This window comes from Streptomyces acidicola, assembly GCF_009377235.1.
GTDB lineage: Bacteria > Actinomycetota > Actinomycetes > Streptomycetales > Streptomycetaceae > Streptomyces > Streptomyces acidicola.
In genome coordinates this window covers 1-57671 of record NZ_VMNX01000017.1, presented here as the reverse complement: position 1 = coordinate 57671, position 57671 = coordinate 1, and the positions used below count along the sequence as shown (strand labels likewise).

Below are 57671 nucleotides of genomic sequence, written 5' to 3'. Positions count from 1 at the left end.
CGCCGCGTCCACCATGGGCACTCTCCCTCGCCGGTCTCACGTCATGCTGCTCGACCGATCATTCGGTCGCTCGGCCGGTGATCAGTAATCCAGCCCACCGGCCCTCAGGCAAGGCACCTGCCCGTACTTTCTTCCCGTGCCGCCCCGCCCCCTCTCGTCGGAGGAGAACTCCGTTGCGATGATCGCCCCCGGGCCGTCAGGCTCTGTGGCATGCCGACCTTCACCGCGCCCGACGGGACCGAACTCGCCTACCACCTCAAGGGGCACGGGGGGCCGCTCGTCGTGCTGCCGGGTGGGCCGATGCGGGCTTCCGAGTACCTCGGTGATCTGGGAGGGCTGGACGCCCATCGGCAGCTCGTGCTGCTCGATCTGCGCGGCACCGGGCAGTCGGCGGTGCCACGGGACCCGGCGACGTACCGGTGCGACCGGCTCGTGGACGACGTGGAGGCGCTGCGGGTGCGGCTGGGCCTGGAGCGGATGGACGTGCTCGCGCACTCGGCGGGCGGGAGCCTTGCCATGCGCTATGCGGCCCGGTATCCGGAGCGGGTGCGGCGACTCGCCCTGATCACGGCCACGCCTTGGGCGGTCGGGATGCCGGCGACCGTCGAGGACAGGCTGGAGGCGGCCCGGCTGCGCAAGGACGAGCCCTGGTACGAGGACGCGTACCCGGCGTTCGAGGCGGCCTGGACCGGACAGGGACCCGAGGGCGACGACATGATGACGTACGCGCCCTTCTTCTACGGCCGCTGGGACGCCGCCGCCAGGGCCCACATGGCCGCCGACGAGCATCAGGTCAACGAGGAGGCCTACGAGCTGTACGGCTCCGAGGGCGCCTACGATCCGCCGGCGACCCGGGCGGCCCTCGCCCAACTCGACGCGCCGGTGCTCGTGTACGCCGGCGAACTCGACGGCGGCCCCCGTCCGGCACTCGCTCGCCGGGCCGTCGACCTGTTCCCGAGAGGGGAGTTCGCGGTCCAGCCAGGCGCGGGGCACTATCCGTGGCTCGACGACCCCGAGCGGTTCGTGGGGTGCGTCGCGGAGTTCTTCGGCCGACGCCGACCGGCTCAGCGATCCGCCGCCGCTGCCACCGACCGCGCCCACCGGTAGTCCGCCTTGCCGCTGGGGGAGCGCTGGATCGTGTCCGTGACGACCAGCTGGCGGGGGATCTTGTACCCGGCGAGACGGGTCCGGCAGTGCGACTGGATGTCCTCCAGGGACAACAGGGCGGCTCCAGCGCGCAGTTGGACCACGGCCGCCACATGGTTGCCCCACTTCGCGTCCGGCACCCCGGCGACCAGCGCGTCGTACACGTCCGAATGGGCCTTGAGGGCCTGTTCGACCTCTTCCGGATAGACCTTCTCGCCACCGGTGTTGATGCACTGGGAACCACGGCCGAGGACGGTGACGACACCCTCCTCGTCGACGGTCGCCATGTCCCCGAGGAGGACCCAGCGCTCGCCGTCCTTCTGGAAGAAGGTCTCGGCTGTTTTCCTCACGTCGTTGTAGTAGCCCAGCGGTACGTGCCCGCGCTGCGCGATGCGGCCCGGCACACCGGCCGGCACCGGCTCGTACGTCGCCGGGTCGACCACCTGCGTACGGGAGTTGACACGGATCCGGAAGCCGCGCTCCGGGCCCGAGTCCGCCGTCGCCGTGCCGTTGAAGCCGGACTCCGAGGAGCCGAAGTTGTTGAGCAGCATCACGTTCGGCACGAGTGCCTGGAACTGCTCCCGCACGGTGTCCGACATGATCGCGCCGGACGACGAGACGCTGAACAGCGAGGAGCAGTCCGTGCCCTTCAAAGGCCCGCCCAGCGCGTCGATCAGCGGCCGGAGCATCGCGTCGCCCACCAGCGACATGCTGGTGACCTTCTCCTTCTCGATCGTCCGCAGGACCTCCTCGGGAACGAACTTCCGGTGCAGGACGACCCGTTGGCCGAAGTTGAAGCCGATGAAGGCCGTGAGCGTCGACGTGCCGTGCATCAGGGGCGGAGTGGGGAAGAAGGTGATCCCGTCACCGCCGGCCGCCACCCGCTCGGCGAGCTCCTCCGGCTTCTTCACCGGCTCACCCGTCGGCGCGCCCCCGCCAAGGCCCGAGAAGAACAGATCCTCCTGACGCCACATCACCCCCTTGGGCATGCCCGTCGTGCCGCCCGTGCAGATGATGAACTGGTCGTCCGCCGAGCGTGCCGGAAACCCCCGCTCGGGGGATCCGGAGGCCTCGGCGTCGGCGAAGTCCATCGCCGTGAGCGACGGCGCGTCCGGCCCGGGCGTACCGACCCGTAACAGGTGCCGCACCTTGGCAGCCTGCGGCAGCGCCGCCGCCACCCGCTCCGTGAACTCCGCGTCGAAGACCAGCCCCACCAGGTCCGCGTCCCGGTAGAGGTAGACCAACTCCTCTTCCACGTATCGGTAGTTGACGTTCACCGGGACGACTCGTGCCTTCAGGCAGCCCAGTGCTGTCTGCAGGTACTCGATGCCGTTGTAGAGGTGGAGCCCGACGTGCTCACCGGGGCGTATCCCGCTGTCGATCAGATGGTGGCCGATGCGGTTCGCCGCCGCGTCCAGTTCCGTGAAGGTGAGGCGGCGCTCCGCGCCGGTACCGGGGTGGTCGATGTACACGAGGGCCTCGCGGTCGGGGACCACGTCGACGACCGACTCGAACAGGTCGGCAAGGTTGTACTCCACCGCTCCTCCTCACCCCGAACGTCCACGGCTGCCGTACGACTCGCCGGTCATCAGAGCAAAGGGCGCCACAACTGTGAAGGGCCCGCGCACAACAAATCTGACTGCCTGTCAGAAAACCCTTGAAGTGACTCCGCGCCTCCTGCAACCTGTTCTCGTTCTGACACAGGGAGGTCGGCGATGGGTGGGACGGAACACCTCACCGTGCGGCGCGAGGGCGCCACACTGGTGCTCACGCTCAACAGGCCGGAAGCGAAGAACGCACTCTCACTGCCCATGCTCGTCGGCCTGTACGACGGATGGGCCGAGGCCGACGCGGACGACTCGATCCGCTCGATCGTGTTCACCGGCGCGGGCGGCACGTTCTGCGCGGGAATGGACCTCAAGGCCCTCGCCGGCAACGGCATGGAGGGACAGCAGTACCGCGAACGGCTCAAGGCCGACCCCGACCTGCACTGGAAGGCGATGCTGCGCCACCACCGCCCCCGCAAGCCGGTGATCGCCGCCGTCGAGGGGCACTGCGTCGCGGGCGGTACGGAGATGCTCCAGGGCACCGACATCCGGGTCGCGGGCGAGTCCGCCACCTTCGGCCTCTTCGAGGTCGGACGCGGTCTGTTCCCCATCGGCGGCTCCACGGTCCGCCTCCAGCGCCAGATCCCGCGCACCCACGCCCTGGAGATGCTGCTCACCGGCCGCCCGTACAGCGCCCGTGAGGCCGTCGGCATCGGGCTGATCGGGCACGCCGTGCCCGACGGGACGGCGCTCGCCAGGGCGCTGGAGATCGCCGAGCGGATCAACGCCTGCGGCCCGCTCGCCGTCGAGGCGGTCAAGGCCTCCGTGTACGAGACCGCCGAGATGACCGAGACCGACGGTCTCGCCGCCGAACTCAAGCGCGGCTGGCCGATCTTCGACACCGCCGACGCCAAGGAAGGCGCCCGCGCCTTCGCGGAGAAACGACCGCCCGTCTACAAGCGTGCGTAGGCGCTCCGCTGGAGGCCGGTTCACAGCCGCGGGTTCGTTGTGGCCGGCCAGTTCTCCGCGCCCCTGTCCCGTGAGGAGATGCCGTGCCTGAAGTTCTCAAAGCCCCCCTCGTCGTCGAGTTCCCCTTCACCCGCTCTCTCGGACCCGTGCAGAGCGCCTTCCTCACCGGGCTGCGCGAACGCGTCGTCCTCGGTGTGCGGACCGGTGACGGCCGTGTCCTCGTCCCACCCGTCGAGTACGACCCGGTCACCGCCGAGGAGATCCGCGACCTCACAGAAGTCGCCCCCACCGGCACCGTCACCACCTGGGCCTGGAACCACTCCCCGCGTCGCGGCCAGCCCCTCGACACCCCCTTCGCCTGGGTCCTGGTACGGCTCGACGGCGCCGACACGGCCCTCCTGCACGCCCTCGACGCCCCCGGCCCGGACACCGTGCACACCGGTATGCGCGTCCGTGTCCGCTGGGCCGCCGAACGTACCGGCGCCATCACGGACATCGCCTGCTTCGAGCCGTACGACGGTGATCCCACCTCTCCGGGCGACCACACGGGCGAGTTCGAGGAACCGGTCACCGGCATCGTCGCCCCCGCCCGCCTCGACTACACCTACTCGCCCGGCCGCGCCCAGTCCGACTACATCGCCGCGCTCTCCGGCCGGCGGACCGTGGGCGAACGCTGCCCGTCCTGCCGCAAGGTGTACGTCCCGCCGAGAGGCGCCTGCCCCACCTGCGGCGTCGCCACGTCAGAACAGGTCGAGGTCGGTCCCCGAGGTACCGTCACCACCTTCTGCATCGTCAACATCAAGGCGAGGAACCTCGACATCGAAGTGCCGTACGTCTACGGGCACATCGCCCTCGACGGTGCCGATCTCGCCCTGCACGGCCGTATCGCCGGCATCCCCAACGACGAGGTGCGCATGGGCCTGCGCGTCGAACCGGTGTGGACCGAGGGCGCCCGCTACCCCGACCACTACCGGCCCACCGGCGAACCCGACGCGGACTACGACACGTACAAGGAGCTGCTGTGACGCGTGAGGGAGTAGAAGACGTACGGGACATCGCCGTGGTCGCCTTCGCACAGACCGACCACCGGCGCACCAGTGGGGAGCTCTCCGAGGTGGAGATGCTCATGCCCGTCCTGCACGAGGTGCTTCAGGCCACCGGCCTGAAGACCGCCGACATCGGGTTCACCTGCTCGGGCTCCTCCGACTACCTCGCGGGCCGTGCCTTCTCCTTCACCATGGCCCTCGACGGCGTCGGCGCCTGGCCGCCGATCTCGGAGTCGCACGTGGAGATGGACGGCGCGTGGGCGCTGTACGAGGCGTGGACCAAGCTGCTCACCGGGGACGCGGACACCGCGCTGGTCTACTCCTACGGCAAGTCCTCGCCCGGCTCCGTACGCGATGTGCTGACCCGGCAACTGGACCCGTACTACGTGGCGCCGCTGTGGCCCGACTCCGTGGCGCTGGCCGCGCTCCAGGCGCAGGCGCTCATCGACGCGGGGGAGACGGACGAGCCCGCGCTGGCCGGTGTCGCGGCGCGCAGCCGGGCCTCCGCGAGCGCCAACTCCCATGCCCAGCTCAGCGGCGCCGTGCCACACGGCGACTACCTGGTGCGCCCGTTGCGCCGAGGGGACTGCCCGCCCATCGGCGACGGAGCCGCCGCCGTGATCCTCGCGGCGGGGGAACGGGCCCGCGAACTGTGCCCGCGGCCCGCCTGGATCCGGGGAATCGACCACCGCATCGAGGCGCACGGGCTGGGCCTACGCGACCTGACCGACTCGCCGTCCGCGCGGCTGGCCGCCGAGAAGGCCGGAGCTCTCGAACGACCTGTGGACACCGCCGAGTTGCACGCACCCTTCACCTCCCAGGAAGTGATCCTGCGCAAGGCGCTCCGGCTCGACGACGAGGTCACCGTCAACCCCTCCGGGGGAGCCCTCGCCGCCAACCCGGTCATGGCCGCAGGCCTGATCCGCATCGGCGAGGCAGCCGCCCGCATCCACCGCGGCGAGTCCGATCGCGCCCTCGCGCACGCCACCTCGGGCCCCTGTCTGCAACAGAACCTCGTCGCCGTCCTGGAAGGGGAGTCGTGAGCGCCATGAGCAAGGAGCCCGTGGCCGTCGTAGGAATCGGCCAGACCAAGCATGTGGCGGCGCGCCGGGACGTGTCGATCGCGGGGCTGGTGCGCGAGGCCGCCCGACGCGCGCTCGACGACGCCGAGTTGACCTGGGCCGACATCGACGCCGTCGTGATCGGCAAGGCGCCCGACTTCTTCGAGGGCGTCATGATGCCCGAGCTGTACCTGGCCGACGCGCTCGGCGCGGTGGGCAAGCCCATGCTGCGCGTGCACACGGCCGGCTCGGTCGGTGGCTCGACCGCGCTCGTCGCCGCGGGCCTCGTCGCCGCCCGTGTCCACGGCACCGTCCTGACCCTGGCCTTCGAGAAGCAGTCCGAGTCGAACGCGATGTGGGGGCTCTCCCTGCCGATCCCCTTCCAGCAGCCCCTGCTGGCGGGCGCGGGGGGCTTCTTCGCCCCGCACGTCCGCGCGTACATGCGGCGCAGCGGCGCACCGGACACGGTCGGCTCGCTCGTCGCGTACAAAGACCGGCGCAACGCCCTCAAGAACCCCTACGCGCACCTTCACGAACACGACATCACCCTGGAGAAGGTCCAGGCCTCGCCCATGCTCTGGGACCCGATCCGTTACTCCGAGACCTGCCCTTCCTCGGACGGCGCCTGCGCAATGGTGCTCACCGACCGTGCGGGCGCGGCCCGTTCGCCGAGGCCGCCCGCCTGGATGCTCGGCGGGGCGATGCGCAGCGAACCGACGCTCTTCGCGGGCAAGGACTGCGTGTCGCCACGGGCGGGCAAGGACTGCGCGGCCGACGTGTACCGGCAGGCGGGCATCGCCGATCCGCGCCGCGAGATCGACGCGGTCGAGATGTACGTGCCGTTCTCCTGGTACGAGCCCATGTGGCTGGAGAACCTCGGGTTCGCCGACGAGGGCGAGGGCTGGAAACTCACCGAGTCGGGGGTGACCGAACTCGACGGTGACCTCCCGGTCAACATGTCGGGCGGCGTGCTGTCCACGAACCCCATCGGCGCCTCCGGGATGATCCGGTTCGCCGAGGCCGCGCTCCAGGTGCGCGGACAGGCGGGAGAACACCAGGTGGACGGGGCCCGTCGCGTGCTCGGGCACGCCTACGGCGGGGGATCGCAGTTCTTCTCGATGTGGCTGGTCGGAGACGCGTCACCGGCCTCCTGAACCTTCCCCTCACGTGGCCTGTTGGCGGCCGTGACCGATCGCTAGTCTGGCGGCGGACGACGAACCGGGAGGAGCACGGACGTGGCCGAGACCACCATGGAGCAGCAGTCGCTCGCGGGCTGGCACAAGCCGGACCTGGACCTCAGCAACGCCGATTGGCGGTCCAGCAGCCGGGGACGGGGCGACGTCCAGATCGCCTTCGTCGAGGGCTTCATCGCGATGCGCAACAGCGGCCGGCCGGAGAGCCCCTCCCTGATCTTCACGCCCGCGGAGTGGGGCGCGTTCATGTCGAACGCACGCGAAGGGGAGTTCGACCTGACCTGAGGCACGAAGGGCGCCGAGCTCGTCGCAGGCGCGGTTCCCGATCCCTATGACGGGCGTGGCCGTCGCGCCGGCCGGTGGTAGTGAGCCCGCCCCGCCGCGCGTCCTGCGGGCGGGCCCACCAGGTCGGCATATGCCGAGGTGAGACGGTCACGGCGGGCAAGCGCGGTTCCTGGTAGGGGACCGGGCGCGGAGCCGGTTTCACCGCCGGGCACGTACCATGGCGGCATGTCCTTCCTCCGCCGCCGCAGCGCCACCCCCGCCGGGCCCGACTTCGACGTACTGGCCATGGACCCGGGTGACTGGCCGGGCAATCTCGGCGCGGGCCTGCTGCCCGCTCCCGACGGCAGCTGTCAGGGTGTCTTCCTGCGTTACGACCTGTTCGGCGGCCGGGGTCCCGCGATGATCATCGGCAACCTCCCGGAGGGCTCACCGGCGCGGGACACCGCCGAGGGCGAGATCCCGTTCGAGGTGGCCCAGCTGCTGCTCGCGTTGGAGAACGACGAGGAGGTCACCGTCGTCGGCTCCGAGGACATGCCGGTGATGCAGGGCGACAACCTTCTGATCGTGCGGCGCCTCAAGCTCTCCGAGGGCCGTATCTCCTGCGTCCAGTTCGACCGCAGCGACAACGTCCTGGTGACCATCGCCGCCTGGGACCGGCCCATCACGGACGACCTGTACGCACTCCTGAAGCCGCTGCCCGCCGAGCTCTTCCAGCAGGGCTGACCCTCGGGCGTACGAGAACGCACCGGTCAAGAACGCACCGGTCCGTGCCCTTCGCGGCGCGGAGGTCGGCTTTCGGTGCGTTCTTGTCATGACCCTTGTTACCTCAGTCATCCGACCATTACGGTCCGGGCATGTCGCCTGAGATGTCCCGGAGAGCAACACTGAAGAGTGCACTTGGTGGCGCCGGCGCCCTGACCTTGAGAGAGGGAGTCCTTTCGCCCTCTGCGGAAGCCGCTGATTCGTCCCATGTATCCGAAGAGCTGAAGGCGCCCCTGGTGCTGTGGTACGCCGCTCCCGCCTCCGACTGGGAGCGCGAGGCCCTGCCCGTCGGAGGCGGTGCGCTCGGCGCCATGGTGTTCGGCACGCTCGCCTCCGAGCGGCTTCAGCTCAACGAGAAGACCCTGTGGACCGGCGGCCCCGGCTCCGTCCAGGGCTACCACCACGGCAACTGGACCGAGTCCCGCCCCGGTGCGATCGAGGACATCCAGGAGCGGATCGACGCCGAGACGAAGCTCGACCCCGACTCGGTCACCGCCCGCCTGGGTCAGTCACGCGTCGGCTACGGCGCCCACCAGACGTTCGGCGACCTTCACCTCGACCTGCCCGGCGCGCCCACGGACACCCCCACCGACTACCGCCGCGCCCTGGACCTGCGCGACGCGGTGGCGACCGTGACGTACACGCACCAACAGGGGCGCCACTCAAGGGAGTTCTTCGTCTCCCACCCGGACGAGGTCATCGTCGGCCGCCTGACCGGAGGCGTCACCCTCACCCTGCGCTACACCTCGCCCCGCACCGACTTCACGACGACGGCCACCGGCGACCGGATCACCGTACGCGGTGAACTCGCCGACAACAGCCTGAAGTTCGAGGCGCAGATCCGGGTCCACCAGGAAGGCGGCGCCCTCACCGCGAACGCGGACGGCACCCTCACGGTCACGGACGCCGACAGCATGTGGTTCGTCCTCTCGGCGGGCACCGACTACGCCGACACCTACCCCGACTACCGGGGCGACGACCCGCACACGGCGGTGACGAGAGCCGTCGACGAGGCGTTCCGCAAGGGGTACGGCAAGCTCCGGTCACGCCACGTCCGCGACCACAAAGCCCTCTTCGAGCGGGTCGCTCTCGACATCCGCGCCCAGGCCCCGCACGTCCCCACGAACGAACTGCTGGCGAACTACACCGGCGGAACGACCCCCGCCGACCGGGCGCTGGAGGCGCTGTACTTCCAGTACGGCCGCTACCTCCTCATCGCCTCCTCCCGCCCCGGCTCACTGCCCGCGAACCTCCAGGGCGTCTGGAACCACAGCACCACACCCCCCTGGTCGGCCGACTACCACGTCAACATCAACCTCCAGATGAACTACTGGCCGGCCGAGGCCGCCAACCTCGCCGAGACCACAGCCCCGTACGACCGCTTCGTCGAAGCCCTGCGCGCCCCCGGCCGGCGTACGGCCGAGGAGATGTTCGGCTCACGCGGCTGGGTCGTCCACAACGAGACCAACCCGTACGGCTTCACCGGGGTGCACGACTGGGCGACCGCGTTCTGGTTCCCGGAGGCGGCCGCGTGGGTGACGGGGCAGCTGTACGAGCACTACCGGTTCGGCGGCTCCACGGCGTACCTGCGCTCCACCGCCTACCCCGTGATGAAGGAGGCCGCCGAGTTCTGGCTCGACAACCTGCGCACCGACCCGCGCGACGGCACCCTCGTCGTGACGCCCAGCTACTCGCCGGAGCACGGGGACTTCACGGCAGGCGCGGCCATGTCCCAGCAGATCGTGTACGACCTGTTCACCAGCACCCTTGAGGCGGCCCGGACCCTGGGGGATGCCCCCGACTTCCGTGAGCAGCTCGCCGCCGCGCTCGACGGGTTGGACCCGGGGCTCAGGATCGGCTCCTGGGGGCAGCTCCAGGAGTGGAAGGCCGACCTGGACGACCCGGACGACGACCACCGCCATGTCTCCCACCTGTTCGCCCTGCATCCGGGCCGCCAGATCGAGCCGGGCAGCAAGTGGGCCGAGGCGGCGAAGGTCTCGCTCACCGCGCGCGGCGACGGCGGGACCGGCTGGTCCAAGGCCTGGAAGATCAATTTCTGGGCGCGGCTCCGCGACGGCGACCACGCGCACAGGATGCTCGCCGAGCAGCTCAGGTCCTCGACCCTGCCCAACCTCTGGGACACCCACCCGCCGTTCCAGATCGACGGCAACTTCGGCGCCACCGCGGGAGTCGTCGAGATGCTCCTGCAGAGCCAGCACGACGTGATCGAGATCCTTCCCGCCCTCCCCGCCGCCTGGTCCGACGGCTCGGTCCGCGGCCTGCGCGCCCGGGGCGGCGCCACCATCGACATCGACTGGGCCGACGGCAGGGCCACCCGTGTCGCACTCACCGCGTCCCGGACCCGGCAACTCACCGTGCGCAGCGGGCTGTTGCGCGGGGGTGAAGCCACCTTCAAGGCGGTCGCCGGGCAGCGGTACGTGTGGGGAACCGGAAGCTGAGACGGTGCCGGGGTCCGGGCCGGTGCCCGGACCCCGGCACACCCGGTTCCCTCATGCACCCGCCGGCAACACCAGCACGTCGGCGGCCCGTACGTACGCCACCCTGTGGCCGAACTGGATCTCGAAGTACTTGTCCTTGCCGACCACGACCCGGTGCGGAGCCGTGTCGAAGGTCGGCGAGTAGAAGTACTCGCCGGGCACCTTGTCCCCGGCCACGTACCGCTGGCCCTGCAGCAGCTTGTACGGCAGCGGCGACACCGACTGGACCGGGACGCCTTCCGGATAGGCCCCCGCCTCCGGGTACGCGCGGCCGTACACCGGGATCTCGGTCAGGCCCTTCCTCGGTGTCACGACCGTACCGGACGCACTGACGGCCGTCGGCTGCGCCTTCGGGTTCCTGAACCAGGCCTTCTGGCCCAGGTACCAGATCGCCGTCCAGTCACCCTCGCGGCCCGCCACGGCGTACTGCTGCCCGGTGGAGACGCGCGAGCCGATGTCGTTCACGTCGATGGTCGAGGCGCCGCCGTCCGGCCGAAGCCCGATGTCCTGGACCAGCGGAGCGCTCTCGTCCGGCTGTGTGTGGAGGCGTACGGCGCTGGAGCCGTGGACGGCGCACGGCTCGCCCTTCTGGACGCAGCCCGTGAACGCCGGCCGGTTCTTCGCGAAGTCGGGGGCGATCGTCACAACGCCGCTCCTGGAGTCCGCCGTGGGCTTGAACGGCCTGCCCAGCAGCGTGAAGTAGTGCTGCCAGTCCCAGTACGGGCCGGGGTCCGTGTGCATGCCCGGGATCGTCCCGCTGGTCGTACCCGGCACGGTGTCGTGGCCGAGGATGTGCTGGCGGTCCAGCGGGATGCGGTACTTCGTGGCGAGGTACGTCACCAGGCGTGCCGACGTCCGGTACATCGCCTCCGTGTACCAGGCGTCGGGCGAGGCGAGGAAACCCTCGTGCTCCAGGCCGATCGACTTGGCGTTGATGTACCAGTTGCCCGCGTGCCAGGCCACGTCCTTCGTCTTCACATGCTGGGCGATGTGACCGTCGGTCGAGCGCAGGGAGTAGTGCCACGAGACGTAGGTCGGGTCCTGGACCAGCTTGAGCGTGGTGTCCCAGGTGGCCTCGGTGTCGTGGATGACGATGTACTTGACGCTCTGCGACGCGGGGCGGTCGGCCAGGTCGTGGTTGCCGTAGTCCCCGTCGCCGAACTCCTCGTACGGCGCCGGGATCCACTCGCAGCCCACGGTCCCCGGACATTCCGTGCCGTCGGCCGACGCGGTGCGCAGCCCGGCCCGGCTCAGTTGCCCGGTGGCGGGGCTCACGCCGGGCTCGGCGGTGAGGGTCATCCGCTGACCGGCGTCCGTGGTGCGCTGCTCGCCACCTCGGATCACCTCGAAGACGTCGTTCGCGTACGCCGTGGCCGTCGCGTTGTCGTCCGCGCCGGAGAACCTCGCCACCGCCCCGTACCAGTCGGCCGGGTCGTCGCTGAGTGGCGCGCCGAGGTCGCGCTGGGCGGCGGCGAGGAGCGCGGCGCCGCCCGCCACGTTGGCCGCCGCGTCGGTGCGCAGTTCCTCGGCCGGGAGGCCGGTCAGCTCGGCCGCCCGCGTCAGGGTCCGGAGGCGTGCCGGAAGCTCGGACTCCTCCGGGAGACCGGCCTCGCGCGCCGGCGCCGCACGGGAGCCGTCGCCGCGGGCGTCCTCCGTTCCCCCGCTGTGGTGCGGGGCCTCGGCGAGGGCCGTCCGGGCGTCGGTGAGGTGCATCGGCCCGTATCCGCCCGAGACGCTGGGCGCCCCGCCGTGCCCGTCCCAGCGGGACTGGAGGTACGACACGCCGAGCAGAACGCTCTGCGGGACGTCGTACTCGACGGCCGCGGACGCGAAGGCGCTCTGCAGCCGGGTGACGGAGGACTGCTCCGCGCTGTTGGACGGGGCCGCGCCGAGCAGCGGCAGCAGCAGCGCCGCCGAGGCGGCGGAGAGCGCCGCCCGCCGGACGCGTCTGCGCCCAGCGGCGGGCGTGCGGTCGGTGAGGGATCCTCGCAATGCAACCTCCTGGGACGGGCGAGCATGACGGGGTGTGCGGTGCCGAGCGTGGGTCAGTGGTACCGGCTGTCCGACGATCCGTCAATCATGCCCAGGAAAGGGTGATTCCCCATGTCAGTCGGGGGTGCGAGAGATGTCGTGGCGCCGCCCCCGGGCCTGCGGGGCGTCAGTGGGATGGACCAATCGGATGGCGTGCCCCGGATACGACGAAGGTCCGCGGCGCGCCACCCTCTCGGGCGCACCGCGGACCGACATCCCCCGTCAGCGCGTGCCGACCGCCGCTCGGACTGCCTTGCGGGCGAGCTGGCAGTCGTCGTGCAGCCGCCTCAGCAGCAGCCGCTGTTCCTCGCCGGACGGCACGGTGCCCGGATGGGCCCCTCCCGGTGTGGCCGCGGTGGTGTCGTGCATCGAACGCTGCACGGCCGTCTCGTAGGTACGGATCTCACGGGTGAGCACGAGCATCAGGTTCACCAGGAACGCGTCGCGCGACGCCGGGCCGGCGGACTGTGCCATCTGGCTGATCTGACGGCGTGCGACCGGAGCGTCCCCGAGCACCGCCCACAATGTCGCCAGGTCGTAGCCCGGCAGGTACCAGCCCGCGTGCTCCCAGTCCAGCAGCACAGGACCAGTCGGTGAGAGGAGGATGTTCGACAGCAGGGCGTCGCCGTGACAGAACTGGCCCAGACCCTGTCGGCTCGCCGTGTGCGCCAGACCGTGCACCAGCTTCTGCAGATCACCCATGTCCCGGTCCGTCAGTAGACCCAGCTCATGGAAACGTGAGATCCGCTCCGCGTAGTCCAGCGGCGCGTCAAACGTGCCCGCCGGCGGCCGCCACGCATTGAGCCGGCAGATCGCGCCCAGCACCGCCCGGATGTCCGCGCGCGGCGGTGCCTCGGTCGGATGCCGCTGCAGCGCGGCCGCCCGGCCCGGCATCCGCTCGACCACCAGCGTGCAGTTGTCCGGGTCCGCCGCGATCAGCCGCGGCACCCGCACCGGCGGCCGATGCCGCACGAACGAGCGATACGCGGCTATCTCGTGCCGGATGCGCTCGGTCCACATGGGGGAGTGGTCAAGTAAGACCTTCGCGACGGCCGTGCTGCGCCCCGTCGCGCCGACGAGGAGCACGGAGCGTCCGCTTCGGCGCAGCACCTGAACCGGCGTGAACTCCGGACAGATGCGATGCACCGAAGCGATCACCGTGCGCAGCTGCGCGCCCTGAGGGCCGGACAAGTCGAGTCTCCCGCTGAGCGGTTGGGTGCCGAGCCCCGGTGCGCGCCGCGTCCTGCCGGCACCGAGTACGGGAGCCGCCGGGCGCACGGGGTCGAGGTAGGGGCCGCCGCCTCCCGGACGGGGACGCAGCGACCGGGACGGGGCGGACACGGAGGATGATGCTGCGTACATAGGGGAGACAGATCCCTTCGTGTGCCTGAGAGTTCGTCGCGCTGCCCGGCCCGGTAGCCCCTTTGCACCCTGGGGAGTGCTCCGACGGCTACCGGGTCGGGGTGGCGCGTTCCTACCCGACACCAGGTGTCCCGTGGCACACCATCTGGCGCACCCTGGCGAACCCTGGCGAATAGTCCCGGAGCAACTGACAGGGGGCTACTGTCAACTCAGCCGAGACCCTGGGGGCTTGACGTGAGCGGACAACCCAACACCCGTCTGGCGGACCTGTTCGGCCTGGCCGGCTGGTCGAAGGGCGAGCTCGCGAGGCTGGTCAACCGGCAGGCGGCGGCCATGGGCCACCCGCAGCTGGCGACCGACACCTCGCGGGTGCGGCGGTGGATCGACATGGGAGAGATCCCGCGCGATCCGGTGCCGAGGGTGCTGGCGGCCCTGTTCACCGAGCGTCTCGGCCGTGTCGTGACCATCGAGGACCTCGGTCTGGTCCGGCACGGGCGTGTGGGAAAACGGCAGGGCGGCGGGAGTGTGGAACATCCCGACGGAGTGCCGTGGGCGCCCGAACGGACCGCCGCGGTCCTCACCGAATTCACGGGAATGGACCTCATGCTCAACCGACGCGGTTTGGTGGGCGCGGGTGCCGCGCTCGCCGCGGGATCCGCACTCAGCAGCGCCATGCACGACTGGCTCCACACCGATCCGGCCCTCGCGGCCGACGCTCCCCGAATCGACCATCCCCTGCGTGCCGACCCCGCCGGGTTCGACCGGTACGAGGCCGCCCCCATCGGGTGGCAGGAGATCGAGGAACTGGAGCGCTCGGTCGAGGTGTTCCGGGCCTGGGACGCGACCCGTGGCGGCGGGCTGCAGCGCAAGGCTGTCGTGGGACAGCTCAACGAGGTGGGAGGCATGCTCTCCTACCGCCACCCCGAACATCTCCAGCGGCGCCTGTGGGGCGTCGCCGCCAACCTCGCCGTCCTCGCGGGCTGGATGTCCCACGACATCGGTCTGGAACCCACGGCCCAGAAGTACTTCGTCATCGCCGCACACGCGGCCAGGGAAGGCGGTGACCGGCCCCGCGCCGGCGAGGCGCTCTCCCGGGCGGCCCGCCAGATGGTGCACCTGGGCCGGCCCGACGACGCACTCGACCTCATGAAGCTCGCCAAGTCCGGCTCCGGCGACGAGGTGCTGCCGCGCACCAAGGCCATGCTCTCCACCATCGAGGCCTGGGCACAGGCGTCCCTGGGCAAAGGTCAGGCCATGCGGCGCACCCTGGGCGAGGCGGAGGAGCTGTTCGTCTCCGACAAGGGGGACGTGCCGCCGCCGAGTTGGATGCAGATGTTCGACGAGGCGGATCTGCACGGCATGCAGGCCCTCGCGTACCGCACCCTCGCCGAGCACGAGCCGGCCGCGGCCGTCATCGCACAGCGTCACGCCAAGCAGGCGCTCGAACTGCGCGAGGCGGGCCGGGACCGGTCGAAGATCTTCGACCACATCTCGCTGGCGTCGGCCTGCTTCATCGCCGACGACCCCGAACAGGCGGACACCTACGCACGTCTGGCCCTGACGTCGATGGGGACGAACTCATCCCACCGCACCTGGGACCGGCTGCGCGAGATGTACCGGCTCACCGGGCAGTACTCCAGTTATCCGAGGATCCAGGACCTGCGTGAGGAGATCAAACTGGCGCTGCCCAGGGGCTCGCTGAAGTCCGCGGGCGGCAACAGCGCTCGGGCGTAAGGAGGGCCCGTGTCGCCCTAGCAGTCAGGGCGAGTCCAAGCGGAAACCAGTGGGCGGCCCGCATCTTCGGGCTGCCGAAGCAGGGCGTTTGTCAGGAGAGGGCCAGGGTCCTCGGACGGCCTGGGTTCTCAGGAGACAACCCTGGCCACGAGCACGCAGGCGTCGTCCTCGCGCTCGGTCTCGCCGAACTCCTCGACCACCGTCCGTACACAGTCCTGGGCCGTGCCGGCCACGTCGAAGCGCGGGGCCAGACCGAGCAGACTCCGGGTGCGCGCCGCGCCTCCCCGCCGGGGGACCAGTCCGTCGGTATGGAGGAGCAGCAGGTCGCCCTGTTCGAGGGTCACATCGGCCTGCCCGTAGGCGGCCCCCGAGGTCGCTCCCAGCAGCACGCCGTCCGGGGCTGTCAGCGCGCACCCCGTCCCGTCGCGGAACAGCAGCGGGGCGGGGTGTCCTGCCTGTGCCCAGGTGAGGGTGCGGGTGTCCGGTCGGTAGCGGCAGCAGACGGCGCTGCCGAGGGCCGGCTGGACGGTGGCGTCGAGTAACTGGTTGAGCCAGGTCATGATGTGGCTCGGCTCGGAGCCCGTCACGGCCATGCCGCGCAGGGCGCCGATCAGCATCGCCATGCCCGAGGTCACGGTGACACCGTGACCCGTGAGGTCGCCTACGCTCAACAGGGTCTGTCCGCCGGGCAGTTCGAGGGCGTCGTACCAGTCGCCTCCGATCAGGGTGCTGGTCGAGGACGGCAGGTAGTGGGCGGCCAGGTCGAGCGTCTGCGGGCCCTGGTGCGGGAGCCGCAGGGAGCCGCGCCACGGCGGCAGCACGGCTTCCTGCAACTCGACCGCGAGCCGGTGCTCGGTCTGGGCGATGTGCCGCTGACGTTGCAGCGAGTCACGGGTCTCGCTCACCGTCCGCTGGCTGCGCCGCAGTTCGCTGACGTCCCGCAGCACGGCCCACATCGAGGCGGTGCTGCCGCCGGCGTCGAGCACGGGTTCGCCCATCATGTGCACGGTACGGGCACTGCCGTCGGAGAGGACGATCCGGAACTCCCCGTCGATGCGCTTCCCGTCGACGAGACAGTCGGTGACCATCGAGGTCAGCCGGGGCCGGTCCTCGTCCAGGACCAGGGACGGCAGTTCGTCGAGGGTGAGCGGCGCGGCGGCAGGGTCACGGCCGAGGATCCCGTAAAGCTCACCGGACCAGCTCACCTCGTCCGTCAGCAGGTTCCACTCGGCGCTGCCGACGCGGCTGAGCAGTGAGCCGCTCCGGGGCGCGGGCGAAGCGACCGGCAGGGGTGAGCCGGTCGCCGGCTCGGCGGACACCGGCGGCGGGCCGTCCCGCAACTGCGCCAAGTGCTCGTCCAGATCGTTGAGTTGATGCAGCGCCAGGTCGTACAGAGCGCGCTGCCAGCGTCCCTCGGCGTCCGAACCCTCGTCCTGCGCGTCCCGCCGTACCGCGTCCACGTCGCCCCGTAGCCGTCTCGTCTGCGAGATGAGTGCCTCGACCGTGCCGCGCCCGGGGGGCTGGGCGGACGGGCGATCCGCAGAGAGATGGGGCGGCATGGGGGACTCCGATACGGGGATGGTTCGACCAGGAGTGACGGAAGGACCGTTACGACTCTTGCACAGCCTGCCACGCCCTGTAAGGGATTTGGCGACACACGATACGGTGGTGCTTCTGGCATATGCCGCAGTCCTTATGGAGAGGTCATGTGGCATCACTGCGGTACGCGTTCGAGGTGGTCAAGTCGTAGAAAGCCTACGTGACTTGATGGGTTGTCAAATGCGCGATCACCGCTCTCGCGCTCGCGTTCGACGGTCGTTTGTTCAGTCCTCTCCGGCCGGCTCTCGCCGAGTGCCTCCCGTGCCGCCACGCTGGGTGACACGGGGCGCAGTGGGCACTCGGAGGCATCCGGGGAAACCCCATCGCCTGTCTGGTCACCGACAGCGACCGGGATCCCCTGGCCGTGAACCCGGCCGGCACCGCTCAGTAGCGCAGGACCCCGGCGATCCCCCGGGCGTCCCCGAGCGTGTCGTCCGGTACGAAGCGGACCTCCGCGCCGGTCTCCAGGCACTGTTCGACGATCTGGTCCACGATGTCCTCGCGGGCGTCGAGGTCGCCGCTCTCGGCCGGGACGAGGTGCTCGCCCTGGTCGTCGCGGACCGTCACGCGGTAGTTCTCCTCGACGGCGAGGAGCCGGACCCGACCCGCCTCGGCGTGCTGCCAGACCTCGTCGACCCCGGCGGCGAACTCCTTGCGGCCACGGGCCAGTTCGAGCTCCCGGGCCACGGAGTCGACGTTCTCGCGGTCCTCGGCGGCGATCAGCGGACGCACCGCCTGCCACACGGCCTCGTGCGAAGCGTGTGCCAGTCCGCCGCGCGGGATGTGCGCGGCCTCCCTGGCGACCGTGCCGACCTCGTCCAGGGCGGACAGGGCGGCCTGCTCGCCCGTGACGTACAACGGGCGGGGGTTCTCGCGGAGCACGGCGGCCATCGCCGTGTCGGCGTCGCGCAGGAAGCGGCGGGTCCCCTCGTCCCGGAACGTGCTGGGCACGTCGCCGATGCGTTCCTGGCGCTCCGTGTCCGGGTTCTCCACGAGATCGCGCGTCAGCGGGAAGCCCCCGGTGCGCTCCGCCGCCACGTGATCACCGCCGCCGTTCCACAGGGTTGCCCGGTCGGTGGAGACCGACAGCACCCAGAACGGCCGCTCGGCGGACTGTGCGGCCACCAGGTTGCGGGTCAGGAAGGTGTCCGAGAGCACCACGCGCTCGGGCACGGTGCGGGCGAGCGACCACACCTGGTGCTCGCCCGGGGCCGCGAAGATCACCAGACCGTCCTCGGCATGCGTCAGGTCGACCTCCGCCAGGGCCTGGTCGAGTTGGGCGGCGACGTCGTTGCGTCGCTCCCTGGTGACCGCCGGATCGGTCTCCAGCTGCTTCTTGGCCTCGGCCAGCACGTTGCGCAGCCGCACCGGGTCCTGTGCGCTGTCGGGTTCGCGGCGGTGCGTGGGCGTCAGTACGGACACCGCCGGATACGGCCGCGGGCGGCGCAGCTCGGTCAGGGTCGCGGGACTGAGGGTGTGCTCCATATCAGCACCATAGGACTGATTCGCGATTCGGGCATTTGGGGTAGTCGGTGATCAAGTGGAAGGTGGGTGCTGCCGGACCGGCTCGGCCGGGGCCGGGGGAGCGACAGGTCGGCCGGAGGGGTGGCCGACCTGCCTGGTCCCCTGCGGGTGCGTGCGAGAGTGCGGCACCTGCCCTGTGAGACGCGCGGGGTGCCCGAGAGGTTGTGGTGGGCGCGTCCGCACGCTCACCGGGGAGGCCTCGGTCGCTCTCAGTCGTTGTCGTTGTCCGATCCGCACGAACTCCCGTCGGCCGGCAGCGATCCGTACATCAGGAAGTCGTCGACCTTGTCGTGCACGCACTTCGAGGACCCGTACCCCGTGTGCCCCTCCCCCTTGTTGTCGAGGACGACGGCCGAGGAACCGAGCCGCTCGGCTGTCTCCACGGTCCAGCGGTACGGGGTTGCCGGGTCTCCCCGGGTGCCGACGAGCAGCATCTTCGGTGTGTCGACGTCCCTCACCTTCTCGCGGACGAAGCTGGTGCCCTTGGGCCGGCCGTAGCACATCAGCACCTGGGTCAGCCGGTACTGCCCGAAGACCGGCGACGCCTCCTCGTACTGGGCGCGCAGCCGGGCGACGCGCTCGGTCATGCGTGCCGCGGAGGGCCGGTCGGGGTCGTCCGCGCAGTTGATCGCCATCAGCGCGGCCGGGAGGTTGTCGGCCGGGACGTCCTCCGCGCTGACGAGTCCACCGTCTCCGGTTTCGTCGGGGCGCGGCTCGTCCGGTGCCGCGATACCGCCGCCCGCGAGCTGCATGAGAGCCTGCGGGTCGCCGTCCCGGACCAGCGCGGTGAGCGCCTGGGTGAGCACCGGCCACATCTGCTCGGTGTACAGCGCCTGGCCGATGGCGCCCGCCAGGTCCTGGCCGGTGAACTTGCGGCCGAAGGCCGTCAAGGGGTGCTCGTCGAGCGTGTTGACCAGTTCGATGACCTGTTCCCTGGCCGAGCGGCGGTCCTGGCCGAACGGGCATGTCCACTGCTTCGTGCAGGCGTCGAGGTAGCCCTCCAGAGCGGTCTGCTGGCCCTCGGCGCCCACCATGCCCTGCTCGGCGAGAGGTTCCGTGAGCGTGTCCACGCCGTCGAACGCCATCCGCCCGACCTTGTCGGGGAACTGGGCCGCGTACACCGCGCCCAGTCGGCTTCCGTAGGAGAAACCCAGGTAGTTGAGCTTCTTGTCGCCGAGCGCCGCGCGCATGACGTCCATGTCCTTGGCGGCGTTGACCGTGCCGATGTGCGGCAGCACCGGGCCGGAGTGCTTGGTGCACGTGTCGGCGGCCCGCTTCAACTGCCTGAGCGCGGCACCCGGGTTGTTCGCCTGGTCCTCGTTGTCCGCTGCCTCGATGGCCTTGTCGGCGCCTTCGCCGCAGCTGACGGGTGAGGAGCGGCCGACGCCGCGCGGGTCGAAGGTCACCACGTCGTAGGCGTTCGTGAGACCCATGAAGTCCTTGCCGCCGTAGGCCAGTGCGGGAACGCCCGCGCCGCCGGGCCCACCGAAGTTCAGCAGGACGGAACCGCGTTTCTCCCTGCCTGTGGCTTGGTAACGCGCCATCGCCAGTTCGAGCGTGCCGGCCCCGGGCCGCTCGTAGTCCAGAGGTACGGTCACCTTCCCGCACCGCAGATCCTTTGGTATCTCCATGCCTTCGCACGTGGACCATTTGATCCGCTGCTCGTAGAAACGGGACAGGTCGGGCTTGTCGGCCTTCACCGACGCCACCGACGCGACCGACGGAAGGCAGGCCCCGTGCAGGACCAGTGCCACGGCCGCGGCTCCGGTAGCGCAGCATCTGTGCGTAAAACGCATGCATGCCTCCAGGGACGCCCGGCCGTGGGCCGGGGGGTACCCCCCGGATCACGATAAGCGGGCCCGTCCCGCTGCGCCTCTGGGCGAGCGGGACCGCCGGACGTGCCGTACCCTGCGATTCCTCGCCGTACTACCGTCGAAGGCATGGCTGACGAAGGCTTCACGCATCCACGGCTCGCCGCGATCTACGACCCGCTCGATCCCGACCGCAGCGACCTGGACGCCTACCACGACCTGGCCGAGCGGTTCTGTGCCCGGCGGGTGCTGGACATCGGCTGCGGTACTGGGGTGTTCGCACTCCAGCTGGCCGAGCGCGGCATCGAGGTCGTCGGTGTGGATCCCGCGCGGGCGTCCGTCGACGTGGCCCGCGCCAAACCGGGCGCCGACCGGGTGCGCTGGATCTGTGGCGATGCCACGGCCCTTCCGCCGCTGAGGGTCGACCTGGCCACGATGACGGCCAACGTCGCCCAGCAGATCGTCGACCCGAACGCCTGGCGGCAGACGCTCCAGGGCGCCTTCGAGGCACTCCGGCCGGGCGGGCGGCTGGTGTTCGAGACCCGGGATCCGGCCAGGCGGGCCTGGGAGACCTGGAATCGCGAGGTTTCCCACGGCGTCATGGAGATCCCGGGCGTCGGTGCCGTCGAGACCTGGCTGGAACTGACCGACGTCACCGGACCGCTCGTGACCTTCCGCGCGACGTACGTCTTCGCCGCGGACTGCCAGGTGCTGACCTCCGACTCCACCCTGAGGTTCCGTGAGCGGGAGGAAGTCGAGGCGGACCTGACCGGCCAGGGCTACACGGTGGAAGAAGTGCGCGACGCACCCGACCGTCCGGGGAAGGAGTTCGTCTTCGTCGCGCTCCGGCCGGCCCCCACGGGTACCGCGAACAGCCGGGCGTGAAACCGAAGTCTTCACGCCCACTGGACAGTTGAGGGCCGCTTCCACACTCTCGAAAGGCAGGGCACAGCCCGTCCGCACCACGGACCAGTCCCTCAACGGAAGGTGTCACCGGTGAAGTTCAGCTACGCCATGCTCCCGGACTACCCCCTCCAGGAGTCGCTCGCCTCAATCAAACTCGCCGACGAACTCGGCTTCCACGCCTGCTACGCCGCCGACGAGACCTGGCACAAGGACATGTGGCTGCTGTTCGCCGCGGCCGCGGGCCAGACCAGCCGGATCCGGCTGGGACCCAGCGTCTCCCCGGTCACGCTGCGAGAGCCCACCCTGATCGCCCAGGCACTGGCCACGCTCGACGAACTGTCCGGCGGGCGCGCGGAGGGCGTGCTGTCCAGCGGGAACTTCGGGCTCCTGGCGCAGTACGGGATCGACTGGGCCCGTACGCGGCCGCTGTCCCGGGTCAAGGAGGCGCTCCATGTGGTGCGCACCCTGCTCGACGAGGGAGCCATCTCCTACGACGGCGAGTTCTTCACCTACCAGGGGCTGTTCACCTTCGCCCGGCCGGTCCAGGAGCGGGTCCCGCTGAAACTGGGGGCGATGCGCGGCCCCAAGTCCTTCGAGGCGGCGGGAGAGTTGTCCGACGGCTGCCACCACGCGCTGAGCTACACCCGCGAGGCGTACGACTACGCCGTGCGGCACATCCAGGCCGGAGCAGAGCGGGCGGGCAAGGACTGGCGTTCGCTCGACATCGGTGCCTGGGTCGTCTTCGCCACGGGACCCGACTCCGCGGCCGCCAAGGACGCCGCCCGCAGCATGGTCGGCATCTACGCCTCCTCGATGCCCGAGGAACAGCTGCGCCGCAACGGAGTGGACGCCGGCGAACTCAAACCGGTCATCGACGCCATCGCCGCCGGTGACCTCGCCCGCGGCATCGAGCTGACCACCCCTGAGATCGCCGAACGCCTCTCCATCGCCGGCACCCCCGAGGAGTGCCGGGACAAGATCCAGCGGGAGATCGCTCCGAGCGGCGTCAACCACATGATCTGCGCCCTCACCGACCGCACCCTCGTCAAGGCCTTCACCGGCCGTGACCTCGCGGAGGTGGCCGATGTGAACACCCAGCTCCGCCTCATCCACGACACGGTCATGCCCGCCTTCAACTGACGTCCCGCGAAGGCGGGATCCGGAGCGCGTCGTGCCGGTCGACGCCTACGGCCGCTGCCCGCTCGCCGCGGGCGGCGCCGTCGTCCCCCGCACCTCGAGCGCCGGTGTCGCGAGGACGGTTTCCGACGGGCGGTCCGGGTCGGTGATGCGGTCGAGGAGGCGCTGGGCGGCGCGGCGGCCGACGTCGTGGCTGGCGTTGTCCACCGTCGTGAGCCACAGGTGCCGCAGGCGCGAGAGGTACGTGTTGTCGTAACCGACGAGGGACAGGTCGCGCGGTACCCGGAGACCGAGTTCCTCGGCGGCCGACAGGGCGCCCACACCGGCGATGTCGTTGAACGCGAAGACGGCCGTGGGGCGCCCGGCGGCGCCGAGGAGGCGGACGGTGGCCCGGTAGCCGCCTTCCTCGGTCAGGTCGCCCTGCTCCACGATCGCCGTGTCCGACAGCCCGTGCTCGCGCATGACCGCCTCGAAGCTTCGGCGGCGCAGCTCACCCACCACGCCCTGTCCGGCGATGTGGGCGATGCGCCGGTGGCCGAGGCCGATGAGGTGCTCGGTGGCCAGACGCGCGCCGTGCTCGTCGTCGCCCGCGACGATGTCCACATGTGGCAGAACGGGCTCGCGGGCGCCCGCGACCACGGTGGGGATCTGCCCAGCCGCGGTGCGCAGTGCCGCGGAGGGCGGGAGCGTACCGACGGCGATGAGGCCGTCGACCCGGAGGTCGGTGAACGTGTGGGTCAGGTCCTCGCCGAGGCGCCGGTTGAGGCGGCCGTCGGCGAGCAGCATGTGCAGACCACTGTCGTGGAGACGGGAGCCCAGGCCGTCGAGCAGTTCGACGAACCAGGGGTTGCGCATGTCGTTCAGCAGCACGCCCACCGTCCGGGTGCGGCGCTCGCTGAGGCTGCGCGCGGCGGCGTTCGGGCGGTAGCCGAGCTCCTCGACAGCGGCGAGGACCGCCTCGCGCTTCTCGGGGCGCACCTGGTCGGAGCCGCGCAGCACGAGGGAGACCAGGGACTTCGACACGCCGGCCCGTTCGGCGACATCGCGGATCGTCGGGGGTCTCATGTTGTGGACCGTTCCACAAGGTGAGAGGGGTTGTCAAAGGGCTTGACAGGTGCTGTTACTGAGCTCAGGGTGAGGTGGAAACGTTCTGGACCGGTCCAAAGAGGGGCAGTCATGGTGAGTACGCTCGGCGTCGGCGTCGTGGGGTTCGGCTGGATGGGACGGGTGCATACCCAGGCGTACGCGCGGGTCCTGCACCACTTCCCGCACCTGGCCGTGCGCCCTGAGCTGGTGACCGTCGCCGAGGAGGTGCCGGGCCGGGCCGAGGAGGCCGCCGCGCAGTTCGGCTTCACCACGACGGCCCGCGACTGGCGCGAGGTGGCCGCCGACCCCCGCGTCCAGGCGGTCAGCATCACCGCCCCGAACTTCCTGCACCGCGAGATCGGCGTCGCGATGGCCGAGGCGGGCAAGCACATCTGGATCGAGAAGCCGGTCGGCCTCACCGCCGAGGACGCCCGCGCGGTGGCCGACGCCGTGTCCAAGGCCGGGGTTCAGGGCACCGTCGGCTTCAACTACCGCAACGCGCCCGCCGTCGCCGCCGCCCGCGAGATCGTCGCCTCCGGTGAGATCGGTACCGTCACCCACGTCCGCATCCGCCTGTTCAGCGACTACGCGGCCCACCCCGAGTCCGCCCTGACCTGGCGGTACGAGCGGGAGCGCGGCGGCAGCGGAGTGCTGGGCGACCTGGCGTCGCACGGTGCGGACCTGGCGCGCTTCCTGCTGGGGGACATCACCGCGCTGACCGCCGACACCGCCGTCTTCATCCCCGAACGGGCCCGCCCCACCGGTGCCACCGCCGGCCACACCCGCGCCACGGGCGGCGAGCTGGGACCGGTCGAGAACGAGGACTACGTGGGCTGCCTGCTCCGCTTCGCCTCGGGCGCCCGCGGTGTCCTGGAGGCCTGCCGGGTCTCCGTCGGCGAGCAGAACAACTACGGCTTCGAGGTGCACGGCACCAAGGGCGCCGTCTTCTGGGACTTCCGCCGCATGGGCGAGCTCGGCATCAGCCGCGGCACCGCCTACCAGGACCAGGCCGTCACCACGCTCTACGTCGGCCCGGGCCACGGCGAGTACGCCGCCTTCCAGCCCGGCTCGGCGAACAGCATGGGCTACGACGACCTCAAGGTCATCGAGGCGCACAACTTCCTGCGCTCCATCGCCGAGGACACACCGCACGGCGCGACCCTGGAGGACGCCGTGCACAGTGCGACGGCCCTCGACGCGATGAGCCGGTCGGTCGAGTCGGGGGCCTGGGTGAAGCTCTGACCCGGGGACGCCTCAGCCCCGCACCAGCAACTGGAACTCGAACGAGTACCGCGAGGCCCGGTAGATGTGGGTGCCGAACTCGACGGCGCGGCCCGTGTCGTCGTACGCCGTGCGCTGCATGGTGAGGAGTGCGGCGCCCTCCGGCTCGCCCAGGGCCTCTGCCTCCTCGGGGGTGGCGCGGCGGGCGCCGACGGACTGGCGGGCGCTGTGCAGGGTGATGCCGGCGGCCCGCATCATCCGGTAGAGGCCGGTTGTCTCCAGCGTCGCCGTGTCGAGGGTCAGCAGCCCCTCGGGCACGTAGTTCGACAGGCGCGCCACCGGCTCGCCCTGGGCGCGGCGGAGCCGCTGCACATGGTGCACCGCGGTGCCGTCGGCGATGCCCAGGGCACCCGCGACCTCGGCGGAGGCAGGCACGACCTCGTTGCCGAGCACCCGGGTCGTGGGGTTCTGGCCGGCCGCCTCCAGATCGTCGTAGAGGCTGCTGAGCTCCAGCGGGCGCTTGACCTGGCTGTGGACCACCTGTGTGCCCACGCCCCGGCGGCGTACGAGGAGGCCCTTCTCCACGAGGGACTGGATGGCCTGGCGTACCGTCGGGCGGGACAGGCCGAGCCGCCCGGCGAGCTCGATCTCGTTGCCGAGCAGGCTGCCGGGGCCCAGCTCGCCGTGCTCGATCGCGGACTCCAGCTGCCGGGCGAGCTGGTAGTACAGCGGCACGGGGCTGTTGCGGTCGACGGCGAAGTCGAGCTTCGCGGGAGCGGTGCTGGTCACGGGATGAGCGTATCCGTCCGTCCGGATGACAGGAACCCTTGTCATCGTGTTGTCCTGACAAGGACGGCCGGTGCGGGGACGGCCACGCGTCCGTCCCCGCACCGGCCGCAGTCGAGCTCAGGAGTTGCTGGGGAAGCCCAGGTTGATGCCGCCGTCGGCCGGGTCGGGCCAGCGGGTCGTGATCACCTTGCCCTGCGTGTAGAAGGCGATGCCGTCATTGCCGTAGATGTGCAGGTCGCCGAAGAGCGAGTCCTTCCAGCCACCGAAGGAGTGGTAGCCCACGGGCACCGGAATCGGCACGTTGACACCCACCATGCCCGCCTGGACCTCCATCTGGAAGCGCCGGGCGGCGCCGCCGTCACGGGTGAAGATCGCGGTGCCGTTGCCCCAGCGGGAGCCGTTGATCAGCTTGATGGCGTCCTCGTACGTCTCGGCGCGCACCACGCACAGCACGGGACCGAAGATCTCGTCCTTGTACGCGTCGGCCGTCACCGGCACCCTGTCCAGGAGGGAGACGCCCAGGAAGAAGCCGTCCTCGTGGCCCTCCACGGTGTAGCCGGTGCCGTCCACGACGACCTCGGCGCCCTGCTCGGCGGCGCCCGCCACGTACGACGCCACCTTGTCGCGGTGCTCGCGGGTGATCAGCGGGCCCATCTCGGAGGCGGGGTCGTCGCCGGGGCCGATCCGCAGGTTCTTCGCCCGCTCGCTGATCTTGCCGACGAGCTCGTCGCCCGTGTCGCCGACCGCGACCACGACGGACACCGCCATGCAGCGCTCGCCCGCCGAACCGTAGGCGGCGTTGATCGCCTGGTCGGCGGCGAAGTCCAGGTCGGCGTCCGGCAGGACCAGCATGTGGTTCTTGGCGCCGCCCAGCGCCTGCACGCGCTTGTCGTGCTCGACGGCCTTGAGCTGGATGTACTTGGCGATCGGCGTCGAGCCCACGAAGGAGACCGCGGCGACGTCCGGGTGCTCCAGCAGGCGGTCCACCGCCACCTTGTCACCCTGGACGATGTTGAACACACCGTCCGGCAGACCGGCCTCGGACAGGAGCTCGGCCAGGCGGTACGAGGCCGACGGGTCCTTCTCGCTCGGCTTGAGGACGAAGGTGTTGCCGCAGGCGATCGCCAGCGGGAACATCCACATCGGCACCATGGCGGGGAAGTTGAACGGCGTGATGCCGGCGACCACACCGAGCGGCTGCCGGATCGAGGCGACGTCCACCCGGGTCGACACCTGCGTCGACAGCTCACCCTTCAGCTGGGTGCTGATCCCGCAGGCCAGCTCCACGATCTCCATGCCGCGCGCGACCTCGCCGAGCGCGTCGGAGTGGACCTTGCCGTGCTCGGCGCTGATCAGCGCGGCGACCTCGTCGCGGTGCGCGTCGAGCAGCTCACGGAACTTGAACAGGACCGCCGTGCGCTTGGCGAGCGAGGACTGGCCCCAGCTCTCGAAGGCGGCCTTCGCGGTCGCGACGGCGGCGTCGACCTCACCGACCGCGGCGAGCGCGAGCTGCTTCTCCTGGGCGCCGGTGGCCGGGTTGTAGACCGGGCTGAAACGCCCGGAGGTGCCCTCGACGGGCTTGCCGCCGATCCAGTGGTTGATGGTCTTCATGGTGCGAGGGGCCTTTCCTGAGGGCTTTCCTGAGAGGGAGGAGGGGGCGGCGGACGGCTCAGAGGTGGCGGCGGCGGCCCGCGACGTGGCGGTCGTACCGCTCGCGGGCGGCCACGGCGGCCTCGCGGGAGGCGACCTCGGCCACGGGCACGTCCCACCATGCCTCGGCCGGGGGAGCGGTGGGCGCCGGGTCGGTCTCGACGTACACACACGTCGGCCGGTCCGAGGCACGCGCCGCGGCGAGCGCGTCACGCAGTTCGCCGACGGTCTTGGCGCGGATCACGTCCATCCCGAGGCTGGCGGCGTTGGCGGCGAGGTCCACCGGCAGCGGCGCCCCGGTGAAGGTGCCGTCCGCGGCACGGTAGCGGTAGGCGGTGCCGAAGCGCTCGCCGCCGGTCTCCTCGGACAGGCCGCCGATGGAGGCGTACCCGTGGTTCTGGATCAGCAGCAGGTTGACCGGCAGGCCCTCCTGGACGGCGGTGACGATCTCCGTCGGCATCATCAGGTACGTGCCGTCGCCGACGAGCGACCACACCGGAGTACCGGGCGCGGCCTGCTGGACACCGATGCCCGCTGGGATCTCGTAGCCCATGCAGGAGTAGCCGTACTCCAGGTGGTACTGACGCGGGGAGCGGGCCCGCCACAGCTTGTGCAGGTCGCCGGGGAGCGAGCCGGCCGCGTTGATCACCACGTCGTCGTCGCCCACGACCGAGTCCAGGGCGCCCAGCACCTGCGTCTGGGTGGGCACGGCGTGCGCGTCGTCCGCGTTGTAGGCCGCGTCCACGACCTGCTCCCAGTGCTCCTTGCCGGCGCGGTACTCGGCCTCGTACGCCTCGGCGACACGGTGCCCGGAGAGCGCGTCCGTGAGCGCCTCCAGGCCCGTGCGTGCGTCCGCGACCAGGGTGCGGGCGGCCAGCTTGTGGGCGTCGAAGGCGGTGATGTTGAGGTTGACGAACCGGACGTCCGGGTTCTGGAACAGGGTGTTGGAGGCGGTGGTGAAGTCGGAGTACCGGGTTCCGACGCCGATGACCAGGTCCGCGGTGCGCGCGATGTCGTCGCAGACGGCGGTGCCGGTGTGGCCGATGCCGCCGAGGTCCGCCGGGTGGTCGTACCGCAGGGAGCCCTTGCCCGCCTGGGTGGAGGCGACCGGGATGCCGGTGGCCTCCGCGAACACCTTGAGCGCTTCCTCGGCCTCGCTGTGGTGAACGCCGCCACCGGCGACGATCAGCGGCCGCTCGGCGGCACGGATGGCGGTTGCGGCCTCGGCGAGTTCCAGCGGGTCCGGCGCGGGACGGCGCACGTGCCAGACGCGCTCGGCGAAGAACTCCACCGGCCAGTCGAAGGCCTCCGCCTGCACGTCCTGCGGCATGGCGAGGGTCACCGCGCCGGTCTCGGCCGGGTCGGTCAGCACCCGCATCGCGTTCAGCGCGGACGGGATCAGCATCTCCGGGCGCGTGATGCGGTCGAAGTAGCGGGAGACCGGGCGCAGGGTGTCGTTGACCGACACATCGGCCTCCACCGGATGCTCCAGCTGCTGGAGCAGCGGGTCGGCGGGGCGCGTCGCGAAGTAGTCGCCGGGCAGGAGCAGCACCGGCAGCCGGTTGACCGTGGCCAGGGCGGCGCCGGTGACCAGATTGGTGGCGCCGGGGCCGATGGACGTGGTGACCGCCTGCGCGGAGAGCCGGTTCAGCTGGCGGGCGTAGCCCACGGCGGCGTGCACCATGGCCTGTTCGTTGCGGCCCTGGTGGAACGGCATCGTGTCCTCGCCGGCCTCCAGCAGCGCCTGGCCGAGACCGGCGACGTTCCCGTGGCCGAAGATCCCCCAGGTACCGGCGATCAGCCGGTGCCGTACGCCGTCGCGCTCGGTGTACTGCGCGGACAGGAACTGCACCAGCGCCTGGGCGACGGTCAGGCTGACCCTCGACTGGTTCGACTGATTCGGCTGGCTCATCGGGACCTCACTGCTACGGGTTCTCTCGCGGGGGCCGCGGGAAGCTTCACTGGGCGGGGGCGGTGTAGAGGGGCAGGCGCGGGTCCACCGGCTGCTCGGGCCATGTGCCACGGATCCAGGCGTGGTCCGGGTGGTCGCAGATCAGCCAGGCGCGGTCGGGGTCGGGGCCCGCCATGACGTTGAGGTAGTACATGTGGTGGCCGGGCGCGGCCATGGAGGGGCCGTGCCAGCCGTCCGGGATGAGGACGACGTCGCCGTCGCGCACCTCGGCCAGCACGTCCGTGCCCGCGCCCTGGCCGGAAGGGGAGACCCGCTGGTAGCCGAGGCCGGGGATGCCCTCGTGGTCGGCGAACTCGAAGTAGTAGATCTCCTCCAGCTCCGACTCCTCGCCGGGCCGGTGCTCGTCGTGCTTGTGCGGCGGGAAGGACGACCAGTTTCCGCCAGGTGTGATCACCTCGACGGCGATGAGCTTGTCGCACTCGAAGACGCCTGCCGCGCCGAAGTTGTTGACCTGGCGCGAGCAGGTGCCGGTGCCCCGCAGCTCGACCGGGACGGAGGACGCGGGGCCGTAGCGGGCGGGCAGCCGGCGCTCGCAGCGGGCGCCGGTCAGGGCGAAGCGCCCGCCGTCGCGGGAGGCGATCGAGGCCTCCGCGTCGCGCGGCACGTACGCGAAGTCGCTGACTCCGCTGAAGACGCTCTCGCGTCCCTGCAGCCGGAATGTCTGGTCGTCGACGGCGACCGTGCAGGAGCCCGCGAGCGGCAGCACGATCCACTCGCTGTCGCCGCTGTCGAAGCTGTGCCGGCCGCCCGGCGGCAGTTCCAGCACCCGCAGGCTGGAGTAGCCCCAGCCGGCCGACTCGGGGGTGACGTTCACGGCGTAGGCGGCACCGGTGGCCTTGCCCGCCGGAAGGTGGTGGGTGGTCGTCATGATGTGATTCCTCGGCTCGTTCCAGGATGTACCTGGGTCTGGGGACGTACGCGGCTTCGGGACATACCAGGGTTTCCGGGACCTACCCGGAATCAGAGCAGTCCGACCGCGGTGTCCACCGCGGTCTCCACGCTGCCTTCCGCGGGGTACAGCAAGGACCGGCCGACGACCATGCCCTGCACGGTGGGCAGCCGCAGGGCCTTGCGCCACTTCTCGTACGCGCCCTCCTGGTTCCCACCGACCTCGCCGCCCAGCAGGACCACCGGCAGCGTGGACGTCTCCAGCGCCTGAGCCATGTCGTCGGGGTCCTCGGTGACGGGCAGTTTCAGCCAGGTGTACGCGGAGGTGCCGCCGAGGCCCGAGGCGATCGCGATGGACCGGGTGACGGCCTCGGCGCTCAGATCGTTGCGGACCGCGCCGTCCACGCGGCGGGATATGAACGGCTCGACGAACAGCGGCAGCCGGCGCGCCGCCATGTCGTCGATGGCCCGGGCGGTGGTCTGAAGGGTCCGCAGGGAGCCGGCGTCGTCGTAGTCGATGCGCACCAGCAGCTTCCCCGCGTCGAAGCGGAGCCGCTCGATGTCCTCGGCGCGGTGGCCGGTGAAGCGGTCGTCCATCTCGAAGGATGCGCCGGCCAGGCCCCCGCGGTTCATGGACCCCATGACCACCTTGTCGTCCAGGACGCCGAGGAGCAGCAGGTCCTCCAGGATGTCCGCGGTCGCTAGCACCCCGTCGACGCCCGGTCGCGACAGCGCGATGCACAGCCGCTCCAGCAGGTCGGCCCGGTTGGCCATGGCCAGGCGTTGGCCGCCCACACCGAGGGCACCGCGCGCCGGGTGGTCGGCGGCCACGATCATCAGACGGCCGCTGTCGCCGATCAGCGGGCGGCGGACGCGGCGGGCGGCGGCTTCGGCGATGGCCTCCGGATGCCGGGCGCGCACTGTGACGAGGTCGGGGATGCTGATGCTCAAGACTTCGCTCCGTTCAGGGTGTGGCGTCGGTCAGCCGCGCGCGAGGAGGTCGTCGACCTCGGACTCGGTGGGCATCGCGGAGGAGCAGGCGAGCCGGGAGGCGACGAGCGCCCCGGCCGCGTTGGCGTACCGCATGATCTTCTCCAGCTCCCAGCCGTTCAGCAGGCCGTGGCAGAGCGAACCGCCGAAGGCGTCCCCGGCACCGAGCCCGTTGACAACCTCCACGGGCACCGGCGGGACCTCCGCGGTGGTGCCGTCGCGGTGGACGGCCAGTACGCCCTTGGGGCCCTGCTTGACGACGGCCAGCTCCACTCCGGCGTCGAGCAGGGCCTGGGCGCAGGCCTTCGGCTCGCGGACGCCGGTGGCGATCTCGCACTCGTCGAGGTTGCCGACGGCCACGGTGGCGTGGGCGAGGGCCTCGGTGTAGTACGGGCGGGCCGAATCCGGGTCGTTCCAGAACATCGGGCGCCAGTCGAGGTCGAAGACGGTGATGCCCGACTTGTCGCGCGCCTTGAGAGCTGCGAGTGTGGCCGAACGGCTGGGCTCCTCGCTCAGGCCGGTGCCCGTGATCCAGAAGATGCGGGCCGTGCGGATGGCGGAGAGGTCCAGCTCGTCGGTGTTGATCTCCAGGTCCGGGGCCTTGGGCCGGCGGTAGAAGTACAGCGGGAAGTCGTCCGGAGGGAAGATCTCACAGAACGTGATCGGAGTCTGGTACGCGTCGACCGGGGTGACGAAGCGGTCGTCGACGCCGAACTCCCTTAGGGCGTCGTGGAGATACGAACCGAAGGGGTCGTTACCCGTACGGGTGATCACAGCGGTAGCGTGACCCAGGCGCGCGGCGGCAACGGCCACGTTGGCCGCCGACCCCCCCAGGAACTTGCCGAAGGATTCGACTTGCGGAAGTGGCACACCGGTCTGCAGTGGATAGAGATCGACCCCAATGCGGCCCATGGTGATGAGATCGAACGTTTCGGCGGACTCGGGCATGCGCGTCACTCCTCGTACGGGGATGCGGGCCGTGGAGGGCCCGTGGTGCGGGGGATGCGGGCACGCTGGCCCGGACGTACATCAGGTGTAGGTCCCCGGGCGAGCCCATGTCAAGCGTTTGTACTGACATTCGGACCTGCAACTGAAATGATGTCTTAACAAAGTATTGACAGCTGGGTGGGACAGGCGTTTGTATCCCGTCCCAACAACACCGCCGCTTCACCGGCACAATGACCCAGGCTCTCAATGCCCGGGCCCGCGGCGGGCCTCTCGCCCGACGCCGTCCCGTTCACTTTCCCCCCCCGGAAGCACAGTGAGGTGCAAGGAAAGATGGATCGTTTTCACGCCCGCTCCCGCCGAGTCGCGCCCTTCGTCGCCCTGGCAGCGGCGTCCGCGCTGCTCATAGCGGGCTGCTCCAGCGGCTCGGGCGGCAAGAAGTCCGAGGAGGGCGGCGACAACGCCTCCGCGGGCAAGGCGAGCACTCCCCGCATGACGGTCGCGCTGGTCACCCACCAGGCGCCCGGCGACACGTTCTGGGACATCGTCCGCAAGGGTGCCGAGGCGGCCGCGGCCAAGGACAACATCAAGCTGATCTACTCGGCGGACCCGAACGCGGGCAACCAGGCCAACCTGGTCCAGAACGCGATCGACCAGAAGGTCGACGGCATCGCGATCACCCTGGCCAAGCCGGACGCGATGAAGGACGCCGTGGCCAACGCGGAGAAGGCGGGCATCCCGGTCGTCGGCCTGAACTCGGGCCTCAGCGACTGGAAGTCGCTGAACCTGCTGGAGTTCTTCGGGCAGGACGAGACGGTGGCGGGCGAGGCGCTGGGCAAGAAGCTCAACGAGGAAGGCGCCAAGAACGCCGTCTGCGTCATCCAGGAGCAGGGCAACGTCGGCCTGGAGCAGCGCTGCGCGGGCGTGAAGAAGACGTTCGAGGGCAAGACGGAGAACCTCAACGTCAACGGCACCGACATGCCGTCGGTGAAGTCGACGATCAACGCGAAGCTCAAGCAGGACTCCTCCATCGACTACGTCGTCGCACTCGGCGCCCCGTTCGCACTGACCGCGGCGCAGTCGGTCGGTGAGGCGGGCAGCAAGGCGAAGGTCGCCACCTTCGACCTCAACAAGGAACTGACCGGCGCGATCAAGGACGGCGACATCGCGTTCGCGGTCGACCAGCAGCCCTACCTGCAGGGTTACCTGTCGATCGACTCGCTGTGGCTGTACAAGAACAACGGCAACTACATGGGCGGCGGCGAGGCCCCGGTGCTGACCGGTCCGGCTTTCGTGGACAAGTCCAACGTCGAGGCGGTCGCCAAGTTCGCCGCGAAGGGCACTCGGTGATGAGCATGACTCAACAGGCTGCGCCGGCGGTGGAGACACCGCCGGCCTCCGGCCCCAAACAGAGCGACGGGCGAACCGCGCAGCGCCCCCTGGCGCTGAAGCTGCTCGCCCGCCCCGAAGTGGGCGTCTTCCTCGGCGCGGTCGCGGTGTACGTCTTCTTCCTGGCCGCGGCACCGCCGGTGCGCGAGGCCAGCGCGATGGCCAACATCCTCTACCAGTCGTCGACGATCGGGCTCATGGCCCTGCCCGTGGCCCTGCTGATGATCGGCGGCGAGTTCGACCTCTCCGCCGGTGTCGCGGTGATCACCTCGGCGCTGACCGCGAGCATGGTCAGCTACCAGCTCAGCATGAACGTCTGGGTCGGTGTCATCTCCGCCCTGGTGGTCTCCCTGGCGGTCGGGGCGTTCAACGGGTGGATGCTGGTCAAGACCGGCCTGCCGAGCTTCCTGGTCACCCTGGGAACGTTCCTGATCCTGCAGGGCGTCAACCTGGCGGTCACGAAGCTGGTCACCGGGAACGTGGCCACCGACAACATCAGCGACATGGACGGCTTCGCCCAGGCGAAGGCGATCTTCGCCTCGACGTTCCAGGTCGGCGGCGTCACCGTCAAGATAACCGTCGTGTACTGGCTGGTGTTCGCGGCGTTGGCCACCTGGGTGCTGCTGCGTACCAAGTACGGCAACTGGATCTTCGCGGTGGGTGGCAACCAGGACAGCGCCCGCGCGGTGGGTGTGCCGGTCACGTTCACGAAGATCTCGCTGTTCATGCTGGTCGGGCTCGGCGCCTGGTTCGTGGGCATGCACAACCTGTTCTCCTTCAGCACCGTGCAGTCCGGTGAGGGCGTCGGGCAGGAGCTGATCTACATCGCCGCCGCGGTCATCGGTGGCTGTCTGCTGACCGGCGGCTACGGCTCGGCGATCGGTCCGGTCTTCGGCGCGTTCATGTTCGGCATGGTCAACCAGGGCATCGTCTACGCCGGCTGGAACCCCGACTGGTTCAAGGCCTTCCTCGGCGTGATGCTGCTCGGCGCCACCCTGATCAATCTGTGGGTCCGACGCACGGCGACCCGGAGGTGAAGTGACCCATGGCTACCAACGAATCCCAGGCCGCGGGAGCCGTCCTGAAGGACACCCCGCCCACGGACGGCACCCCCACCGTGGAACTGCGCCGTGCGGGCAAGGCGTACGGCAACATCCGCGCCCTGCACGGCGTCGACCTCCAGGTGCACCCCGGCAAGGTCACGTGCGTGCTGGGCGACAACGGCGCCGGCAAGTCCACCCTCATCAAGATCATCTCCGGGCTGCACCGGCACACCGAGGGCGAGTTCCTCGTCGACGGCGAACCGGTGCACTTCTCCACCCCGCGTGAAGCACTCGACCGCGGTATCGCCACCGTGTACCAGGACCTGGCGACCGTGCCGCTGATGCCGGTGTGGCGCAACTTCTTCCTCGGCTCGGAGATGACCAAGGGCGCCTGGCCCCTCCGCCGCCTCGACATCGAGAAGATGAAGAAGACCGCGGACGAAGAGCTGCGCAACATGGGCATCGTCCTCGACGACCTGGAGCAGCCGATCGGCACGCTGTCGGGTGGTCAGCGTCAGTGTGTGGCGATCGCCCGGGCCGTCTACTTCGGCGCCCGCGTGCTGATCCTGGACGAGCCGACCGCCGCCCTCGGTGTGAAGCAGTCGGGTGTGGTGCTCAAGTACATCGCCGCCGCCCGCGACCGCGGCCTGGGCGTCATCTTCATCACCCACAACCCGCACCACGCCTACATGGTCGGCGACCACTTCAGCGTGCTGCGCCTGGGCACCATGGAGCTCAGCGCCCCGCGCAGTGAGATCAGCCTCGAAGAGCTCACCAACCACATGGCGGGTGGTGCCGAACTCGCCGCGCTCAAGCACGAGTTGGCCCAGGTCAGCGGTGTCGACGTCGAGGAGCTCCCCGAGGAGGAGGACCTCACGGCATCCGTGGCGGCAACTTCGGAAGGAAAGTCCTGACATGACCTCTGCCCTGGACCGCATCCGGGTCGGCTCGGCCCCTGACTCCTGGGGCGTCTGGTTCCCCGACGACCCGCAGCAGGTGCCCTGGGAACGGTTCCTGGACGAGGTCGCCGAGGCCGGCTACTCCTGGATCGAGCTCGGACCGTACGGCTATCTGCCGACCGACCCGGCCCGGCTCACCGACGAGGTCACCAAGCGCGACCTCAAGGTGTCGGCCGGCACGGTCTTCACCTCGCTGCACCGCGGCCCGTCCGTCTGGGACGCCACCTGGGAGCACGTCGGCCAGGTCGCCGCGCTCACCCAGGCCATGGGCGCGAAGCACCTGGTGGTCATCCCGTCGTTCTGGCGGGACGACAAGTCCGCCGAGATCATCGAGCCGGCCGAACTCACCACCGAGCAGTGGGGCCACCTCAGCAAGGGCATGGAGCGGCTCGGGCGCGAGGTCAAGGAGACGTACGGGCTCGACATCGTGGTGCACCCGCACGCGGACACGCACATCGACACCGAGGAGCACGTCGAGCGCTTCCTCGACTCGACGGACTCCGGGCTCGTCAACCTCTGCCTGGACACCGGGCACTACGCCTATTGCGGCGGCGACAGCGTCAAGCTGATCGAGACGTACGGCGAGCGCATCGGCTATCTGCACCTCAAGCAGGTCGACCCGGAGATCCTGGCCGACGTGGTGCAGAACGGTGTTCCGTTCGGCCCCGCGGTCCAGCGCGGTGTGATGTGCGAACCCCCGGCGGGCGTACCGGAGTTGGAGCCAGTACTGACCGCGGCCCAGGGGCTGGGCGTGGACCTGTTCGCGATCGTCGAGCAGGACATGTACCCCTGCGAGCCGGACAAGCCGCTGCCCATCGCGGTCCGCACCCGCAAGTTCCTCCGCTCCTGCGGCGCCTGACCCACTCGAAGGGACCACCACCCACCATGACTCAGCGTGGAACGCTCGGCGTCGCCGTCATCGGCACCGGCCGGATGGGGGCCGATCACGTACGTCGCATCGACGAGGTGATCAGCGGGGCGCGCGTGTCCGCCGTCGTGGACATCGACGCCGAGCGGGCCAAGCGACTCGCCGAGGGCATCGACGGCTGTACCGCGTACACCGACCCGGTCGCCGCCATGGCCGCGGAGGACGTCGACGCCGTGCTCATCGCCTCACCGGGGCCCGCTCACGAGGCGGCCCTGCTGACGGCGTTCGAGCACGACCTGCCGGTGCTGTGCGAGAAGCCGCTCACCCCCGACGCGGCCTCCGCGCTGCGGGTGATGGAGGCCGAGCAGAAGCTGGGCCACCGCCTGGTCCAGGTGGGCTTCATGCGGCGCTACGACGCCGAGTACATGAAGCTCAAGGCGTTGCTCGACAGCGGGCAGCTCGGCCGGCCGCTGATGCTCCACAACCGGCACCGCAACGCCGCCAGCCCGCCCGGCTTCACCACCGCGATGCTCATCAACGACTCCGTGGTGCACGAGATGGACGTGACCCGCTGGCTCCTCGACCAGGAGATCACGGCGGTCACCGTCCTGCGCCCGACGCCCTCCGAGAACGCGCCCGAGAGCGTGTCGGACCCGCAGCTCGTCCTCTTCGAGACCGACGGCGGCGCGATCGTCGACGTCGAGATCAACGTCAACTGCGGCTTCGGCTACCAGGTGAAGGCCGAAGCGGTCTGCGAGCGCGGCACCGCCCGTATCGGCGAGGAGCAGTCGCTCGTCACCGACATGGCCGGCCGCTGGGGCGGCACCATCGCCCAGGACTTCGTGGAGCGGTTCGCCGCTGCCTATGACCGCCAGGTCCAGGCCTGGGTGGACGCCACCCGGCGCGGCGAGGTCACCGGGCCCAGCGTGTGGGACGGCTACGCCACGGCGGCGGTCTGCGAGGCGGGCGTCCGCGCCCAGTCCGAGGGCGGCCGGGTCGAGGTCGAGCTGATCGAGCGGCCCGCCTTCTACCGCTAGGCGCTCCGCTGGATGCGCGGTGATGAATCTGCGGGCCGGTGGGGGCTGGTCGCGCAGTTCCCCGCGCCCCTACGGGCGGGTACTGCACGGGGCTTCAGCCAAGTCCGCCTGGAAGATCCGTGGTGCCCCAGGAGGCCGTCAGCGCGTCTGCGCGGCCTCCTGGGGCACATCCCTGTTCCGGGGCGCCTCGTTGCCGGAGGAGCGGAACGCCCACTCCATCCGCGGCTCGACCACGCACCGGAACACCGCCCGCACCGGCGGCGAGCACAGCAGCGTGATCCCGCCGACCGCCAGCGCCGTCACCGCGATCTCACCGAGTGGGGTACGCACCCAGGCGGGGGCGTACCACTCCCAGAAGCGGGACGACTTGATGACGAAGCCGTGCAGCAGGTAGCCGTACATCGTCCCCGCACCCAGCGCCGTGAACCACGTCCGCCGCTTCGGCACCCACGCCAGGAAGCACGCCGTCAGCAACAGCGCCAGACAGAACAGCGCCGGTGTGCTGACCAGCCCCGCCCAGCGCGACACGCCCTGACCCGTGACGGCACCCCGGTGGTAGAACCAGGACGCGCTGAACCAGGGCGCCACCCCGTATGCCGTCACCAGCGCGCCCACCCCCACGGGCAGCGCCCACAGCCGGACCCGCCGGGTGCGCAGCCGCTCGAAATGCTCGGCCCGTAGCGTCAGCCCGAGCACGAAGAACGGCAGGAACTGCAGGGTCCGCTGGATCGAGATGTCACCGCCGAGGTCCGGTGACACCGAGGCCAGCACCGCGAGACCGAGCGCGACCGGCAGCGGATACCGCAGCGCCAGCCAGACCGGAGTGGTGATCCGCCAGATGAACAGCGCCATCAGGAACCACATCACGTACCAGGGATCCAGCAGGCTCAGCGGATACCCCCAGTCGTTCTGCGCCCAGCGGTAGAAGAGCGTGTACGCCGTCTCGAAGACGACATACGGCAGAACGACCCCCGTCAGCAGCCGCCGCAGCCGGCCCGGGGCCATGTCGAAGCTCCGCGAGAAGTACCCGGAGATCAGCGCGAACGCGGGCATGTGGAAGGCGTAGACGGTCAGATACAGGGCTGTGGCCGCCCGGCTGCCGTGGGTCAGCGGCTCCCAGGCGTGCCCGCACGCCACCAGCACGATGGTCAGGTACTTCGCGTTGTCGAAGTACGGGTCCCTGGACGAGGGTCCCCGGGCGGGCGGCGTTTTTCGGACAGGGGGCACGGTCAGGGTCGCCGGGTACTGCGTCACGTTTCCGGACATCCTCCGCATCTCGACGAACGGATCCCGACCGCCTGCCCCGTCCCGCGGGTCTCATTCCTCCCCGTTTCAGCCCCGGTGGAACCGGCGGTGCAGGGCATGCACCTCCTCGTCCAGCCCGGGCACCGGGCCCTCGACGGCCACACCGGGAGCGACCTCGGTGACCGGCAGGGTCCGTACCGGCGGCGCCGGCACCCCCAACTCGGCCAGCCAGGAGGAGAGTTGCTCGGAGGAGGCGACGTACACGATACGTCCGAGGCCCACCCACGCGTGGGCGGCCGCGCACATCGGGCAGTGCTCGCCCGACGTGTACACGGTCGCCGCGGCCCGCTCCTCGGGGGTGAGGTGCGCCGCCGACCAGCGGGCCAGCTCGAACTCCGGGTGCCGGGTGCGGTCGCCGGACGCCACCCGGTTGTGGTCCTCCGCCAGCACGGTCCCGTCGGCGCCCACGAGCACCGAGCCGAAGGGCTCGTCACCGGCCTGAAGGGCCTCGGCCGCCAGCTCCACGCACCGCCGCAAGTACCGCAGCTCGGAGTCGTCCACCATCTCGTACGCCCCTTCACATGACGCCGTCCACGCGGCTCGGACGACGTCCGGCCACACCGCGATCCTCGTCACGCAGCCTACGTGAGCTGCCCTCCTCGGCGTGGGCCCGTCCCGCACCACGGCCACCCGTGGTGAACTGCTGGTCACGGCGAGGTCCCGGTGGTCCACGCCGGTGCGGAGCCACGGGTGGCGGAGGGCTGGGAATGCGCGAGTGGATCTGGGAGTACGAGGGCTACGACCCGGCGCAGGAGCGGCTGCGCGAGTCGCTGTGCACCCTCGGCAACGGCTACTTCGCGACCCGCGGAGCCGCCCCCGAGTGCACCGCCGACGCCGTGCACTACCCGGGCACGTACGCGGCGGGCTGCTACAACCGGCTCACCTCACAGGTCGCGGGGCGCCGCGTCGAGAACGAGGACATGGTCAACCTGCCCAACTGGCTTCCCCTGCGCTTCCGCATCGCCTCCGGCGACTGGCTCTCCCCGGACACCCACAAGGTCCTCGACCACCACCTGAGCCTGCACCTGAGAGAGGGAACCCTGGAGCGCACCGTGCGCTACGAGAACCCTGACGGCCGGTGCCTGGCCGTGCGGCAGCTCCGGCTGGTCCACATGGGGGACCCTCATCTCGCCCTGCTGCGCACCGAGTTGACCCCCCAGGGATGGTCGGGGGAGATCGAGGTGGAGTCCGCGCTCGACGGGACGGTCACCAACTCCGGGGTCGAGCGGTACCGCGAGCTGTCCTCCCGGCACCTCACACACGTCCACACCGGCACCTCGGCGCGCGGACCGGTCTGGCTGCGCTGCCGCACCAGGACCTCCGACATCCGCATCGGCCTCGCCGCACGGACCGTGGTGGACGCCCCGGCCGAGGCCGGCACCGTCAGGGACAACGGGCGGATCGCCCGGGTGTTCCGGATGGCCGTCACCGACGGCCACACGGTGACCGTCGACAAGACCGTCGCCCTGCACACCTCCCGCGACCCGGCGATCAGCGATCCGCTGTACGCCGCCGTCGACCGTGTGCGGCGCTCCGGTGACGTCGACGCCCTGCTGGCCTCCCACCGCACGGCCTGGCAGCAGTTGTGGCGCAACGCCGAGGCGGACGTGCCCGGCGGCGCGGGCGCGGTACTGCGCCTGCACCTCTTCCACGTGCTCCAGACCCTGTCCCCGCACACCGCCGAACTCGACGTGGGCGTGCCCGCACGGGGCCTGCACGGCGAGGCGTACCGCGGGCACGTCTTCTGGGACGAACTGTTCGTGCTGCCGTACCTGAACCTGCACTTCCCCGAGGTGTCCCGGGCCCTGCTGACCTACCGTCACCGGCGTCTGGAGCGCGCCTGCTTCGCCGCCGCCGACGCCGGGCACCGCGGTGCGATGTACCCCTGGCAGAGCGGCAGCGACGGCCGCGAGGAGACCCAGTGGCTGCACCTCAACCCGCGCTCGGGGCGCTGGCTGCCCGACCACTCCCGGCTGGAACACCATGTGGGCTCGGCCATCGCGTACAACGTGTGGCGGTACTGCGAGGCGACCGGCGACACGGAGTTCCTGCACACCAAGGGCGCCGAGACGGTCATCCAGATCGCCCGCTTCTGGGCCGACTTCGCCGCGTACGACGAGACGCTGGGCCGCTACCGCATCCGCGGGGTCGTCGGCCCCGACGAGTACCACGAGGCCTACCCCGGCGCGGCCGGCCCGGGCCTCGATGACAACGCGTACACCAACGTCACGGCCGCCTGGGTCCTCGCCCGAGCCCTCGACGTGACGCGGGCCCTGCCCACGACGCGCCGCCGTGACCTGTTCGAGCGCATCGGCCTGGACCGCGCCGAAACCGACGTCTGGGAGGAGGTCTCCCGCAAGCTGTACGTCCCCTTCCACGCGGGCGTCATCAGCCAGTTCGCGGGCTACGAGGACCTCGCGGAGCTCGACTGGGAGGGGTACCGGAAACGCTACGGTGACATCCGGCGCCTCGACCGGATCCTGGAGGCGGAGGACGACTCCGTCAACCGCTACCAGGCATCCAAGCAGGCCGACGTCCTGATGCTCGGCTACCTCTTCCCGCCCGCCGAACTCAAGTCCCTGTTCGAGCAGTTGGGGTACGAACTGGACGACGGGACCTGGCGGCGCACCGTCGATCACTACCTGGCCCGCACCAGCCACGGGTCGACTCTCAGCAGCCTGGTCCACGGCTGGGTACTGGCGCGGGCCCGGGGCGCACGGGCCTGGGCGTTCGTGCAGGAGGCGCTGGCCGGCGACATCGCCGACCTGCACGGCGGGACCACCGGCGAGGGCATCCACCTGGGCGCCATGGCCGGCACCCTCGACCTCGTCCAGCGGGGTCTGACCGGCCTGGAGGCCCGCGACGGCAGCCTCTGCTTCGACCCCGTACCGCTGCCGGAGCTGTCGGATCTGTCGGAGTACGGCTTCTCGATCCGCTACCGCGGCCACTGGGGAGTGCGACTGCACCTGCGACAGGGGGAGTTGCACATCACCGTGCCCTACTCCGACGAGGCCCCGATCACCGTGGCCGTCTCGGGCCGTGCGGTGTCCGTGGCCCCGGGGGAGTCGTGTGCGCTCCCTCTGCCCGGCTGACGTGGCCGCAGCCCGGGGGTTCGAGGGTCCGCGTGAGAGGCGAGTGAATGCCATTGCCTGCCGGGGCTGCGGGTGATGGAGTGGGCATATGCGTCACGCCGGGGTGTTGGCCCTCTTCGACCGGGACATGCGGGAAGGGGCGCGCCCCGACGCGCCCGGTGCGCGGATCGAGCGCGCGGACGGGGTGGTACGGCAGGTCGGTGCCGAGCACGGCTGGAACGGTGTGCTCTGGTCGGACCTGGACGAGACGACCGCCGACGAGGCGATCGCCGCTCAGGTGCGGTACTTCGCCGGGCTCGGCCGCGAGTTCGAATGGAAGCTGTACGGGCACGATCTCCCGGTCGACCTGGGCAGAAGGCTCCGTGCCGCCGGGTTCACGCCCGAGCCCGAGGAGACCTTGATGATCGCCGAGTTCGGGCAGATGAACCTCGACGTCGAGGTGCCGGAGGGCGTACGGCTCCTCCCGGTGACCGACGCGGTGGGCGTCGACATGGTGGCGGACGTCCACGCGCAGGCATTCGGCCGGGACAGCTCGCGTATGCGCAGGCAACTGCGCGCCCAGCTCGCCGCCGCTCCCGACACCGTTGTCGCGGTCGTGGCCCTCGCCGGTGACATCCCGATCAGCGCCGCGCGCATGGAGATGCTGCCCGGCACCCGCTTCGCCGGCCTGTGGGGCGGCGGCACCGTGGAGGGCTGGCGCGGCCGCGGCATCTACCGCGCCCTCGTGGCCCACCGCGCCCGCGTCGCCGCCGAGCACGGCTACCGCTATCTCCAGGTGGACGCCACCAGCCAGAGCCGCCCCATCCTGGAACGCCTGGGATTCGAACCACTGACCACGACCACGCCGTACGTGTCACCGACCGTGCCCGCGGAGGCGTGAGGGCGGCCCGCAGCCGCCCTCACCACCATGGGCCGCCTGCCTGATCACCAAGGAGGACGCCTTCGGCTTCCTCTCAACGGCGTGCCCGTATCCGGTCGAGCGCCGAGACGCCCAGTGCAGCCAGCCCGATCTGGATGAGCCACTCGATCCAGTCGGGACCGCTGGTGTTCGCCACGCCGACCGCGGCGGCGATCGCGGACCCGATGAGCGCCGCGACGATACCGACGAGGATCGTCAGCAGGATGCCGATGCGCTGACGTCCCGGGACGACGAGCCGTCCCAGTGTGCCGATGATGATGCCGATAACAATGGCACTGATGATGCCGGAGATCTCCATCTCCACCCCATTTCGTCGGGATACCCCGTACTTATGGGTGTTCCCGCAGGACGCGGGTGCAGTCCGGTCAGTCCGATCCACTTCCCTCTTCGCGGTGGCACCACGTCCGCAGGGCGACATTGCGGTCCTTGTGCCTGCGTCGGACGGGTTCGTCGTCCGTGAGCTCGAAACCGGTCGACCTCGCTACGGCCTCGCTCGCCGCGTTCTCCGCCTCGATGCACAGGACCACGCGACGCGGGCGCAGATGCCGGGTGGCGTACTCGGTGACGAGGCGGACCGCCTTGGTGGCCAGGCCCCGGCCGCGATGGGCGGGCCCGACGCCGTAGGCCAGTTCGGCGTCCCGGGGGTCGGTGGCGCTGCGGAACAACAGGACCTCGCCCAGGGGAAGCCTGCCGTCCGTGGTGATGGCCAGGTGTACGCCCCGTCCGTCGATCCGTTTCCGGCAGGCGGCGGCGAGGTACGCGCGGGCCGCCGCCGTGCCGAAGGGGGAGGGTGCCGGAGTCCATCGGGCGATCTCGGGGTCGTCGTACAGGGCGACGAGGGCCGGCAGGTCGTCGTCACTCCACTCGCGCAGACGCAGGCCGAAGCCGTGCAGCCGGAGGGGCGACGGGAGGGGCAGAGGTTCCTGGGCGTCCATGAGGTGATCCCCTCCGGGGTGCGGGTGAGCGGCCAGAGGCGTCAGTGGGGGCATGGTGGGACCGCTGTGTCGGGGGCACGTAAAGGCTCTGCTTCCCCGTGCGCCGTACCGCCTCACGGATCGCTGTCGCCGGATCACCCTGACGCCCGGCTCGGCTCGCCCTCGATTGACATGCAGGTAATTGCCTGCATAACGTTGGGTGTGCGATCAGAGAGTGGCTCCCGTATGGACCTGGTGTTCAAGGCGCTGGCCGACCCGACAAGGCGGCGGCTCCTCGACCGGCTGCACGAGCACAACGGTCAGACGCTGGGTGAGCTGTGCGAGCGCATCGACATGGCGCGCCAGTCGGTGACGCAACATCTGGTCGTCCTGGAGGCCGCCAACCTCGTCAGCACCGTGCGGCGGGGACGGGAAAAGCTGCATTACCTCAATCCGGTCCCGCTCCATGAGATCCAGGAGCGGTGGATCGACAAGTTCGAGCGCCCGCGACTGCGCGCGCTCGGCGCCGTGAAGCGACGAGCGGAGGAAGTCATGACCGACAAGCCGACATTCGTGTACGTCATCTACATCGAGAGCACGCCCGAGAAGGTCTGGGACGCGCTCACCGACGCCGACCTGACGGCCGCGTACTGGGGGCACAGCAACGTCTCCGACTGGAAGCCGGGTTCACGCTGGGAGCACGTCCGCACCGACGGCTCCGGCACTGCCGACGTGGTCGGCCGCGTCGTGGAGAGCGAGCGCCCGACCCGCCTGGTCACCACCTGGGTCGCTCCGGACGAGGAGGGGCAGGAGGACAAGTACTCCCGGGTCACCTTCGACATCCAGCGGCACGCCGAGATCGTCCGCCTCACGGTGACCCACGAGGACCTCCCGGACGAGGGTGCGCGCGCCGACGTGGCGTCCGGCTGGCCGGCGGTGCTGTCCAATCTCAAGTCGCTGCTGGAGACCGGCAGCACGCTTCCGCAGCAGCCGTGGCTGGTGCCGAGCCGTTGACCGGCACCTTCTTCCAGTGGTGGCAGCGGTGACCGTCACGGCGGCGGCCGGCCCGCCGAGGCGGACCGGCCATCGGTTTCCCTCGCGGGCGTTTCTGTCACATCGGAGCCGAGCTCCTTGATGTGGCCCTGGCCGCCGTGGCCGCGCACAGCATCCCCAGCACCACGGCCAGACCGCCGATGACGACGTTGTTGATGATGACGCCGGCGTCCGGGCCCGTACCGACGATCCACGGTGAGATGATCAACCAGACACCGATGGCGGAGGTGGCCCAGCTCAGGCCGTACATCCTCTGCGGTGCGGCGGTAAAACCCAGGGCCAGCAGGCCGATGGCGACGCCGATGATCAGGTTGTGCGGGGCCAGAGCAGGCTGGCTGGTCGTGAAGTGCAGTATCCACGGGGATGCGGCGCAGTACAGACCGAGTAGGAACACTGGTCCGTCCATGAACACAACATCGCGACCGCCGAGCACGCGGGCGTACCTCTCCCGCATTTCGGTCACGTCGGGATGGCCGGCTATGTCACCCCTGTGTGAGACGTTGGCCATGACTCGTCTCCTTCGCTCTCAGCGGGACTGACCGCGTCTGATGAGGTGTGCGGTAAGCACCACGTACCCTCATTCTGCGCTTATTTCATCCTTATGTGTAGTGGTGGGTGAGTTTAGTGAGATGGAGGAGTGGTCGGAGTGCCTACACGTGGGAATGTGTGTTCTATTAATCGGAAGGGTGCGTGGGAGAGCTGAGCGAGGAGAAGCTTCTGGCAGGCATTCCCGAGACGTGGTGGTCGACCCCGTATGCGGGTGCCCGCTTCCCCGGAGCGCGGTCCGTCAAGGAGAATCCCGGCCTCGTCGCCGGCGCCAACTGTCAGCTCTTCGCGTACGAGGTGCTCCGGCTGTACGGGATCGACGTTCCGGCCTGGCGGTCAAGCGAGTTGTGGGACGACACCGGGCGCACCGTCCGCGTGTCCGAGGCGGAACCCCTGGACCTGGCCCTCTTCAACGCCACCGAGAACGCCTGGGGTGCCCATGTCGGCGTGGTCGTGGGGGAGCGGCGGGTGCTCCACCTCAGCGCCGAGGTGGGACATCCGGCGGTGTGGAGCATGGCCGACTTCGCCGCACGTGACCGCTACCGGAACCTCATCGGCTTCAAACGCGCAAGGCGCGGGTGACGCGGCGTCGGATGTGCGAGGGTGCCCCTCGGCGGCCAGGCACTCGGCCAACCGGCGGTTCGTCGCCCGCCACCTTTCGATGGTCCGCGATACGAGACCGGTCGGCTTTTCCTTGACCATCCGGACCGGCGGCTGCCACGATCCAGGACATGATGATGCGACTGGACCTCACGCGGCGACGCCATGTCGACCTCGCGCGTGTCTCCAGTGCCTCCTGTTGCCCTGCGGCCTGAGCGGACCGAAGCTCCTCCCGATTCCGCCGCGCCCGCCACGCGTCGTACGCCCTTTGTGCCGTGCGGCGGCACCCGATTCGCCGCAGCCGTGCGGCCCGGACGGCCTCGGCTCACGCGGCGCATTCCATCAATCCACCGTCTGAACCGCCGACTGCGGCGGGGCCAAGTCAGCCGTACACCACCGAAGTTCGGCCTCAACGGGTTCCTCATCACCCCCGCCCCCAAGGCTGCGGCTCGCAAGACGATCCGTCAGATCGCGGCCCAGGCCGACCGCGAAGGCAACGACGGCTTCGCCCACTCCCAGGCCGAGTTCGTCACCGCCCACGCCTGACCGCACCCGCCCGCCCGGCATCCCCGTACGCCCCGGGCCACCCACGCTCCGCTCGTGCACCTCATGGGCGGAGGCTCGCCCACTTCACGAAATGAGGGACCATGGCCACCGTCCTGTCCGTCTCCGGCAGCCCTTCCGTCTCCTCCCGTACGGCGAAACTGCTCCGCCACCTCGACACCCGGCTGGTCGCACAAGGGCACGACGTGATCCCCCTGGATGTCCGCACGATCCCCGCCGAGGCCTTGCTGGGGGCCGACTTCAGGCATCCCGCCATCGTCGAGGCCACGGAGCTCTTGGAGCGCGCCGACGGCGTCGTCATCGCCACCCCCGTCTACAAGGCATCCTACTCCGGCGTCCTCAAGGCGCTCCTCGACCTCCTCCCGCAGTTCGCCCTCACCGGCAAGACCGTGCTGCCGCTGGCCACCGGCGGCACCACCGCCCACGTGCTGGCCATCGACTACGCGCTCCGCCCGGTGCTCAACTCCATGGGCGCCGCGCACATCGTCCAGGGCTGGTTCACCCTCGACAAGCACATCACCACGGACGACGACGGCTCCCTCGCCATCGCCCCGGCCGCGACCGAGGCGCTCACCCAGGTCGTCGACCAGTTCTCCGCCGCGCTGGGTCGCGCCCCGCTCCTGGCGGCGGCGAGCTGACACCGTGTCCGCCCCGAGCAGTCACCGACGACGTCGAGGCCCTGCACGCCGCCGTCCCCGACACGGCCTGCTCTGAGCGCCCTGTTTCGCCAACCCCGTTGCGCCAGCCCTGTTTCGAGAGCCCTCAAGCCCCCACCCTCCCCACGGACCACCCGATCGGAGACCCCGGTGACGCTCACCTTCCACTGGTTCCTGCCCACCAACGGCGACAGCCGCCACGTCGTCGGCGGAGGCCACGGCACCCCGGCCACCGCCTCCGGCCGGGACCGGCCGCCCACGGTCGCGTATCTGAGCCAGATCGCCCGAGCCGCCGAGGACCTCGGTTTCGTCGGCGCGCTGACCCCCACCGGGGCCTGGTGCGAGGACGCGTGGCTGACCACCGCGATGGTCAGCCAGAACTCCGAGCGGCTGAAGTTCCTGGTCGCGTTCCGGCCCGGCTTCGTCTCGCCGACGCTTGCCGCGCAGATGGCCTCCACCTTCCAGCGGCACTCCGGCGGACGGCTCCTGCTCAACGTGGTCACCGGCGGCGAGAGTCACGAGCAGCGCGCGTACGGCGACTTCCTCGACAAGGACGCCCGCTACCGCCGTACCGGCGAATTCCTGCAGATCGTACGGGGGTTGTGGGAGGGCAAGACCGTCGACCTGGCCGGCGAGCACCTCCAGGTCGAGGACGCCACACTGGCCCGCCTGCCGGACCCCGTGCCCGAGGTGTACTTCGGGGGCTCCTCACCCGTCGCCGGCGAGGTCGCCGCCCGGCACGTCGACGTCTACCTCACCTGGGGCGAGCCGCCCGCCAAGGTCGCCGAGAAGATCGCCTGGATCCGCGGACTGGCCGCCAAGGAGGGCCGTACCCTCCGCTTCGGCATCCGGCTGCATGTCATCACCCGCGACACCTCCGAGCAGGCGTGGGCCGAGGCGAACCGCCTGCTCGACGGCTTCGACCCGGACACCGTGGCGTCCGTACAGGCCGGGCTCGCCCGCAGCGAGTCCGAGGGCCAGCAGCGCATGCTCGCCCTGCACGGGGGCAGCCGGGACAGCCTGGAGATCCATCCCAACCTGTGGGCCGGTATCGGCCTCGTCCGCGGTGGCGCGGGCACCGCCCTGGTCGGCAGCCACGACGAGGTCGCCGAGCGGATCAAGGAGTACCACGCCCTCGGCATCGACGAGTTCGTGCTCTCCGGCTACCCGCACCTGGAGGAGGCCTACTGGTTCGGCGAGGGCGTCCTGCCCCGCCTGGCCGCCCAGGGGCTGTGGCGGTACCCGTACGCGGGGACGGCCGCCCCCGCCGCCGCCGGGGTGCCGTTCGCGAGCTGAAGGACGGGGACCGGCCCGCCCGGTCCTGGGCCCGTGGGTGCTTCGCCGTCGACACCCCCGGGGTGTCGGCTACTCGCGGCGGGCCGACTCCCCGCTCATGCTCGGTACTGAGGTCCGCAGCGCCTCCAACTGCGCCTGGCGCACCTGCGCCGTCTGTCCCTGGATCAGCAAGAACATTCCTTCGCGCGCCAGCCGTTGGGCACGGTTGCCCAGCGTCAGGGCGCGTCCGCCGACGGCCACGATCGCGGCGGTGGTCGCGGTGCGCATCAGGTCGTGCGCCCGCGTCTTGAGCGCCAGTCGCTCGTCCACGCGTTCGTGCGGTACGGGGTGGTCGGCGAGGGCGTAGGCCTGTTGCCGGACGCTGTCGAGGTGGCTGCGCAGGGAACGCGCGGTCTCCGTCGCGTCCGGGGCGGACTCCAGCAGGCCCAGCGCCGCGTACGCCACGCCGAAGACGGCCGGGGAGACGTTGGTGTTCCGGGGCCGGTCCACGAGCGCGAACCGCTCCTGCGGGGTGCGCAGCACCAGGGCGTCCTCCGGCAGCCACAGGCCGTTCAGTTGCAGGGACACCGTGCGGCCGGCGGTGAGTGCCGCGAGCTTCATCGGTGGGGAGGGGCGCATCCCCGGCTGCTCGCGGGCCTCGGTGGCGGCGAAGACCACCTCGTCGTCGGCGCTCACTCCCGCCAGCAGCATCACGTCGTTCAGGCCCCAGCCGGTGTACCACGGCACGGTGCCGTCGAAGCGCCAGCCGCCGCGCTCGGGGGTCGCCCGCACCAGGACCCGTGGGAAGGCTCGGACTTGGGCGTACGCGACGCCGGAGAGCAGCTCGCCGGTGGCCAGCGGGCGCAACAGCCGCTCGCGGACCGGGAACCGGGAATCCGCCAGCAATTTCACCGGCGTGTGGTGCTGGGTCTGGACGAACCACGTGGAGCAGCACGCCCCGGCCAGGATCTCGGCGATCTCCCGGGCCACCGCTGAGGGCGCCCCGGCACCGCCGTACTCCACCGGGGCGCCCACGCCCAGCAGGCCCGACCGCTTCACGGCCTCGATATGGCTCTCGGGCAGGCCCTCCTGGTCGACCCGCTCCGCGTACGGCGCGAGGAGATCGTCCGCGAGCTGGCGGGCGCGGCTGACGAGCGGATGGGGCGCTGTGGTCATACGGACGATTCTCCTGGTGGCGTGACGCGCGCGCCGATCCGGGGCTTGTCGTTCGCACAGGAGGCGTGTCGTTCGTGCGGGGCAGGAGAGAGCGTCTCGCCGGACGAGCCGGGGTTCGATTGACTGGTCTACACCCTTGACTTGGTACAGACCAAAGCGGTTGAGTGTGCCATCACAGCCCCCCACCACGGCCGCCCCCACGCCGTGACCGGTCCAGCCGGCGCGGGTGCACGAGGGCCTGCTCCAGCCTGTCCTGCGACGGGTGCGGCCGTGTTCCGCAAAGGAGTTGATCCCGTGTTGAGACGCCGCATCTCCTCGGTCCTGACCGCTCTCGTCATCGCAGCCGCCACACCCGTCCTCCTGCCCGCCCAGAACGCGTCCGCCGCGGCCTGTTCGAGCTACCCGAGCTGGGTGGCCGGCAAGGCGTACGTCACCGGCGACATCGTCCGCTACACCGACGGCAAGGCGTACATCGCCGAGCACGACAACCCCGGGTACGACCCCACGATCAGCACCTGGTACTGGGAGCCGTACGCCTGCGACAGCGGCCCCGGGAACCCTGCGGCCTTCGTCGTCAGCGAGGCCCAGTTCAACCAGATGTTCCCGAACCGGAACTCCTTCTACTCGTACAGCGGTCTCGTCACGGCCATGAGCGCCTACCCGGCGTTCGCCAACACCGGCAGTGACACCGTCAAGAGGCAGGAGGCGGCGGCCTTCCTCGCCAACGTCAGCCACGAGACGGGCGGCCTGGTGCACATCGTGGAGCAGAACACCTCCAACTACCCCACCTACTGCGACTGGAACCAGCCGTACGGCTGCCCGGCCGGCCAGGCCGCCTACTACGGGCGCGGCCCCATCCAGCTCAGCTGGAACTTCAACTACAAGGCCGCCGGCGACGCGCTCGGCATCGACCTCCTGGGCAACCCGTGGCTGGTGCAGAACGACGCCGCCGTCGCCTGGAAGACCGCCCTCTGGTACTGGAACACGCAGTCCGGACCCGGCACCATGACCGGTCACAACGCGATGGTGAACGGCGCGGGCTTCGGCCAGACGATCCGCAGCATCAACGGCTCCCTGGAGTGCGACGGAAAGAACCCCGCGCAGGTACAGAGCCGTGTGAACAACTACCAGCGGTTCACACAGATCCTCGGGACTTCACCCGGCGGCAACCTCTACTGCTGACGGCGCACGGTGGCCCATGATGTCATGCACCTGATCATCCACTGGTCCACCCGATGAAGGGCACCGAGATGCCAACCCCCCGCACCGCCCTGCTCGCCACGACCGCCGCGCTCGCCGCGGCGGTCGTCGCCCCCTTACCCACCGCCTCCGCAGCGGTCCCGGCCCCCGGCGCCTACTACGTGCAGAGCGCCACCACCGGACTCAACGCCGCCGACAACGGCGGAGCGGTGGAGCAGCACCGGCCCAAGGGCAACGAGGACCGCCAGCAGTGGACCCCGAGGGCGAGTGGATCCTCGTACGTCCTGGAGAGCACCGACACCGCGGGCAGCTGCCTCGGCCGCTCCGGCGACCAGGCGCGCACCGTCGCCTGCACGAGCGGCGACGCGGCGTGGGACGTCACGGAGCTCGGCGCCGACCAGTACCGGCTGAAGGTCCCCGGCGCCGAGCGCTACCTGACCGTCGGCGCGAAGCCGTCCGGCTCCAACTACCCCGTACAACTGGCCATCGGTTCGGCGAGCGGCCTCGCCGCCTGGTACCTGACCCCCGTCACCGGGGCGACCAGCCCCATGCCGCCCCAGAACCAGCGGACCCTGGACCAGGTCACGTTCCTCACCTCCCACAACGCCTACGCCAACGGCGTCGACGGCGGCTTCGCCCCGCCCTTCGTGAATCTGGCGCCGAACCAGTCCCGCGGCATCAACCAGCAACTCTCGGACGGCGTACGAGGGTTCATGCTCGACATCCATCAGACCTCCGACGGCGCCATCCTCTGCCACAACAGCTGCACCCTCGTCAGCAACCCGGTCGCCCTGTGGGTCGACATCCAGCGCATCGTGGACTTCCTCAAGCAGAACCCCAACGAGTTCGTCACCGTCTTCCTGGAGGACTACGTCGACCCGGGCGTGCTGCGCAGCGAACTCGCCCGCGTCAACGGGCTCTCGGACGTCCTTTACCGGCCCGACCAGACCGGCGTACGGCAGAACGGCTGGCCCAAGCTGGCCGACCTGATCGCGGCCAACGACCGACTGCTGATCCTCACCGACCACAGCCGCTCCGCCGACCAGTCCGCCGGACTCACCCGGGACACCTTCGGCGTCATGTACCAGCGCGAGTGGACGGTCGAGAACTACTGGTCCATGGGCTCGGGCGTCGGCTCCTCCGACTGGTCGTGCTACAGCCGCTGGTACGACGCGAACACGAACATCCCGCTGACCCACACCGAGTCGGCCTTCCGCCCCCTGTTCGTCATGAACCACTTCCGTGACGTCCCCATCACCTCAACGGCCTCCACGGACAACACCAAACTCGCCGACCGCGCCCAGCGGTTCTGCCAGCCCGCCGCCCGCAAGAAGCCCAACTTCCTTGCGGTCGACCACTACAACCTGGGCAACGCGGCGTCGGCGGTGACCACCCTGAACACATACGTGTATCCGTAAGAGTGACGAGAAGGCGCCCGCGGCCCGTGCGAGACTCCGTCGATGACCTCGCAGACGAGCCCCGCGCAGGCCGCGGGCACCTGGACACTCGGCGATCTGACCGTCAACCGCCTCGGATTCGGCGCGATGCGGCTGACCGGCAGCGCAGCCTTCCAGCACGGCACGCCGAGCGACCGCGACCGGTCGATCGCCGTGCTGCGGCAGGCGATCGACCTCGGCGTCAACCACATCGACACGGCCGCCTTCTACTTCTCATCCCTGCGCTCCGCCAACGAACTGATCAACAGCGCCCTCAATCCCTACCCGGACGACCTGGTCATCGTCACCAAGGTCGGACCGCACCGTGAGTACTCGGGGGAGTGGGGCACCGCGGCCCGGCCCGACCAGCTGCGCGGCCAGGTCGAGGAGAACCTGCGCCAGTTGGGCCGCGACCACCTCGACGTCGTGAACCTGCGTCGGATGGGCCAGGACTCCATCACCGAGCACTTCGGTGCCCTCGCCGAACTGCGGGAGGCCGGGCTGATCCGGCACCTGGGGATCTCCGGGGTCGAGCCCCGGCACCTCGCCGAGGCGCAGGCCATCGCCCCGGTGGTGTGCGTGCAGAACAGGTTCGGTCTCGACGCCTCGGACCCCGAGTCCGACGAGGTCCTGCGGCTCTGCGGTGAACAGGGCGTCGCCTTCGTGCCGTTCTTCGCGATCGCCGGTGAAGGCGGCGCACGGGGCCGGGGCGACACGGAGGATGACGAGGTGCGTGCGATCGCCCGCGCCCACGACGCGACCGCGGCCCAGGTCCGGCTGGCCTGGACCCTCCACCAGGGCCCACATGTCCTCGCGATCCCCGGCACGGGCAATCCGCACCACCTGGTGGAGAACGTGGCCGCGGGGGCGCTCCGCCTCACGGCCGACGAGACGGCCCGGCTGGACGGGCTGCGCCTGAAGGCGGGTTGAGCGCGCGGGCCTCGTACGCGTGCAATTCGCTGTGAGGTCCGCTCCCGTCTTCCGCAGGAAGGCACCACAGCCCGCGGCCGCCGGGGCGGGTCGTGCCTGCGCCGCCCGGTGGGCCGCGGGCTGTGCCCGGTCCGGGCCGGCATCGGCCTGCTGGGCGGATGCCGTACCCTGCGTGTTACGTATAACGAGGCATCCACCCCCCGGCATGCACGCGAGAGGCCCATGAGACGCATCGCTTTGGTCACCCTCGTCGTCGACGACTACGACGAGGCGATCCGCTTCTACACGGAGGCGCTCGGGTTCCGGCTCGCCGAGGACGCGCCACGGCCCGACGGGTCACGGTGGGTCGTCGTCGAGCCGGGCACCGAAGGGCACGGCAGCGCACTGCTGCTGGCCCGTGCCAAGGACGGGGCGCAGCGCGCCCGGGTCGGCGACCAGACCGGCGGACGCGTGGGTTTCTTCCTGCACACCGACGACTTCGCCCGCGACCACACGCGCATGCGTGCGGCGGGCGTGAGGTTCCTGGAGGAGCCGCGCGACGAGCCGTACGGCACCGTGGCCGTCTTCCAGGACCTGTACGGGAACCGCTGGGACCTGCTCCAGCCTTCCGGGTAGTTCCAGGGACGCCCGAACTCCCGATCTCCGCATCTCCCCGTACCCGAGACCTCCCCGTACCCGAGATCTGCCTGTACCCGAGATCTGCCTGTACCCGAGATCTGCCTGTACCCGAGATCTGCCTGTACCCGAGATCTGCCTGTACCCGAGCGATCCGATCACCCTCCCCAGAACCATCCGCCGAGGAACGACACGCATGACCGCGCCCCGCATCGACACCGCCACCGTCCGCCGCCTGCCCAAGGCCGTGCTGCACGACCACCTCGACGGCGGTCTGCGCCCCGCCACCCTCGTGGAACTCGCGGACGAGGTCGGCCACAGCCTGCCCACGACCGACCCGGACGCACTCGCCGCCTGGTTCCGCGAGTCCGCGGACTCCGGCGACCTGGTCCGCTACCTGACCACCTTCGAGCACACGCTCGCCGTGCTCCAGACGCGCGAGGGCCTGCTGCGCACCGCCGAGGAGTACGTCCTCGACCTGGCCGCGGACGGTGTCGTCTACGGCGAGGTCCGCTACGCCCCCGAGCTGATGCTCAAGAGCGGGCTGACCCTCCCCGAAGTCGTCGAGACCGTGCAGGAGGGCCTGGCCTCGGGCATGGCCCGGGCGGCGTCGGCGGGCACCCCGGTGCGCGTCGGCACTCTGCTCTGCGCTATACGCATGTTCGACCGCAGTCGGGAGATCGCCGACCTGGCGGTGGCCTTCCGGGACGCGGGTGTCGTCGGCTTCGACATCGCCGGTGCCGAGGACGGCTTCCCGCCCGCCGACCACCTGGCGGCCTTCGAGTACCTGCGCCGCGAGAGCGTCCCGTTCACGATCCACGCCGGCGAGGACCACGGACTGCCCAGCATCCACCAGGCCCTCCAGGTGTGCGGCGCGCAGCGCATCGGGCACGGCGTCCGCATCACCGACGACATCGTCGACGGCAAGCTCGGCCGGCTCGCGGGCTGGGTGCGCGACCGGCGCGTCGCCCTGGAGATGTGCCCCACCTCCAACCTCCAGACCGGCGCGGCCGCCTCCATCGCCGAGCACCCCATCACGGCCCTCAAGGACCTGGGCTTCCGTGTCACCCTCAACACCGACAACCGCCTGATGTCGGGCACGACCATGACCCGCGAGATGTCCCTGCTGGTCGAGGAGGCGGGCTGGACCCTGGACGACCTGCGCACGGTCACGGTGAACGCCCTCAAGAGCGCCTTCATCTCCTTCGACGAGCGCAACGCGCTCATCCGGGACGTGGTGCTGCCCGGCTACGAGTCCGCGCGCTGAAGCAGACCTCGTGCGTACGCGGCCTGGCCGACATGCTGGAGGTCGTCGGCCAGGACGCTGACCAGCCGGACGCCGAGGGTGACGGCGGGGGTCCAGCTCTCGTCCACGACCAGGTCGAGGTCCTTGACGTGGAGCCCGGCCACGAAGGCCAGCGTCCGCTCGTGCACCGCGTCGTAATAACCGAGCAGCAGGTCGCCCGAGTCCACCCGCACCCGGGCGGCCTTCCTTGGCGTGTGCCCGTATCCCGTGTCGTGCGCGGGCAGCCCCAGACCGAAGCGGTCCGCCCAGCCGTCCGCCAGCCACACCTGCTCCTGGCCGGCCACGCCCGCCACGTGGTCGTCCTGGACACGCGTCAGGTGCCAGACCAGCCAGGAAACGGAATTGGCGCCGTCCTGCGGCGGGGTGTTGAGGTCGTCGGGGGAGAGGCCCTCGACGACGGCGTGGACCTCTTCGCTGATGCGGCCGAATGCGTCGGTGAGAACGTCCTTGGAGTGCATGACATCCAGCCTCTCGTACGAGGGGAGGATTCGCCTCCGAAGTCACGGATGCGTTTCTTTGTGGGTTGAATCGTTGATTCCGCCGGGTGGCCGCCTATTCGCCGAGTTCAAATCGGTGCTTACTTCAGGTGTCTCGGCTTCTTCGTCATCGAATCTCCTTGAATTCTCCTCTTCTGCGGTCACCTGAACAGGCAATGCCCTTAAGGGACTTCGGAAGGGAAAACCGGCGATCGCTTGTTGCGGGACCACGCTCTGTGCAAAGGTGGCGCCCGTCGGTGCACAGACAGGAGCGCCCGAGTGCTGTATGCACACAGCCCGGAGGACATCGGACGTGAATGACGCGACCTTTCCGAATTCCCCGAGTTCTGCTCGTCCGTTCGGTGTGACGGACGAAGAGCTGGCGGCCGAGCTGAAGAGGTGTTTCCGTGGGCGGTCCGCGCATCAACCCGTCGGGGAACTGCTCGCCCGGCACCGGGGTGCCGTCCTCTCGTACGCGACCCAGTACACCAGCGGCCCACAACACGCGGGGATGCTCACCACCGCGGCATTCACGAGAGTATTCGAGGAATCTCTTCGCCAGTCGGGCCCGACAGCCGCATGGCGGCCCCATCTGCTGGTCACGGTGCGCCGTATCGCGGAGGAATGGGACACGAGCAACCGGCGGACGATGCTCCACCCGGGGCTGAGATCCGGTCCGGAGGCCACCGGCCGCGCCACGGCACGGCTTCTCCCCGCGGACGACCGAAAGATCGTCTCCCGTGCCTTCCACGGGCTCCCGGAGCGTGCCCGCTGCATCCTGTGGCACGCCGAGGTGGAGGCGGAGGGCCTCGCCGCACCGGCCGCGCTCCTCGGGATCACCCCTGAGTACGCCGCCGTGAAGGCGACCCGCGCACGGGCGCTGCTGCGTGACGCCTGCATGCGGGCGCACCAGGAGACCGCCCCCGACGAGGAGTGCCGTCGCTTCAGCCGGCTGCTGGACGTGTCGCTCCGACGCGGCGACCTGGGACTCGACCCGGACCTGCGGCAGCACTTGGCGGGCTGCCCGCACTGCCGTTACGGCGCCGACCAGTTGGACCACTCGGGCGACCGTCCGGCCGTCCTGCTGGCCGAGGCGGTGCTGGGCTGGGGCGCGGGGGCCTACCTCGACTCCCGGCCAGGGCGGGGGAAGGGAGCCGCGAGAGCGGCAGATGGCGCCGATTCGTGGGTGGCCGAGGACGGGGCGATGGCGCCCGGGGGTGCCCCTGGCGGACCCGCCGGGTCGGCGGTCGCGGCCGGTCGCGCTCCGCATCCTCCGGCTGGATCGGTCGGATCGGTCGGATCGGCCGAACTGGTCGGATCGGTCAGCTGGGGCGACGGTTACCCACCGGCTGCGCAGACCGGGCGGCCCGCCCCGTCGACCGGCCCTCGTCACGCGGCGCGCCCCGGGTCCCCCGGCGTCCTCCGCTCGCTGAGCGGCGACGTGCTGCGCGGTGTCGGAGCCCGGCGTCTCACCCGGCGTCAGCAGATGGCGCTCACGGTTTTGATGGTGAGCGGATGCGTACTGGCCTCGCTGGCCCTGACCTCGGCGGGCGGGAGCGAACCGGTGTCCCGTCTCCCTTCCGGCGCGGCGACTTCCACGGCGGGTGCGCCTGGCACGCAGCCGTCCGGCATCGGGACGGGTGTCCTGGTGAGCGGCCCGCTGGACGGCCGTCTGCGCAACGCCGACAACGGGCTCTGCGCCGGCGTCCACGGTACGAAGGCGGCCGCGGGCACGGAGGTCGTGCTCACCATGTGCACATCGTCGGTGCGGCAGCAGTGGTCGTACGACACCGGTGGGTTGCTGCGCAGTCTGGCGGACACCGAGCTGTGCCTCGACTCCCGCCTCGGTCCCTCCGCCCGGCTCGGCTCCTGCGCGGACCCCGCACTCCAGGGGCGCGTCCGCTACGACCTCACTCTCGACGGCGGCCTGCTGCCCCGAGGCGGCCTGGGACTCACGCTGACGCCGTCCTCCGCCGAGGAGGGAGCCACCCTGGTCCTCAAGGAGCTCACGGACGACAACGCGTCACAGCAGTGGGCCATCGACAACTCGGTCGAGTCCGTGCAGATCGAATCGGTCTCCCGGGTGACGGACGGCTCGGCGGCGGCCCCGAAACCAGCCACGCCCGCACCTCCCCCCGCACCGTCACCCACCCCGGAGCC

The 57671-nt window shown here is 70.5% G+C and carries 52 protein-coding genes (1 of these 52 running past the window's edge); 31 read left to right on the top strand and 21 right to left on the bottom strand.

All coding sequences use genetic code 11. The features are described from left to right. A protein-coding gene (paaK, locus tag FPZ41_RS08175; protein WP_152860533.1) for a phenylacetate--CoA ligase PaaK crosses the window boundary here: on the bottom strand, nt 1-15 show its beginning. 1287 nt of this gene lie to the left of the window's left edge; the window shows 15 of its 1302 coding nt (coding positions 1-15); its start codon is at nt 13-15; the stop codon falls past the left edge of the window. A 195-nt stretch (nt 16-210) separates the two neighbouring features. On the opposite strand from paaK, the gene FPZ41_RS08170 reads away from it, so the two are divergent. After that, a complete protein-coding gene (locus tag FPZ41_RS08170; RefSeq protein ID WP_152860531.1) occupies nt 211-1107 on the top strand; it encodes an alpha/beta fold hydrolase in 897 nt (298 codons plus the stop codon). Here FPZ41_RS08170 and FPZ41_RS08165 read toward each other — a convergent pair. Next, the gene (locus FPZ41_RS08165; RefSeq protein ID WP_322619955.1) at nt 1065-2684 is read right to left on the bottom strand and encodes an acyl-CoA synthetase; all 1620 of its coding nucleotides are present in this window, start codon (nt 2682-2684) and stop codon (nt 1065-1067) included. The genes FPZ41_RS08170 and FPZ41_RS08165 overlap by 43 nt on opposite strands. A 177-nt stretch (nt 2685-2861) precedes the next feature. Between FPZ41_RS08165 and FPZ41_RS08160 the strand changes: the two genes are divergently transcribed. From FPZ41_RS08160 to FPZ41_RS08130, 7 genes are all read left to right on the top strand, one after another. Beyond that, complete coding sequence (locus FPZ41_RS08160) at nt 2862-3662, top strand: crotonase/enoyl-CoA hydratase family protein (RefSeq protein ID WP_152860529.1); 801 nt, start codon at nt 2862-2864, stop codon at nt 3660-3662. 83 nt (nt 3663-3745) lie between these two features. Further along, entirely contained in the window at nt 3746-4687 is a 942-nt protein-coding gene (locus FPZ41_RS08155) for a Zn-ribbon domain-containing OB-fold protein (protein WP_322619954.1), read from the top strand. Further along, complete coding sequence (locus FPZ41_RS08150; RefSeq protein WP_322619953.1) at nt 4684-5751, top strand: thiolase domain-containing protein; 1068 nt, start codon at nt 4684-4686, stop codon at nt 5749-5751. The genes FPZ41_RS08155 and FPZ41_RS08150 overlap by 4 nt, the downstream gene beginning before the upstream one ends. A gap of 5 nt (nt 5752-5756) precedes the next feature. Beyond that, nucleotides 5757-6923: a thiolase domain-containing protein gene (locus FPZ41_RS08145; protein ID WP_152860527.1), complete on the top strand. Its 1167-nt coding sequence runs from the start codon at nt 5757-5759 to the stop codon at nt 6921-6923. 81 nt (nt 6924-7004) lie between these two features. Then, a complete protein-coding gene (locus tag FPZ41_RS08140; RefSeq protein ID WP_322619952.1) occupies nt 7005-7247 on the top strand; it encodes a DUF397 domain-containing protein in 243 nt (80 codons plus the stop codon). Nucleotides 7248-7472: 225 nt separating this feature from the next. Further along, entirely contained in the window at nt 7473-7970 is a 498-nt protein-coding gene (locus FPZ41_RS08135) for a hypothetical protein (RefSeq protein ID WP_131559996.1), read from the top strand. Nucleotides 7971-8245: 275 nt separating this feature from the next. Next, nucleotides 8246-10468, top strand: a complete 2223-nt coding sequence (locus tag FPZ41_RS08130) for a glycoside hydrolase family 95 protein (protein WP_322619951.1) — start codon at nt 8246-8248, stop codon at nt 10466-10468. Nucleotides 10469-10519: 51 nt separating this feature from the next. Here FPZ41_RS08130 and FPZ41_RS08125 read toward each other — a convergent pair whose 3' ends face one another. Continuing rightward, a complete protein-coding gene (locus FPZ41_RS08125) occupies nt 10520-12499 on the bottom strand; it encodes an N-acetylmuramoyl-L-alanine amidase (protein WP_152860525.1) in 1980 nt (659 codons plus the stop codon). 261 nt (nt 12500-12760) lie between these two features. Beyond that, complete coding sequence (locus tag FPZ41_RS08120) at nt 12761-13900, bottom strand: aminoglycoside phosphotransferase family protein (RefSeq protein WP_152860523.1); 1140 nt, start codon at nt 13898-13900, stop codon at nt 12761-12763. 234 nt (nt 13901-14134) lie between these two features. On the opposite strand from FPZ41_RS08120, the gene FPZ41_RS08115 reads away from it, so the two are divergent. Next, entirely contained in the window at nt 14135-15634 is a 1500-nt protein-coding gene (locus tag FPZ41_RS08115; protein ID WP_322619950.1) for a DNA-binding protein NsdB, read from the top strand. A gap of 128 nt (nt 15635-15762) precedes the next feature. On the opposite strand, the gene FPZ41_RS08110 is transcribed toward FPZ41_RS08115, so the two are convergent. From FPZ41_RS08110 to FPZ41_RS08100, 3 genes are all read right to left on the bottom strand, one after another. Then, nucleotides 15763-17193: a PP2C family protein-serine/threonine phosphatase gene (locus FPZ41_RS08110; protein WP_152860521.1), complete on the bottom strand. Its 1431-nt coding sequence runs from the start codon at nt 17191-17193 to the stop codon at nt 15763-15765. 424 nt (nt 17194-17617) lie between these two features. Continuing rightward, the gene (locus tag FPZ41_RS08105) at nt 17618-18718 is read right to left on the bottom strand and encodes a baeRF3 domain-containing protein (RefSeq protein WP_152860519.1); all 1101 of its coding nucleotides are present in this window, start codon (nt 18716-18718) and stop codon (nt 17618-17620) included. Between the two features lie 248 nt (nt 18719-18966). Further along, nucleotides 18967-20553 carry an alpha/beta hydrolase gene (locus FPZ41_RS08100; protein ID WP_152860517.1) on the bottom strand — a complete coding sequence of 529 codons (1587 nt, stop codon included), beginning with the start codon at nt 20551-20553 and terminating at the stop codon, nt 18967-18969. A gap of 144 nt (nt 20554-20697) precedes the next feature. Between FPZ41_RS08100 and FPZ41_RS08095 the strand changes: the two genes are divergently transcribed. Both FPZ41_RS08095 and FPZ41_RS08090 read left to right on the top strand, forming a co-directional pair. Further along, nucleotides 20698-21453 (top strand): class I SAM-dependent methyltransferase, encoded by a 756-nt coding sequence (locus tag FPZ41_RS08095; RefSeq protein WP_152860515.1) that lies wholly within the window; start codon nt 20698-20700, stop codon nt 21451-21453. 111 nt (nt 21454-21564) lie between these two features. Then, on the top strand, nt 21565-22614 hold the full coding sequence (locus FPZ41_RS08090) for an LLM class flavin-dependent oxidoreductase (protein WP_322619949.1): 1050 nt from the start codon (nt 21565-21567) through the stop codon (nt 22612-22614). Nucleotides 22615-22659: 45 nt separating this feature from the next. On the opposite strand, the gene FPZ41_RS08085 is transcribed toward FPZ41_RS08090, so the two are convergent. Further along, the gene (locus tag FPZ41_RS08085) at nt 22660-23676 is read right to left on the bottom strand and encodes a LacI family DNA-binding transcriptional regulator (RefSeq protein ID WP_152860513.1); all 1017 of its coding nucleotides are present in this window, start codon (nt 23674-23676) and stop codon (nt 22660-22662) included. 111 nt (nt 23677-23787) lie between these two features. On the opposite strand from FPZ41_RS08085, the gene FPZ41_RS08080 reads away from it, so the two are divergent. Then, nucleotides 23788-24939, top strand: a complete 1152-nt coding sequence (locus tag FPZ41_RS08080; protein ID WP_152860511.1) for a Gfo/Idh/MocA family protein — start codon at nt 23788-23790, stop codon at nt 24937-24939. 12 nt (nt 24940-24951) lie between these two features. Here the strand turns inward: FPZ41_RS08080 and FPZ41_RS08075 are convergent, their stop codons facing one another. The 6 genes from FPZ41_RS08075 to iolC all read right to left on the bottom strand — a co-directional run bounded on the left by FPZ41_RS08075 (nt 24952) and on the right by iolC (nt 32155). Then, nucleotides 24952-25752, bottom strand: a complete 801-nt coding sequence (locus tag FPZ41_RS08075) for a GntR family transcriptional regulator (protein WP_152860509.1) — start codon at nt 25750-25752, stop codon at nt 24952-24954. Between the two features lie 72 nt (nt 25753-25824). Continuing rightward, nucleotides 25825-27318 carry a CoA-acylating methylmalonate-semialdehyde dehydrogenase gene (locus FPZ41_RS08070; RefSeq protein ID WP_152860507.1) on the bottom strand — a complete coding sequence of 498 codons (1494 nt, stop codon included), beginning with the start codon at nt 27316-27318 and terminating at the stop codon, nt 25825-25827. Between the two features lie 58 nt (nt 27319-27376). Next, nucleotides 27377-29269 (bottom strand): 3D-(3,5/4)-trihydroxycyclohexane-1,2-dione acylhydrolase (decyclizing), encoded by a 1893-nt coding sequence (gene iolD / locus FPZ41_RS08065; protein WP_152860505.1) that lies wholly within the window; start codon nt 29267-29269, stop codon nt 27377-27379. A 46-nt stretch (nt 29270-29315) separates the two neighbouring features. Then, a complete protein-coding gene (iolB, locus tag FPZ41_RS08060) occupies nt 29316-30197 on the bottom strand; it encodes a 5-deoxy-glucuronate isomerase (RefSeq protein ID WP_152860503.1) in 882 nt (293 codons plus the stop codon). A 92-nt stretch (nt 30198-30289) separates the two neighbouring features. Further along, nucleotides 30290-31168 (bottom strand): Cgl0159 family (beta/alpha)8-fold protein, encoded by an 879-nt coding sequence (locus tag FPZ41_RS08055; RefSeq protein WP_152860501.1) that lies wholly within the window; start codon nt 31166-31168, stop codon nt 30290-30292. 30 nt (nt 31169-31198) lie between these two features. Then, a complete protein-coding gene (gene iolC / locus FPZ41_RS08050; protein WP_152860499.1) occupies nt 31199-32155 on the bottom strand; it encodes a 5-dehydro-2-deoxygluconokinase in 957 nt (318 codons plus the stop codon). Nucleotides 32156-32485: 330 nt separating this feature from the next. On the opposite strand from iolC, the gene FPZ41_RS08045 reads away from it, so the two are divergent. The 5 genes from FPZ41_RS08045 to FPZ41_RS08025 are packed head-to-tail and all read left to right on the top strand — an operon-like array spanning nt 32486 to nt 37448. Beyond that, nucleotides 32486-33502 (top strand): sugar ABC transporter substrate-binding protein, encoded by a 1017-nt coding sequence (locus FPZ41_RS08045; RefSeq protein WP_152860497.1) that lies wholly within the window; start codon nt 32486-32488, stop codon nt 33500-33502. Further along, on the top strand, nt 33502-34578 hold the full coding sequence (locus FPZ41_RS08040; RefSeq protein WP_152860495.1) for an ABC transporter permease: 1077 nt from the start codon (nt 33502-33504) through the stop codon (nt 34576-34578). Before FPZ41_RS08045 ends, FPZ41_RS08040 begins: the two co-directional genes overlap by 1 nt. A gap of 8 nt (nt 34579-34586) precedes the next feature. Then, nucleotides 34587-35498 (top strand): ATP-binding cassette domain-containing protein, encoded by a 912-nt coding sequence (locus FPZ41_RS08035; RefSeq protein WP_152860493.1) that lies wholly within the window; start codon nt 34587-34589, stop codon nt 35496-35498. A 1-nt stretch (nt 35499) separates the two neighbouring features. Further along, a complete protein-coding gene (locus tag FPZ41_RS08030) occupies nt 35500-36402 on the top strand; it encodes a sugar phosphate isomerase/epimerase family protein (RefSeq protein WP_152860491.1) in 903 nt (300 codons plus the stop codon). 26 nt (nt 36403-36428) lie between these two features. Further along, nucleotides 36429-37448 carry a Gfo/Idh/MocA family protein gene (locus FPZ41_RS08025; RefSeq protein WP_152860489.1) on the top strand — a complete coding sequence of 340 codons (1020 nt, stop codon included), beginning with the start codon at nt 36429-36431 and terminating at the stop codon, nt 37446-37448. Nucleotides 37449-37586: 138 nt separating this feature from the next. Here the strand turns inward: FPZ41_RS08025 and FPZ41_RS08020 are convergent, their stop codons facing one another. Both FPZ41_RS08020 and FPZ41_RS08015 read right to left on the bottom strand, forming a co-directional pair. Next, a complete protein-coding gene (locus FPZ41_RS08020) occupies nt 37587-38714 on the bottom strand; it encodes an acyltransferase family protein (RefSeq protein ID WP_152860487.1) in 1128 nt (375 codons plus the stop codon). Nucleotides 38715-38780: 66 nt separating this feature from the next. Beyond that, nucleotides 38781-39257, bottom strand: coding sequence for a nucleoside deaminase (locus FPZ41_RS08015; protein WP_152860551.1), 477 nt, complete (start codon nt 39255-39257; stop codon nt 38781-38783). 203 nt (nt 39258-39460) lie between these two features. On the opposite strand from FPZ41_RS08015, the gene FPZ41_RS08010 reads away from it, so the two are divergent. Both FPZ41_RS08010 and FPZ41_RS08005 read left to right on the top strand, forming a co-directional pair. Further along, entirely contained in the window at nt 39461-41845 is a 2385-nt protein-coding gene (locus FPZ41_RS08010) for a glycoside hydrolase family 65 protein (protein WP_152860485.1), read from the top strand. An 88-nt stretch (nt 41846-41933) separates the two neighbouring features. Further along, nucleotides 41934-42725, top strand: coding sequence for a GNAT family N-acetyltransferase (locus tag FPZ41_RS08005; RefSeq protein ID WP_152860483.1), 792 nt, complete (start codon nt 41934-41936; stop codon nt 42723-42725). 73 nt (nt 42726-42798) lie between these two features. Here the strand turns inward: FPZ41_RS08005 and FPZ41_RS08000 are convergent, their stop codons facing one another. Then, nucleotides 42799-43062 (bottom strand): GlsB/YeaQ/YmgE family stress response membrane protein, encoded by a 264-nt coding sequence (locus FPZ41_RS08000; protein ID WP_131560049.1) that lies wholly within the window; start codon nt 43060-43062, stop codon nt 42799-42801. 67 nt (nt 43063-43129) lie between these two features. Then, nucleotides 43130-43699, bottom strand: coding sequence for a GNAT family N-acetyltransferase (locus FPZ41_RS07995; protein WP_152860481.1), 570 nt, complete (start codon nt 43697-43699; stop codon nt 43130-43132). Between the two features lie 225 nt (nt 43700-43924). Between FPZ41_RS07995 and FPZ41_RS07990 the strand changes: the two genes are divergently transcribed. Then, on the top strand, nt 43925-44692 hold the full coding sequence (locus tag FPZ41_RS07990) for an ArsR/SmtB family transcription factor (protein WP_152860549.1): 768 nt from the start codon (nt 43925-43927) through the stop codon (nt 44690-44692). A 97-nt stretch (nt 44693-44789) separates the two neighbouring features. Here the strand turns inward: FPZ41_RS07990 and FPZ41_RS07985 are convergent, their stop codons facing one another. After that, entirely contained in the window at nt 44790-45239 is a 450-nt protein-coding gene (locus FPZ41_RS07985; RefSeq protein WP_152860479.1) for an SPW repeat protein, read from the bottom strand. Between the two features lie 182 nt (nt 45240-45421). Here FPZ41_RS07985 and FPZ41_RS07980 point away from each other — a divergent pair, with 182 nt between their 5' ends. The 5 genes from FPZ41_RS07980 (at nt 45422) to FPZ41_RS07965 (ending at nt 48393) form a co-directional block, all read left to right on the top strand. Then, nucleotides 45422-45859 (top strand): hydrolase, encoded by a 438-nt coding sequence (locus FPZ41_RS07980; RefSeq protein ID WP_322619947.1) that lies wholly within the window; start codon nt 45422-45424, stop codon nt 45857-45859. A gap of 149 nt (nt 45860-46008) precedes the next feature. Next, the gene (locus FPZ41_RS50170; RefSeq protein ID WP_350955400.1) at nt 46009-46092 is read left to right on the top strand and encodes a putative leader peptide; all 84 of its coding nucleotides are present in this window, start codon (nt 46009-46011) and stop codon (nt 46090-46092) included. Between the two features lie 88 nt (nt 46093-46180). Next, complete coding sequence (locus FPZ41_RS49810) at nt 46181-46423, top strand: hypothetical protein (protein ID WP_152860477.1); 243 nt, start codon at nt 46181-46183, stop codon at nt 46421-46423. A gap of 101 nt (nt 46424-46524) precedes the next feature. Beyond that, nucleotides 46525-47079: an NADPH-dependent FMN reductase gene (gene ssuE, locus FPZ41_RS07970; RefSeq protein WP_152860475.1), complete on the top strand. Its 555-nt coding sequence runs from the start codon at nt 46525-46527 to the stop codon at nt 47077-47079. A 168-nt stretch (nt 47080-47247) separates the two neighbouring features. Then, entirely contained in the window at nt 47248-48393 is a 1146-nt protein-coding gene (locus FPZ41_RS07965) for an LLM class flavin-dependent oxidoreductase (RefSeq protein WP_322619946.1), read from the top strand. A 69-nt stretch (nt 48394-48462) separates the two neighbouring features. On the opposite strand, the gene FPZ41_RS07960 is transcribed toward FPZ41_RS07965, so the two are convergent. Continuing rightward, nucleotides 48463-49548, bottom strand: coding sequence for an acyl-CoA dehydrogenase family protein (locus FPZ41_RS07960; protein WP_152860473.1), 1086 nt, complete (start codon nt 49546-49548; stop codon nt 48463-48465). A gap of 294 nt (nt 49549-49842) precedes the next feature. On the opposite strand from FPZ41_RS07960, the gene FPZ41_RS07955 reads away from it, so the two are divergent. The 5 genes from FPZ41_RS07955 to FPZ41_RS07935 all read left to right on the top strand — a co-directional run bounded on the left by FPZ41_RS07955 (nt 49843) and on the right by FPZ41_RS07935 (nt 54996). Further along, nucleotides 49843-50730 (top strand): glycoside hydrolase family 19 protein, encoded by an 888-nt coding sequence (locus FPZ41_RS07955; protein ID WP_322619945.1) that lies wholly within the window; start codon nt 49843-49845, stop codon nt 50728-50730. Nucleotides 50731-50798: 68 nt separating this feature from the next. After that, nucleotides 50799-52166: a PI-PLC domain-containing protein gene (locus FPZ41_RS07950; protein ID WP_152860471.1), complete on the top strand. Its 1368-nt coding sequence runs from the start codon at nt 50799-50801 to the stop codon at nt 52164-52166. A gap of 42 nt (nt 52167-52208) precedes the next feature. Beyond that, nucleotides 52209-53114, top strand: coding sequence for an oxidoreductase (locus FPZ41_RS07945; protein ID WP_152860469.1), 906 nt, complete (start codon nt 52209-52211; stop codon nt 53112-53114). Between the two features lie 222 nt (nt 53115-53336). Then, nucleotides 53337-53729: a VOC family protein gene (locus FPZ41_RS07940; RefSeq protein WP_152860467.1), complete on the top strand. Its 393-nt coding sequence runs from the start codon at nt 53337-53339 to the stop codon at nt 53727-53729. A 196-nt stretch (nt 53730-53925) separates the two neighbouring features. Then, a complete protein-coding gene (locus tag FPZ41_RS07935; protein ID WP_152860465.1) occupies nt 53926-54996 on the top strand; it encodes an adenosine deaminase in 1071 nt (356 codons plus the stop codon). On the opposite strand, the gene FPZ41_RS07930 is transcribed toward FPZ41_RS07935, so the two are convergent. Further along, nucleotides 54978-55493 (bottom strand): mycothiol transferase, encoded by a 516-nt coding sequence (locus FPZ41_RS07930; protein WP_152860463.1) that lies wholly within the window; start codon nt 55491-55493, stop codon nt 54978-54980. The genes FPZ41_RS07935 and FPZ41_RS07930 overlap by 19 nt on opposite strands. 382 nt (nt 55494-55875) lie before the next feature. On the opposite strand from FPZ41_RS07930, the gene FPZ41_RS07925 reads away from it, so the two are divergent. Then, on the top strand, nt 55876-57671 hold a 1796-nt coding region (locus FPZ41_RS07925; protein WP_322619944.1), incomplete at its 3' end, for a ricin-type beta-trefoil lectin domain protein.

Coding starts and splice junctions, on each gene's coding strand:
- FPZ41_RS08170 (WP_152860531.1), top strand. CDS start 211: ATGCCGACCTTCACCGCGCCCGACGGGACCGAACTCGCCTACCACCTC.
- FPZ41_RS08160 (WP_152860529.1), top strand. CDS start 2,862: ATGGGTGGGACGGAACACCTCACCGTGCGGCGCGAGGGCGCCACACTG.
- FPZ41_RS08145 (WP_152860527.1), top strand. CDS start 5,757: ATGAGCAAGGAGCCCGTGGCCGTCGTAGGAATCGGCCAGACCAAGCAT.
- FPZ41_RS08135 (WP_131559996.1), top strand. CDS start 7,473: ATGTCCTTCCTCCGCCGCCGCAGCGCCACCCCCGCCGGGCCCGACTTC.
- FPZ41_RS08120 (WP_152860523.1), bottom strand. CDS start 13,900: ATGTACGCAGCATCATCCTCCGTGTCCGCCCCGTCCCGGTCGCTGCGT.
- FPZ41_RS08110 (WP_152860521.1), bottom strand. CDS start 17,193: ATGCCGCCCCATCTCTCTGCGGATCGCCCGTCCGCCCAGCCCCCCGGG.
- FPZ41_RS08105 (WP_152860519.1), bottom strand. CDS start 18,718: ATGGAGCACACCCTCAGTCCCGCGACCCTGACCGAGCTGCGCCGCCCG.
- FPZ41_RS08100 (WP_152860517.1), bottom strand. CDS start 20,553: ATGCGTTTTACGCACAGATGCTGCGCTACCGGAGCCGCGGCCGTGGCA.
- FPZ41_RS08095 (WP_152860515.1), top strand. CDS start 20,698: ATGGCTGACGAAGGCTTCACGCATCCACGGCTCGCCGCGATCTACGAC.
- FPZ41_RS08085 (WP_152860513.1), bottom strand. CDS start 23,676: ATGAGACCCCCGACGATCCGCGATGTCGCCGAACGGGCCGGCGTGTCG.
- FPZ41_RS08080 (WP_152860511.1), top strand. CDS start 23,788: ATGGTGAGTACGCTCGGCGTCGGCGTCGTGGGGTTCGGCTGGATGGGA.
- FPZ41_RS08075 (WP_152860509.1), bottom strand. CDS start 25,752: ATGACAAGGGTTCCTGTCATCCGGACGGACGGATACGCTCATCCCGTG.
- FPZ41_RS08070 (WP_152860507.1), bottom strand. CDS start 27,318: ATGAAGACCATCAACCACTGGATCGGCGGCAAGCCCGTCGAGGGCACC.
- iolD (WP_152860505.1), bottom strand. CDS start 29,269: ATGAGCCAGCCGAATCAGTCGAACCAGTCGAGGGTCAGCCTGACCGTC.
- iolB (WP_152860503.1), bottom strand. CDS start 30,197: ATGACGACCACCCACCACCTTCCGGCGGGCAAGGCCACCGGTGCCGCC.
- iolC (WP_152860499.1), bottom strand. CDS start 32,155: ATGCCCGAGTCCGCCGAAACGTTCGATCTCATCACCATGGGCCGCATT.
- FPZ41_RS08045 (WP_152860497.1), top strand. CDS start 32,486: ATGGATCGTTTTCACGCCCGCTCCCGCCGAGTCGCGCCCTTCGTCGCC.
- FPZ41_RS08040 (WP_152860495.1), top strand. CDS start 33,502: ATGAGCATGACTCAACAGGCTGCGCCGGCGGTGGAGACACCGCCGGCC.
- FPZ41_RS08035 (WP_152860493.1), top strand. CDS start 34,587: ATGGCTACCAACGAATCCCAGGCCGCGGGAGCCGTCCTGAAGGACACC.
- FPZ41_RS08030 (WP_152860491.1), top strand. CDS start 35,500: ATGACCTCTGCCCTGGACCGCATCCGGGTCGGCTCGGCCCCTGACTCC.
- FPZ41_RS08025 (WP_152860489.1), top strand. CDS start 36,429: ATGACTCAGCGTGGAACGCTCGGCGTCGCCGTCATCGGCACCGGCCGG.
- FPZ41_RS08020 (WP_152860487.1), bottom strand. CDS start 38,714: ATGTCCGGAAACGTGACGCAGTACCCGGCGACCCTGACCGTGCCCCCT.
- FPZ41_RS08015 (WP_152860551.1), bottom strand. CDS start 39,257: ATGGTGGACGACTCCGAGCTGCGGTACTTGCGGCGGTGCGTGGAGCTG.
- FPZ41_RS08010 (WP_152860485.1), top strand. CDS start 39,461: ATGCGCGAGTGGATCTGGGAGTACGAGGGCTACGACCCGGCGCAGGAG.
- FPZ41_RS08005 (WP_152860483.1), top strand. CDS start 41,934: ATGCGTCACGCCGGGGTGTTGGCCCTCTTCGACCGGGACATGCGGGAA.
- FPZ41_RS08000 (WP_131560049.1), bottom strand. CDS start 43,062: ATGGAGATCTCCGGCATCATCAGTGCCATTGTTATCGGCATCATCATC.
- FPZ41_RS07995 (WP_152860481.1), bottom strand. CDS start 43,699: ATGGACGCCCAGGAACCTCTGCCCCTCCCGTCGCCCCTCCGGCTGCAC.
- FPZ41_RS07990 (WP_152860549.1), top strand. CDS start 43,925: ATGGACCTGGTGTTCAAGGCGCTGGCCGACCCGACAAGGCGGCGGCTC.
- FPZ41_RS07985 (WP_152860479.1), bottom strand. CDS start 45,239: ATGGCCAACGTCTCACACAGGGGTGACATAGCCGGCCATCCCGACGTG.
- FPZ41_RS50170 (WP_350955400.1), top strand. CDS start 46,009: ATGATGATGCGACTGGACCTCACGCGGCGACGCCATGTCGACCTCGCG.
- ssuE (WP_152860475.1), top strand. CDS start 46,525: ATGGCCACCGTCCTGTCCGTCTCCGGCAGCCCTTCCGTCTCCTCCCGT.
- FPZ41_RS07960 (WP_152860473.1), bottom strand. CDS start 49,548: ATGACCACAGCGCCCCATCCGCTCGTCAGCCGCGCCCGCCAGCTCGCG.
- FPZ41_RS07950 (WP_152860471.1), top strand. CDS start 50,799: ATGCCAACCCCCCGCACCGCCCTGCTCGCCACGACCGCCGCGCTCGCC.
- FPZ41_RS07945 (WP_152860469.1), top strand. CDS start 52,209: ATGACCTCGCAGACGAGCCCCGCGCAGGCCGCGGGCACCTGGACACTC.
- FPZ41_RS07940 (WP_152860467.1), top strand. CDS start 53,337: ATGAGACGCATCGCTTTGGTCACCCTCGTCGTCGACGACTACGACGAG.
- FPZ41_RS07935 (WP_152860465.1), top strand. CDS start 53,926: ATGACCGCGCCCCGCATCGACACCGCCACCGTCCGCCGCCTGCCCAAG.
- FPZ41_RS07930 (WP_152860463.1), bottom strand. CDS start 55,493: ATGCACTCCAAGGACGTTCTCACCGACGCATTCGGCCGCATCAGCGAA.